At 61.6% G+C, this 43385-nt stretch carries 33 protein-coding genes; 22 read left to right on the forward strand and 11 right to left on the reverse strand.

Translation table 11 applies throughout. The features are described from left to right. The 5 genes from ACR6A7_RS19815 to mgtA all read right to left on the reverse strand — a co-directional run. On the reverse strand, positions 1-6812 hold a 6812-nt coding region (locus ACR6A7_RS19815; protein WP_434126980.1), incomplete at its 3' end, for a two-partner secretion domain-containing protein. Positions 6813-6824: 12 nt separating this feature from the next. Then, complete coding sequence (locus ACR6A7_RS19820; protein ID WP_434126981.1) at positions 6825-7352, reverse strand: toxin-activating lysine-acyltransferase; 528 nt, start codon at positions 7350-7352, stop codon at positions 6825-6827. 2 nt (positions 7353-7354) lie between these two features. Then, positions 7355-9049 (reverse strand): ShlB/FhaC/HecB family hemolysin secretion/activation protein, encoded by a 1695-nt coding sequence (locus tag ACR6A7_RS19825; protein ID WP_434126982.1) that lies wholly within the window; start codon positions 9047-9049, stop codon positions 7355-7357. A gap of 271 nt (positions 9050-9320) precedes the next feature. Beyond that, positions 9321-9407 carry a magnesium transporter protection protein MgtU gene (mgtU, locus tag ACR6A7_RS19830; protein WP_434127009.1) on the reverse strand — a complete coding sequence of 29 codons (87 nt, stop codon included), beginning with the start codon at positions 9405-9407 and terminating at the stop codon, positions 9321-9323. A gap of 10 nt (positions 9408-9417) precedes the next feature. Then, positions 9418-12114 carry a magnesium-translocating P-type ATPase gene (mgtA, locus tag ACR6A7_RS19835; protein WP_434126983.1) on the reverse strand — a complete coding sequence of 899 codons (2697 nt, stop codon included), beginning with the start codon at positions 12112-12114 and terminating at the stop codon, positions 9418-9420. Between the two features lie 606 nt (positions 12115-12720). On the opposite strand from mgtA, the gene ACR6A7_RS19840 reads away from it, so the two are divergent. The 6 genes from ACR6A7_RS19840 to speG all read left to right on the forward strand — a co-directional run bounded on the left by ACR6A7_RS19840 (position 12721) and on the right by speG (position 18301). Further along, on the forward strand, positions 12721-14289 hold the full coding sequence (locus ACR6A7_RS19840) for an ABC transporter substrate-binding protein (RefSeq protein ID WP_434126984.1): 1569 nt from the start codon (positions 12721-12723) through the stop codon (positions 14287-14289). Continuing rightward, the gene (locus ACR6A7_RS19845; RefSeq protein WP_434126985.1) at positions 14289-15341 is read left to right on the forward strand and encodes an ABC transporter permease; all 1053 of its coding nucleotides are present in this window, start codon (positions 14289-14291) and stop codon (positions 15339-15341) included. Before ACR6A7_RS19840 ends, ACR6A7_RS19845 begins: the two co-directional genes overlap by 1 nt. After that, complete coding sequence (locus tag ACR6A7_RS19850) at positions 15338-16195, forward strand: ABC transporter permease (protein ID WP_434126986.1); 858 nt, start codon at positions 15338-15340, stop codon at positions 16193-16195. Before ACR6A7_RS19845 ends, ACR6A7_RS19850 begins: the two co-directional genes overlap by 4 nt. Beyond that, positions 16185-17018: an ABC transporter ATP-binding protein gene (locus tag ACR6A7_RS19855; protein WP_434126987.1), complete on the forward strand. Its 834-nt coding sequence runs from the start codon at positions 16185-16187 to the stop codon at positions 17016-17018. The genes ACR6A7_RS19850 and ACR6A7_RS19855 overlap by 11 nt, the downstream gene beginning before the upstream one ends. Beyond that, a complete protein-coding gene (locus ACR6A7_RS19860) occupies positions 17011-17688 on the forward strand; it encodes an ABC transporter ATP-binding protein (RefSeq protein WP_434126988.1) in 678 nt (225 codons plus the stop codon). Before ACR6A7_RS19855 ends, ACR6A7_RS19860 begins: the two co-directional genes overlap by 8 nt. A gap of 67 nt (positions 17689-17755) precedes the next feature. Continuing rightward, on the forward strand, positions 17756-18301 hold the full coding sequence (gene speG / locus ACR6A7_RS19865) for a spermidine N1-acetyltransferase (RefSeq protein ID WP_033791956.1): 546 nt from the start codon (positions 17756-17758) through the stop codon (positions 18299-18301). A gap of 9 nt (positions 18302-18310) precedes the next feature. Here the strand turns inward: speG and ACR6A7_RS19870 are convergent, their stop codons facing one another. From ACR6A7_RS19870 to ACR6A7_RS19885, 4 genes are all read right to left on the reverse strand, one after another. After that, positions 18311-18730 (reverse strand): hypothetical protein, encoded by a 420-nt coding sequence (locus tag ACR6A7_RS19870; protein WP_033754089.1) that lies wholly within the window; start codon positions 18728-18730, stop codon positions 18311-18313. An 85-nt stretch (positions 18731-18815) separates the two neighbouring features. Beyond that, on the reverse strand, positions 18816-19751 hold the full coding sequence (mmuM, locus tag ACR6A7_RS19875) for a homocysteine S-methyltransferase (RefSeq protein WP_434126989.1): 936 nt from the start codon (positions 19749-19751) through the stop codon (positions 18816-18818). Then, on the reverse strand, positions 19741-21147 hold the full coding sequence (gene mmuP, locus ACR6A7_RS19880) for an S-methylmethionine permease (protein WP_434126990.1): 1407 nt from the start codon (positions 21145-21147) through the stop codon (positions 19741-19743). The genes mmuM and mmuP overlap by 11 nt, the downstream gene beginning before the upstream one ends. Before the next feature lie 133 nt (positions 21148-21280). Next, positions 21281-21616 (reverse strand): DUF2002 family protein, encoded by a 336-nt coding sequence (locus tag ACR6A7_RS19885; RefSeq protein ID WP_033754097.1) that lies wholly within the window; start codon positions 21614-21616, stop codon positions 21281-21283. A gap of 152 nt (positions 21617-21768) precedes the next feature. Between ACR6A7_RS19885 and ACR6A7_RS19890 the strand changes: the two genes are divergently transcribed. The 12 genes from ACR6A7_RS19890 (at position 21769) to emrB (ending at position 34973) form a co-directional block, all read left to right on the forward strand. After that, positions 21769-22086 (forward strand): DUF883 family protein, encoded by a 318-nt coding sequence (locus ACR6A7_RS19890; RefSeq protein ID WP_434126991.1) that lies wholly within the window; start codon positions 21769-21771, stop codon positions 22084-22086. 296 nt (positions 22087-22382) lie between these two features. Continuing rightward, on the forward strand, positions 22383-22625 hold the full coding sequence (gene nrdH, locus ACR6A7_RS19895; protein ID WP_434126992.1) for a glutaredoxin-like protein NrdH: 243 nt from the start codon (positions 22383-22385) through the stop codon (positions 22623-22625). Between the two features lie 4 nt (positions 22626-22629). Next, a complete protein-coding gene (gene nrdI, locus ACR6A7_RS19900) occupies positions 22630-23043 on the forward strand; it encodes a class Ib ribonucleoside-diphosphate reductase assembly flavoprotein NrdI (protein ID WP_434126993.1) in 414 nt (137 codons plus the stop codon). Continuing rightward, positions 23013-25151 carry a class 1b ribonucleoside-diphosphate reductase subunit alpha gene (gene nrdE, locus ACR6A7_RS19905; protein ID WP_434126994.1) on the forward strand — a complete coding sequence of 713 codons (2139 nt, stop codon included), beginning with the start codon at positions 23013-23015 and terminating at the stop codon, positions 25149-25151. Before nrdI ends, nrdE begins: the two co-directional genes overlap by 31 nt. 8 nt (positions 25152-25159) lie before the next feature. After that, positions 25160-26119 (forward strand): class 1b ribonucleoside-diphosphate reductase subunit beta, encoded by a 960-nt coding sequence (nrdF, locus tag ACR6A7_RS19910; RefSeq protein ID WP_434126995.1) that lies wholly within the window; start codon positions 25160-25162, stop codon positions 26117-26119. 386 nt (positions 26120-26505) lie between these two features. Next, positions 26506-27702 carry a glycine betaine/L-proline ABC transporter ATP-binding protein ProV gene (proV, locus tag ACR6A7_RS19915; RefSeq protein WP_434126996.1) on the forward strand — a complete coding sequence of 399 codons (1197 nt, stop codon included), beginning with the start codon at positions 26506-26508 and terminating at the stop codon, positions 27700-27702. After that, complete coding sequence (gene proW / locus ACR6A7_RS19920; RefSeq protein WP_434126997.1) at positions 27699-28853, forward strand: glycine betaine/L-proline ABC transporter permease ProW; 1155 nt, start codon at positions 27699-27701, stop codon at positions 28851-28853. Before proV ends, proW begins: the two co-directional genes overlap by 4 nt. Positions 28854-28910: 57 nt before the next feature. Beyond that, the gene (gene proX, locus ACR6A7_RS19925) at positions 28911-29909 is read left to right on the forward strand and encodes a glycine betaine/L-proline ABC transporter substrate-binding protein ProX (RefSeq protein ID WP_434126998.1); all 999 of its coding nucleotides are present in this window, start codon (positions 28911-28913) and stop codon (positions 29907-29909) included. Between the two features lie 158 nt (positions 29910-30067). Further along, a complete protein-coding gene (locus ACR6A7_RS19930) occupies positions 30068-31255 on the forward strand; it encodes an MFS transporter (RefSeq protein ID WP_434126999.1) in 1188 nt (395 codons plus the stop codon). Positions 31256-31570: 315 nt separating this feature from the next. Further along, entirely contained in the window at positions 31571-32101 is a 531-nt protein-coding gene (gene mprA / locus ACR6A7_RS19935; protein WP_434127000.1) for a transcriptional repressor MprA, read from the forward strand. 147 nt (positions 32102-32248) lie between these two features. After that, positions 32249-33421, forward strand: a complete 1173-nt coding sequence (emrA, locus tag ACR6A7_RS19940; RefSeq protein ID WP_434127001.1) for a multidrug efflux MFS transporter periplasmic adaptor subunit EmrA — start codon at positions 32249-32251, stop codon at positions 33419-33421. A 16-nt stretch (positions 33422-33437) separates the two neighbouring features. After that, entirely contained in the window at positions 33438-34973 is a 1536-nt protein-coding gene (gene emrB / locus ACR6A7_RS19945) for a multidrug efflux MFS transporter permease subunit EmrB (protein WP_434127002.1), read from the forward strand. A 79-nt stretch (positions 34974-35052) separates the two neighbouring features. On the opposite strand, the gene ACR6A7_RS19950 is transcribed toward emrB, so the two are convergent. Further along, positions 35053-36150 carry a tRNA/rRNA methyltransferase gene (locus ACR6A7_RS19950; protein ID WP_434127003.1) on the reverse strand — a complete coding sequence of 366 codons (1098 nt, stop codon included), beginning with the start codon at positions 36148-36150 and terminating at the stop codon, positions 35053-35055. A 160-nt stretch (positions 36151-36310) separates the two neighbouring features. On the opposite strand from ACR6A7_RS19950, the gene trxC reads away from it, so the two are divergent. The 4 genes from trxC (at position 36311) to pssA (ending at position 41779) form a co-directional block, all read left to right on the forward strand. Next, positions 36311-36730, forward strand: a complete 420-nt coding sequence (gene trxC, locus ACR6A7_RS19955) for a thioredoxin TrxC (RefSeq protein ID WP_434127004.1) — start codon at positions 36311-36313, stop codon at positions 36728-36730. A 110-nt stretch (positions 36731-36840) separates the two neighbouring features. Further along, positions 36841-37539 (forward strand): tRNA-uridine aminocarboxypropyltransferase, encoded by a 699-nt coding sequence (locus tag ACR6A7_RS19960; RefSeq protein ID WP_434127005.1) that lies wholly within the window; start codon positions 36841-36843, stop codon positions 37537-37539. Positions 37540-37648: 109 nt separating this feature from the next. Further along, positions 37649-40306, forward strand: a complete 2658-nt coding sequence (locus ACR6A7_RS19965; protein ID WP_434127006.1) for a bifunctional acetate--CoA ligase family protein/GNAT family N-acetyltransferase — start codon at positions 37649-37651, stop codon at positions 40304-40306. Positions 40307-40423: 117 nt separating this feature from the next. Then, positions 40424-41779, forward strand: coding sequence for a CDP-diacylglycerol--serine O-phosphatidyltransferase (gene pssA / locus ACR6A7_RS19970; protein WP_434127007.1), 1356 nt, complete (start codon positions 40424-40426; stop codon positions 41777-41779). A 65-nt stretch (positions 41780-41844) separates the two neighbouring features. On the opposite strand, the gene ACR6A7_RS19975 is transcribed toward pssA, so the two are convergent. Further along, positions 41845-43152: an MFS family transporter gene (locus ACR6A7_RS19975; protein ID WP_434127008.1), complete on the reverse strand. Its 1308-nt coding sequence runs from the start codon at positions 43150-43152 to the stop codon at positions 41845-41847. Positions 43153-43385: the final 233 nt, after the last annotated feature.

Genomic DNA, 43385 nt, shown 5'->3' on the forward strand with positions numbered 1-43385 from the left:
GCGCTGCCCACCGTGCCGGAGAGCGCCAGCGTCAGGCCGGAGGTTTTCTGCTCCACCTTATGGGTCTGGCTGCTCTGGTTCTCCGCCGCGGTGACGCTGACGTCGCGCCCGTCCAGCGTCAGGTTTTTGCCGGCGATAAGTTCGGAGCCGTTCACGTCCAGACGGTTGCCCGCCTCCAGCGTCACGTTGCCGTTCACGCTGCCGACGGTGCTGCCCTGGTTCGTCACATCCTGCGCCGTGTCGGTGGTTTTCAGGCTCTGCGTGCCGTAGCTGAAGCCAATACCGCCGGTGCCCGACAGCCCGCGCTTTTTCTCCTGCGCCAGGTGCTGCTCGCTGTTGCGCTCCGTCGCGCCCGCCACGCTGAGGTCGTTGCCCGCCTGCAGCGCGACGTCGCGCGTGCCCGCGATCTGGCTGCCCTGCACGCGCAGGTCGTTGCCTGCCGCAACCGTGACGCTGTCGCCGCTCAGCGCGCTGCCCTGCGCCGTCTGGCGCGCAATCTGATCGCGCGTGGTGGTGGTGCTCTTCGACAGCCAGCCGCTGCTGCCGGTCACCTTATGCCGCTCGTCCAGATCCTGGGTGTTCTCACCATTCGTCAGCGTAACGTCCTGTCCGGCGGTCAGCGCCAGCGCGAGGTCGGCCGACAGGGTGGCGGCGCGCGCCTTAAGATCGTTGCCTGCCAGCAGCGAAACGTCGCCTTTGCCCACCACTTCGCTGCCGATCTCCTGCGTACTGCCCTGCTTCAGGCTGTTGTCGCCGTCCCAGACGATATCGTCGCGGCTCGCGGTGGTGACGGTATTCAGGCTGAGGTCGCGGCCCGCATGCAGCACCGTCTGGCTCGACTCGCCGCTGTTGACCACCTGCGCCGCCGTCAGGTTGATATCGCGCCCCGCCTGCAGGATCAGCCTGCCGTCGTCGCCCTGCACGTACATGCCCGCCACGCTGTCGACGGTGGTGCGCGCAAAGCGGTTATCGCCGCTGCGGCTCTCAACGCTGCGCGTGGTGCTGATGGCGTTGATATCCCGTCCGGCGCTGGCCAGCAGCGAGTCGGTGCCCTGGATCACGCCGCCGATGTTGTTGATATCGGTGCGGGCGTTGAGATCGACGCTGGCGCCCTTGATGGTGCCCGCCAGGTTAGTAATATTGTCGGCGCTCAGCTTCACCACTTCGCGTCCGGCCAGCGTGCCGCTGTTGAACAGGCCGCCGCCCAGGTTCAGGTTGAGGTTGAGGTTGCGGCCCGCGATCAGCGCGCCGCTGCCGTCGACATCGCCCGGCTGAACGCGCGCGTAAACCTGCGGCACCAGCACCGTCTGGGTAGACCCATCCGGCAGCCTGACCTGCGCGTTAACCAGCCAGACGATATCTTTGGTCAGCAGCGCCATCTGCTCCGGCGTCAGCGCTACGCCGAGCGTCAGGTTGTACTGCTGGCTGAAGTCGATGGCGTTGTTCATCAGCGCTTTGTACTGATCTTCGTCGTTGCTGTAGCCGTCCAGATAGCGCTGCCCCGTCAGGTTGATTACCTGTTCGCGGATCAGGCGCTGTTCGTAGAAACCGTCGCCGAGGCGCTTCAGGACGTTGTCGCTGTTCTGCGTCAGCTGCTCCTGCATATAGTCGCTGCTCAGCCACTGCTTCTCCTGGGTAAAGCGCGGATCGGTCTCCACCAGGTATTTGCCGCCGGGCGACGGATTGGTTTTGAACAGGCTGTTGTCCGGCAGGCGCGTATCCGGCCCGACGATGCGCACCACGGGCGCCGCTTCGCCCTGCTGCGGCGCGACGCTGCTGGGAACGTCAAAGCGCTGCCCCGGCTTCAGGGCGGCGACGGCGATAGCGGGCAGCGCGCCGGTGTCGACCGCCTGCCACTCAGGCGCCAGCGCGCTGCCTGCCACGGCGGCGCTGACGCCGCCGGTATGGCCGATCGCGGCGTTGGTGCCCTGCGCGCTCTGCGGTGCCAGCGAGAGGGGCGTGCCGCTAATGCTGCCGTGATCGACCAGCTGGCTCGGCTTCAGCGCAATCGTCTCAATCACCTCCGGCGGCGCATAGGCTGAGCCTTTTTTGCCCTGGCTGTCGCCGCCTTTATGGCGGATGCGGTAGTAGCTGGTGACTTTACCGACGTCGGTAGTGATACGCTGGCCCGCCACCTCGACGTTATCAAGTTCCCCCGCGTTCATCGTCAGCGTGTTGCCCGCCACGATTTGGCTCTTATCGTTGAACACCTTATCGGCGTTCAGCGTCATATTGCCGCCCGCGATGATCTTCGCCGGATCGCTTTCGGCGATCTGCGTCTCCTGCACCGTGCGGGTGTAGTCATACTGGGTGAAGCGGTCGTGGTTGCTGCCGGTTTTGCCCGGCGTGTTGAGATTGCGCAGCGAGTCGGCGGAGTTGCGATCGACAAACACGCCCGGCTCGCCCGCTTTCCAGCGTACGGTGTCGCCCGACTGCTGATATTCGGTGATCGCCTCGGTGGAAACGGTCGCCAGCTCGGTGCTGAAATGGTCGTTGACGTTATTGATCTGCCCGGCGTCAATCTGCATATCGCCCGCCGACTCGATGGTGGCGCTGTGGTTGTTAAGGGTGCCAGCCCTGCCGGTCGCCAGTCCGCTGGCGTCCAGCTGCCCGCCCAGCGCCATATCCCCCGCGCTGTAGATCAGGCCGCGATCGCGGTTGTTCAGCGTCTGCACGCCGATATCGACCCGCTCGCGCCCCGCCAGCGTGGCGGCGCTGCCGTTCTCCGCCAGGTTATTGAAGGTGCCAGCCTGCACGCCGACCGTGTCGCCGTATATCCGGCCGCTGCCGATATTGGTTAAGGTGCCGGCCTTGAGCAGCGTCTGCTTGCCGTCTATCAGGCCGTAGTTGGTGATCTGCCCGTTAAGGGTCAGCCAGTCCTGCCCGGCGTTGATCTCGCCGCTGGCAGCGTTCAGCAGATTGCTGGCGCGCAGATCCAGCTTGCCGCCCGCCAGCAGCTTGCCGCTGTTAACGACGTCGCCTGGCGTGGTGAAGTTGAAGCTGCCGTTGGCGATCATCTCGCCGCTGTTGTTCAGGCTCTGCTGGCTGACCAGCGTCATGTCGCCGCGCGAGAGGATCTGGCCGTCGCCGCCGAGTCGATCGGCGCGGATCGTCAGCGATCGTCCCGCCCTGACGCCGCCTGCGCTGTTGGTCAGCGTCAGGCCATCGCCCTGCAGCAACAGATCCTCTCCGGCAGAGAGTTCGCCCTGGCTGTTGTCGAGGCTGCCGCGGCTGTTGATGGTCAGCTGCCGGTCGGCCAGCAGCGTGCCGCGCTGGTTGGCGATGCTGTCGCTGTTGACCTCGATACTGGCGGCTTCGATGCCCTGCTGTGCGCCCTGGGTATCCTGGTTATTGAGCTGCAGCGCGTTGAGCACGGCGGTCGCGCCGCTGCGGATAAGACCGGCGGCGTTATCAATAGCGCCCTGCGCGCTCGACAGCAGCAGATCGCCGACGCTCTGGATCTGCCCGCCGCGGTTATCCAGATGCGCGGTGGTGAGGCTGGCCGCCTGCTCGCTCACCACGCGCCCGCCGTTGCGGTTATCCAGCTCGCCGCTTTGCAGGCTGAGGTCGCCCTTCGCGCCCAGCGTGCCGCCCTGATTGTCGATATCGCTGCCTTGCAGGCTGAGATCGCCCAGGCTGTAGAGGGTGCCGTTCTGGTTGTCGACGCCCTGGCCGTGGCTGTCGACGAGCACGCTACCGCCCTGCAGCAGGCCTGCCCGGTTATTCAGCGCTGATGCCGTATCGAGGCGCAGCGCGCTCAGCATTGATGCAGTGTTAAGGCGCAGCGCGTTCTGCGGCGATGTGATGTCGAGGCGCAGCTGGTCTTTCGCCACCAGCGTGCCAGCTGCATTATTCAGGCTGCCCGCCGTCAGCTGCAAGGCTTTTCCGCTCAGGGCCATCCCCTGCGCGTTCTCCATCCGCCCGGCGCGGATCAGCATCTCGCCCTGGCTGGTCAGCCCGCCTTTCTCGCCGCTGTTCTGGTTGAGCAGCGTCTCTGTGCCGATATCAAGACGCTCGCCGCTCTGGATAAGGCCGCCGTCGCTGTTATCGAGCGTGCCGCCGCGCAGCGTCAGCGCCTGCTGCGCTGCCAGCTGCCCACCGCGGTTATCCAGCACGTCAAAGTCCAGGCTGCCTGTGTCGCCGCTCGCCAGCACGCCCTGGCCGTTAAGCAGCTCGTCGGCCGTGACGCGCAGCACTTTGCCCGCGCCGATGGTGCCGCCCTGGTTATCGAGCCGCTGCGCCGCCTCCAGCGACAGCCCCTGGCCCGCTTTAATAGCGCCGTCCTGGTTGCTGACGTTCGCCGCAGCGGCGGAGAGCGCCGCCTGCGAGGCGAGCGTGCCGCGCTGGTTATCGAGCTGCGTGCCGTTTAACCGGAGATCGCCTTGGCTGACGATAAAGCCCTGCTGGTTGTCGATCGCCCCGGCGTCAAGCGTTAGCGCGCCCAGGCTGCTGATGCCGCCCTTGCTGCCGCTGTCGCGGTTGCTTAGCGCATAGCCGTGCGTGTCGACAAGGGCGTCGCCGCCCGACTGCAGCAGGCCCGCGTCGTTGGTCAGCGCGCCGTCGCTCTCAATGCGCAGCTGCTGTTTGCCCACCAGCGTGCCGCCGCTGTTGTTCAGCGCCTGGGTGGTGAGCCAGGTCGCGCCGCCCGCCAGCATCCCCTGGCGGTTATCCAGATCGCCGCTGCGCAGCGTCAGCGCGCCGGTGCTCAGGATGCCGCCGCTGTCGCCGCTCAGCTGGTTGCTCAAGCGCGCGCCGTGCGTGTCGAGCAGCAGATCGCCGCCCGCCTGCAGCAGCCCGCCGTCGTTGTTGAGCGCGCCGCTGTCGCTGCGCAGCGCGCCTGACGCGGCGATGACGCCGCGCTGGTTATCCAGCGCCTGCAGCCCCAGCCCCAGCTGGAGGTTATCGCCCAGCAGCGTGCCCTCCTGATTCTCCAGACCGGCGGCGCTGAGGGTCAGATCGCCCTTCGCCCCAATACGGCCCGCCTGATTTGCCAGCGCCTGCTGCGTGGCGAGGCTGGCGGCGCCGGTTGCCGCCGACGCGCGGCCCTGGCGGTTGTCCAGCCGATCGGCGTTCAGCCTCAGATCGCGGCTCGCCGCCAGTTCGCCCTGGCGGTTATCGACCGCGCCGCTGACCTGCATCGTCAGGCTGCCCTGCTGCGCGGCGACGATGGCGCCGGAGCGGTTATCCAGCGCCGCGGCCTTGAGGTCGATATTGCCGTTGCCCGCCAGCTGGCCGCCCTGGTTATTCAGGCTGCCCGGCAGCGCGATGGCGAGGTCGTCGCTGCCGGTTTGCATAATCTGGCCCTGCTGGCTGGAGAGGTCGTGCGCCTGCAGATCGAGCCTGCTGGCGGCCAGCGCGCCGCCGTCGTTATCCAGCATTTTGTCGGTGTGGGCGGTGAGCTGCTGCTGCGCGGTGAGGGTGGCGCCGCGCGTCACGATGTCGCCGTCGCGCGCCTCAAGGGTGATGTTTTTCCCCTGCGTGCGGCTGCCGCTGAGATCCAGCCGCTGGCCGCGCGCGGTCAGGCTGCCGCCCGCCAGGTTCTTGCCCTGGGCGCTCAGCGCGCCATCGGCCGCGAGCGTCAGATCGCCCGACTCGCCGAGCCTGCCATCCTCCTGGACCCCGGCGGCGAGCGTGCCCGCGTTGGTGCTGTTGAGACGGGCGGCCTGCAGCGTAACGTTATTGCGGGCCGCGATGGAGCCGCTGTTTTGCGCCTCCGCCGCGCTGGCGACGGTGGCGCTGCCGCCGGCGAAGAGCGTGCCGCTGTTGCTTAAGCCCTCTCGCGTGGCGACCTGCAGCTCGCCGCTGCTGCGTATGCTGCCGCTGTTTTCGATGCGGCCGTCGGCGGTGAGGGTGACCGCACCCGCCTGCGCGCCGATGTTGCCCGCGTTGCGCACGCCGACGCCCGCTTCGGTGCCGATCAGGCGGATTTTCCCGGCATACATGCCGCCGAGGCTGGAGACGTCCAGCGCCACCTGCGGACGCGAGGCGGGGTCGTCACCCTGTTTCGTGACCTGCTGATGCGCCGCATCCACCTGGTTGCGCCCGGTGGTGACGTTCAGATCCTTAGCCCAGACGCTGGCGTTGATTTTCACCGAGCGGGCGATAATGTCGGTGTAGTCCTGGCGCGAGCTGTCCAGCCCCGCCCCTTCGACCGCTATCTCGCCGCGCTCGACGTTAAAGCCGGTGAGGTTGCCGTTGGTGATCTGCGCCTGGCCGGTGGTGAGCGTGGCGCGGTTGGCGTTGATAAATCCGCAGCCGTTGCAGGTGATGCCGGACGGGTTGGCGATTACCACCTGCGCTTTTTGCCCCGCCACTTCGACAAAGCCGTTCAGGCGGCTGGGATCGCGCGAGTTAACCTCGTTGAGGATCACTTTGGCCTCGCCGCGGGCCAGCCAGGGGTTGCCGCTCACCATACCGCCCAGTTCGGTCTGCACGTTTTTATGGGAGTTGTTGAGAATGGCGCCCTGCTGCCCGACGTCGAACTGGCTGTAGCTGTTGCGCGATACCCCACCGGCGGAAGGGGTCTGGATATTAATCTGCGGCGTGCCGTTGGCGCTGTTGATAATGGTCGGCTGCTGACCGCCCGGTGCCTGCGGATCGGCGACGATGGCGGCGCTGGCGGGCTGGATAACGCCCATCGCCAGCCAGAGGCTGAAGCTCAGCGCGCCTACCCGGCCAGTGAGTCGGCTGAGCGTATGGCCCGCGCCCGATGCGCGCGCGCCGCCTGCGCGGCCTGAACCGGCAATCTCGGCCACCACCATCAGCATGCCGCGCGCTTTGTTGAAAATAATGCGGTAGAGGTTTCTGTTCATCTAATGTCCCTATCAGATTTGTGGTAACGCCACGGCGAGCGGGTGCGCCTGCCGCCACTTTTTTGCCGCCTCGCGGTTAACGCTGGCGCCATGAAAATTGAGTACGCGCTTGCCGCGCTGTTCGCCGCGATGGTCTAACGCCCGCCAGCAGGCGTGAGGAAAGAGGTCGCGGCGCACCAGACGGCTCATCGCCGCGGTATGACCAAACGGCGCGATCCAGTCGCAGCACCACATGCGCTCGCCGCTGTTCCAGTCCTCGGGCGGGAAATGGATCGCAGGCAGCGTGAGATAGCGCGCTTCGGCCTCTTCATTCAGCCAGGCCCAGCTAAAGAAAAAAACCGGCTCGCCCGCGTCGGCGACCAGCACATACTGCTGTGTTTTAACGATCGGCAGCAGCAGCGTCGGCAGCGCGTGCAGCGGCGCGTCGCGATGCAGCGGCGAGTGCATCCAGAGCCAGACCGCGGCGCCCAGCACTTCCGCTTCGCTCTCTTCGCCGCCGAGGATCAGCGGCGATTTAATCTCATAGTTCCCTGCGCGCATGCTCAGTAGCTCCAGTTGAGGTTGAAGCCGAGCGTGACGTCGCTGGTGCGCAGGCCGTCCGGTTTCGAGAGCGGCGTGCCGATAAACAGGTCATAGCCGGTGTGGAACGCCTGCCCGCGCAGCCCGGCCACCCCGCCCGCCAGGTGCTGCCCAGTGAGCAGCTCGCTGCCTGCGCCGCCCACCTCGCCATAGTCCACGCCGAGATAGAGCTCCTGCGCGGGCAGCGGCGTGCTCCAGGCGATGTCGTTGCGCAGATACCAGCCGCGGCTGGCATTGAGCGTGCGCTCGCCGTCGAAGCCGCGCACCGTCCAGCGGTTGCCGATGGAGAACTGCTCCTGCGGCGTGAGCGGCGTGCTGCTCATCTGGCGCAGATACTGCATGTTGTAACGAAAATGCTGATCGGCCAGCGTAAACGGCAGATTGAACTGTGCGTTAAGCTGCACGATTTTGCTCAGCGCCGTCGCCTCGCCGAAATACTCCTCCGGAGCGGGCTGGGCGCCGAACCAGCGCGTGCCGCGCTGATAGCTGACCCCCGCGTCCAGCGTCGCCTGCCGGATGTAGTGACGATGCTGCAGGCCGATACGCCAGGCGGCGGTCTGTCGCCGCTGCACCTGCACCTCGGTGTCGTTGATATAGTTGCGGGTTTCGCGCGTCAGCACGTCATAGGTCAGCGACGTTTTCTGTGAACCGCTGCGGTGCAGCACGCGGCTGAGCTGTAAGTCGAGGCTTTGGCTTTTTCCGCTGTAGCGGTAGTCCTGATTGGTGCCGGCGACCGTCTGGTGATAGTCGTAGTCGCTGCCTGTGACGGAGAACATCCAGTAGCCGAACGGCACCGAGTAGTGGCCGGTGACGTTTTTGCTGCCCTTGCCGCCCTGACCTTGCAGATCGTGCGTGGCAGAGAGGTAAAAGAGATCGCTCAGGGCGAAAGGGTTATCGAGCGACAGCGTGACGCCGCCTAAGTAACGGCCGGTGCTGCGGGTGCCGGAGTCGTCCAGCGACAGGCCGACGCGCCACATTTTTTGCTGCTTCCAGCGCACCTGAATATCGCTCTCGCCCGGCTGTTCGCCAGGCACCACCGACATATCCGCCTGCACGGTCGGCAGCCGCTGCAGGTTTTCCAGCCCCTGCTCGATATCCCGTAAATCCAGCAGGTTACCGTCGTGTGCGGGAAAAGCGCTGTAGAGCCAGAGATGGCGATCGCTTTCCGGCGTCAGCTTCGCCTCCCGCACGTAGCCGGGCAGGATCACCAGCCGCAGCGCGCCGCTGTTGAGATCCTGCGAAGGTGCCAGCACGCGCGTGGTGACGTAGCCGTGATCCACCAGCCGGTTCTGCAGGGCGCTCATCAGCAGGTTAATGCCCTGCGCCCCCAGGCACTTGCCCTGCGCCTGGCTGGCGATGCGGCGCAGCGGCAGCCAGTGCGGCAGCGCCTGCTGCCCCTGCAGCTCGACGCGCGCAATGGGAAAACAGGGTTTTTCAGCGGGAAAGTCGATGCGTCCGAAGCTGGACGCGGGCGGCGAGAGCCGCACGTCGGGTGCCTTCGGTTCGATTTGCTGCTCCAGCGCCTGCTGGCGCTGTTGCTGCTGGCGGATCTGTTCGCTGGCGTCAGGAAGCGCGTCGGCGGCCGCGGCCTGCGCGGTGAAAAAAGCGCCAGCCAGCAGCGAAAAAGAGAACGGAATAGATTTGTGCCGAAGATGCATCAGACAGTCCCTGTCGCGTAAAGTAATCGTAAATTATGTTAATTTAAGTAAAACTGGCTGCGTATTATCCATAAATTCAGATTAGCGACAACTCTCTTCTGATGAATTTTCAGGCGAATTGTTTAAGGGATTTTACGCTTTTGTACAGCGAGGCGCGGCCTGGATAGCAGCGTTGAGAAAGAGAGAAGAGGCCGAAAATTAAGGCCGCTAATAGCTGAGGTTCAGCGGGTAAAGCAAAACAACGGCGGCGAGTCACCTCGCCGCCCGCGCGTTAGCGCACAATCACCGTCAGCAGAATCAGCGCGATAGCGATAAGCGCGACGCCGAGAAATGCCCGGTCGAGCCTTACTCTTTTCATCGCAGTGCTCCTAGAACCACTGGCCGAAGCGGCGGATATAGAACCGCTTCATGCCCTGCGCCACCAGGCAGTAGCCGAACAGCGTCGCCGCCAGCCAGGGGAAATAGGCGAGCGGCAGCGGCACCAGGCCGACCATCGCGCCGAGCGGCGAGAAGGGAATGGCGATGCCGAGCGCCATAATAGCGAAGGTGGTCAGCAGCACCGGCAGCGCCGCGCGGCTCTGAATAAAGGGGATCTTCTGCGTGCGCAGCATATGCACCACCAGCGTCTGCGACAGCAAGCCTTCAACGAACCAGCCGGACTGGAACAGCGACTGCGCGCCCGCGTGATTCGCGCCGAAGACGAACCACATCAGCGCGAAGGTGGTGATATCAAACAGCGACGAGGTCGGCCCCATCCACAGCATAAAGCGGCGGATGTTGCCCGCATCCCATTTGCGCGGCTTGCGCAGAAACTCCGGGTCCATTTTGTCCCAGGGCAGCGCCAGCTGGGAGATGTCATACATCAGGTTCTGCAGCAGCAGATGAATCGACAGCATCGGCAGAAACGGAATAAAGGCGCTGGCGACCAACACGGAAAAGACGTTGCCGTAGTTAGAGCTGGCGGTCATGTTCAAATACTTGATGATATTGCCGAAGGTTTCGCGCCCTTTCAGCACGCCCGCTTCCAGCACGCGCAGATCTTTCTCCAGCAGGATAATGTCGGAGGACTCTTTGGCGATATCCGCCGCGCTGTCGACCGAAATTCCGACATCGGCGTCGCGCAGCGCCGGCGCGTCGTTAATGCCGTCACCGAGGAAGCCGACCGTATGGCCGTTCTGCTGGAACAGCCGCACCAGACGCGCCTTCTGCGGCGGCGTCAGCCTGGCGAACAGGCTGCTGCGCCCGGCGGCCTGCGCCAGTTCGCTGTCGCTCATCGCCTCGATCTCATCGCCGGTCAGCATGCCGCTGGCGTCCAGCCCCACATCACGGCAGATGCGCGCGGTGATCGTCGGGTTATCCCCGGTCAGCACTTTGACCGCGACGCCGCTGGCGCGCAGCGCCTTAATCGCTTCGCCTGCGCTCGCCTTCGGTGGATCGAGGAAGGTCAGCATCCCTTCCAGCGTCAGCTCGCGCTCTTCCGCCTGCGTCAGCGGCAGCGCAATATCCCCTTCGCGCGTCGCCACCAGCAGCACGCGGAAGCCCTGCTGGTTATAGGTTTCAGCCAGCTTTTGCAGCGCCGCCCGCCGCGCCGCGCAGAGCGGCACGCATTCGCCGTTCACGCGCACCCGGGTTGATACGGCGAGCATCTCCTCAACGGCGCCTTTGCACACCAGCAGCGATGCCCCCTGCTGCAGATCTTCCAGCAGCACCGACAGGCGACGCCGCGCAAAGTCGAAAGGGAGCTCATCCTGTTTGTGATAGCGGCTGCGCTGCGCCTCGCTGATGCGTCGCGCACCCGCCCGCACTACCGCCCGATCCATCGGGTTTTTAGTGCCCGTCTGGCTGCTGCTGTTCAGCCAGCCGAGCAGCAGCAGACGTTCATCCTCCTCGCCATCGCAGTTGAGGAGGTGCGACAGCTGGATCTCATCCTGCGTCAGCGTGCCGGTTTTATCGGTGCAGAGCAGATCCATCGCGCCGAGGTTCTGGATGGCGTTAAGGCGTTTGACGATCACCTTGCGGCGCGCCATCGCCATCGCCCCTTTCGCCAGGTTCGAGCTGACGATCATCGGCAGCATCTCCGGCGTCAGCCCCACGGCGACGGCCAGCGCGAACAGCGCGGCGTCGGTCCAGTCGCCTTTGCTGAAGCCGTTAATCAACAGCACCACCGGCACCATAATCAGCATAAAGCGGATCAGCAGCATGCTGACGCTGTTGACGCCGCGGTCAAACGCGGTCTGGGCGCGGCTGCCGACCAGCGATTTCGCCAGCGAGCCGAAGTAAGTCTCACTGCCGGTCGCCACCACCACGGCGCTGGCGCTGCCGCCTGAGACGCTGGCGCCCATCAGGCAGATGTTCTCCTGTTCCAGCACGCTTTTGCCCGCCGACCGGCCGCGGCTGCTTTTCGCCGCCAGCTCGGCGCTGAGATCGACTTTCTCGACTGGCAGCGACTCGCCCGTCAGCACCGCCTGGCTTACGCAGAGATCGCGCGAGCGGATCAGACGCACGTCAGCAGGCACCCGATCCCCCGCGCTGAGCAGCACGATATCGCCGGGCACCAGCTCGCGCATGGCGATCTCCTGCGGCGCGCCGTCGCGCATCACGCTCGCCGTGGTGCGCACCAGCGACTTCAGCGCCTGGGCAGCGCGATTGGTGCGAAACTCCTGCCAGAAACGCAGCAGCGCGCTCAGCGTCACCATGGTGCAGATGATGATCACGCCGGTCAGATCGCCCTCGTCCCCGGCGCGCAGCGGCAGCCAGTAGTCGGTGAAAAAGCTCACTCCCGCCAGCGCCAGCAGCACGTAGATAAAGGGGTTGTGAAAAGCCATCAGCAGCTGCAGCAGCGCGGGCGGCGCTTTCTCCTGCGCCACCTCGTTAGGACCGAACTGCGCCAGACGACGCTGCGCTTCCTGCTGGCTCAGCCCCGCCGGCTGGCTGTGCAGGTGGGCCAGCGTCGCCTCGACCGTGCGATCCGCTTCCTGCTCGATTACATATTTTTTTGCACCGCTTCGCGCGGCGCGGCGGCTATTTTTTGTCAGCGTCTGGCTTTCCAGTTTTAATTCGGACATGGTGAATTCTCCCTGTAACAGGCAAAGCAATCCCGGCACGCGAAATCAGGCGTGCGTAATCAAAGAAAATATTTAAGGGAGTGCGTAGCGTGACGGGCGAATAAGCCGCAGGCGCGAACCGCTCGCCGCAAGGATCTCGCGACGCGGTAAGAAGACGCAGGCGCAGGGCGCAGCCGGTCAGCTACGCGAGCGAGGTGGAGGAAAAAGTGCGTGAGTGAAAAACAGCATAACGATCGCCCTACAATAAATAGCGTGTTCAGGGAGCAATCGTGACTAACGAGGATCGCTGCCCGCCGGATGGCAAGCAGCATGGAGATTCAGCTTGCCAGTGTTAATAACCTTGTCGAATGACTGTCCAAGTGAATTCTCCAGTAGTGAGTTGGCGCTATTATAAGCGCGGCGAAAAAAGGATAAAGAATAAATTAAGGCTAAATAAGCTTCGTTGAGGTTCTGTTTCTCTATACTGACTTAACAACATTTTGCGTCTCTTATAACCAGCACGTCATCCTTATAACCTTTATGCATAAGGTTAGCCCATAATAGACTATTCTTCCTTCAAGCCCTCTCGTACACTCGCGTGACTACTTTATAAGGCAAGGAATTACCATGAAAAAAACTGCTGCTTCCCTGTTGGCGCTTTCGCTGACAGCCGCCTTTGCCGCACAGGCCGCTACGCCAAAAGATACGCTGGTTATCGCACAGTCTATCGATGACGCCGACAGCTTCGATCCCGCCAAAGGATTTGAACTGACCAGCGTGCAGGCCTTTACCAATATCTATCAGCGCCTGGTCCAGTCCGATCCGCAAAACCCGACGGATCTGAAACCGACGCTCGCCAGCGGCTGGCAGCCGGGCAGCGATAACCGCAGCCTGACCTTTGAGCTGCGCAAAGACGCTAAATTCTCCAGCGGCAACCCGCTGCGCCCGGAAGATGTCATCTTCTCGCTGGGCCGCGTGGTGAAGCTCAATCTCGATCCCTCTTTTATCCTGACGCAGCTCGGCTGGACCAAAGAGAACGTTGACGGCTTCCTGAAGAAAGTCGACGACAACCATGTGCAGATCAGCTGGAGCGCCAACGTCAGCCCGACCTATGTGCTGAGCCTGCTCTCTGCGCCGGTCTCCTCTATCGTTGATGAAAAAACCGTGATGGCGAACGCGAAAAACGGCGATCTGGGCAACGGCTGGCTGGCAACCAACTCGGCGGGCAGCGGCCCCTATCAGATCCGCAAAGTGGTGCTGCATCAGGTGGTGCTGCTGAGCGCTAACCCGACCTCGCCAGCCGGCGCGCCGAAGCTGAAAAACGTGCTGATTAAAAACGTGCCGGAGCCGGCGGCGCGCCGTCTGCTGCTGGAGCAGGGCGACGCGGATATCGCGCGTAACCTCGGCGCCGATCAGATCGCCTCGCTGAAAGGCAAGGCGGGCGTGAAGACGGAAGCCTACCCGATGGCGTCGCTCTACTACATTCAGTTCAACGTCGGCGGCAACGAGACCCTGAAGAACCCGGCGCTGTGGGAAGCGGCGCGCTACCTGTTCGACTATAAGGGCATCGCCAACGACCTGCTGAAAGGCCAGTTCGACGTGCATCAGACCTTCCTGCCGAAAGGCTTCCTCGGCGCGGTCAACGATACCCCTTACAGCTACGATCCGGAAAAGGCGAAGGCGATCCTGCAGAAAGCTGGCCTGACCAACGTCAGCTTCAATCTCTCCACCAGCAACCAGCCGCCCTACCTCGATATCGCGCAGGCGCTGCAGGGCAGCTTTGCCAAAGGCGGCGTGAAGATCAACGTGCAGCCGGGCCTGAGTTCGGAAGTCTCCACCAGCGTGAAGGCGCACAAGTATCAGGCAACGCTGAACGCCTGGGGCGCGGACTACTTCGATCCCAACACCAACGCCGCTTCGTTCGCCTATAACCCGGAAGATGGCAGCAAAACCATCGCTTACCGCTCCGACTGGCATATCCCCGAGCTGAACAAGCAGGTGCTGGCGGCGACCGCAGAGAGCGATCCGCAGAAGCGCGTGGCGCTCTACAAAGCGATGCAGGAATCGGTGCTGAAAAACTCGCCATACGTGATCGGCCTGCAGGCGCGCAACCTGGTGGCGCTGCGCGATAACCTGAAAGGCTACGTGCAGGGCATCAACCCTGACATGGTCTACTACTCGCAGGTCAGCAAATAATGGCGCAGTCAGCCTCGGAGGCCGGGTTCGCCCGGCTACTCTGGCCGCGCCTGTCGCGGCTGGTCACCAGCCTGCTGTCGCTGCTGGTGACGCTGCTTGGGCTGCTGGCCTTTACCTTTATGCTCTCCCACCTTTCGCCGGTGGATCCGGTGCAGCAGATCGCCGGCGATCACGCCAGCGAAGCGACCTATGCGCAGGTGCGCCACGAGCTGGGGCTGGATCAGCCGGTGCTGGTGCAGTTCTGGCGCTACCTCGAACACCTGGCGCGCGGCGACCTCGGCCTTTCCCACCTGACCAATCAGCCGGTGGCGCACGATCTGATGCAGACCTTCCCCGCGACTATTGAGCTGGCGACCTGCTCGATGATCTTCGCCGCCCTGTTCGGCGTCAGCCTGGCGCTGCTCGCCGCCTGGAAGCCCGGCAGCGTGATTGACAACGTGGCGCGCTTCGTCTCCCTGCTCGGCTATTCGGTGCCGGTGTTCTGGCTCGGCCTGCTCGGGCTGCTGCTGTTTTACGCCGTGCTGCACTGGTCCGCCGGGCCGGGACGGCTCGACGATCTCTACGTCTATACGCTGGAGCCGAAAACCGGCTTCGTGCTGATCGACAGCTGGCTCTCTGGCGATCGCGAGATGTTCCGCAACGCTATCGCCCATCTCTGGCTGCCGGTGGTGATCCTTGGCCTGCTGGCGATGGCGGGCATTACCCGTCTGCTGCGCGCCGCGCTGCTGGAAGAGAGTAGCAAAGAGTATGTGACGCTGGCGCGCGCCAAGGGCGCCGGTCGCGGCCGCATCTTGCTGCGCCATATTTTTCCCAACGTGCTGGGCACGCTGGTGACGGTGATCGCCCTCTCCTACGCCACGCTGCTGGAGGGCTCGGTGCTGACCGAGACCGTCTTCGCCTGGCCGGGCGTCGGGCGCTATATGACCAACGCGCTCTTTTCGGCCGACGTACCGGCCATCCTCGGCTCTACGCTGCTGATTGGCGCCTGCTTCATCCTGCTTAACGCCCTGGCGGACGCCCTAACCTGGTTAACCGATCCGAGAACCCGATGACGCAACAACTCTCTGAACTCGAAACCGTGCGGCCGCGCCGCCGCCGTCGCCGCGTCACCTCGCTAACCATCGGCCTGACGCTGGTGGCGATCCTGGTGCTGACCGCCCTGCTCGCGCCGCTGCTCGCGCCCTTCGATCCCAACCTGCAGACCATTTCGGCGCGCCTGCTGCCGCCCTCGGCGCAGCACTGGTTCGGCACCGACGGCTTCGGCCGCGATCTGCTCTCCCGCGTGATCTACGGCGCGCGCCCGACGCTGCTGCTGGTGTCGCTGATCCTGGTGCTGACCATTCCGGTCGGCCTGCTGGTCGGTATTACCGCCGGCTACGTTGGCGGCTGGACGGAGCGCGTGCTGATGCGCATTACCGATATCTTTCTTTCGCTGCCGAACCTGGTGATCGCGCTGGCGCTGGTGGCGATGCTCGGCCCCGGCCTGATGAACGGCGCGCTGGCGCTGGCGCTCACCAGCTGGCCGCCCTTCGCCCGCCAGGCGCGCGCCGAGACCCTGGCGCTGCGCCGCAGCGACTATCTGGCCGCCGCGCGGATGCAGGGCATCACCGGGCTGCGCCTGATGTTCGGCCATATTCTGCCGCTCTGCCTGCCCACCGCCGTGGTGCGCGCCGCGCTCAGCCTCGGCGGCATTATTCTCTCCGCCGCCGGCCTTGGCTTTCTCGGCATGGGCGTGCAGCCGCCGACCGCCGAATGGGGTTCGATGGTAGCGGAAGGCAGTAAAGTGATTTTCGACCAGTGGTGGGTCGCCGCCGCCCCCGGCGCGGCGATTCTGTTCGCCAGCCTGGCCTTTAACCTGACAGGCGACGGCCTGCGCGACCGACTGGATACCCGCCATGCCAAATGATCTGTTACTTCACGCCGAGTCGCTAAGCATCCGCAGCGACGACGCGCTGCTGGTGGAGGACATCAGCTTCCGCATCGGCCGCGAGCGCGTGGCGCTGGTGGGCGAATCGGGCTCCGGCAAATCGCTGACCGCGCGTACGCTGATGGGGCTGCTCTCCCCTGCGCTGCACCTGAATGCCCAGAAGCTGGAGGTGGCGGGCCACGATGCGCTGCACCTGAGCGAAAAAGCCTGGAGCGCGCTGCGCGGCGATACGGTGGCGATGGTGATGCAGGACCCGAAATATGCGCTTAACCCGACGCGCACCATCGGCTGGCAGGTCGAGGAGCCGCTGCTGCTGCACCGCCGCCTGAGCCGCAGCGAGCGCAAAGAGAAGGTGTGCGAGATGCTCGACGCCGTAGGCCTGCCGCAGCCGCGCCAGCTGATGCAGCGCTATCCACACCAGCTTTCCGGCGGCATGGGCCAGCGCGTGATGCTGGCGATCGCGCTGATTACCGATCCCGCCTTTTTGATCGCCGACGAGCCGACCTCGGCGCTCGACCACGCCATGCGCGATCAGGTGCTGGCGCTGATCCGTCGCCTGGTTGAGGCGCGCAATATGGGTCTGCTGCTGATCAGCCACGACCTGCAGCAGGTCTCCGAACACTGCGAACGCGTGATGGTGATGTACAAAGGCCGCATGCTCGATACGCTGCCCGCCGCCGATCTGCCGCGCGCCACCCATCCCTATACGCGCACGCTCTGGTCTTGCCGTCCGAGCAAAGCGACCCACGGCCAGCCGCTGCCGGTGCTGGATCGCGCCGCGCTGGAGGCGAACCATGATTAATCTTCAGCGGCTGAGCGTCGCGCACAAGCAGGGCTACGAGCTGCGCACCGTGGTGCACGAGGTCGATCTGCAGGTCAACGCCGGTGAGTGCTTCGGCCTGGTGGGCCCGTCCGGCTGCGGCAAGTCGTCGCTGCTGTGGGTGATGGCCGGGCTGAATCCGCACTGGCAGGGAAAAATGGCGCTGGCGGGCAGCGACGTCGCGCCGGGCAAACCCTTTACCGGCCAGCTGCGCCGCGACGTGCAGATGGTATTTCAGGATCCCTACGCCTCGCTGCATCCGCGCCACCGCCTGCGCCGCACCCTGGCGGAGCCGCTGAAGCTGCTGCGCCGCGACAATATCGACGACCGCATCGATCAGGGCTTTCGCCACGTCGGGCTCGATCCGGCGCTGGCGGCGCGCTATCCGCATCAGCTCTCCGGCGGCCAGCGCCAGCGCGTGGCGATCGTGCGCGCGCTGCTGCTGGAGCCGAAAATCCTGCTGCTGGATGAGCCGACCTCGGCGCTCGATATGTCGGTACAGGCGGAGATCCTTAACCTGCTGAACGATCTCAAGCGCGATGACGGTTTGACCATGGTGCTGGTCAGCCACGATCCCGACGTGATCGACCATATGTGCGACCGCGCCGCGCGCATGGCGCAGGGGCGCATCGTCGAGCAGATTGGCGCATAACGGTTCGCGCGAGCTGGCGCGCCTTGTGCGCTATACTCGCGCGGAATCTGTCTGCAAAGAGGTGACCATGACGGTTAAGCTACGCCCGCTGGAGCGGGAAGATCTGCACTTCGTTCATCAGCTGGATAACAACGCCAGCGTCATGCGCTACTGGTTCGAAGAGCCCTATGAGGCCTTTGTTGAACTCTCCGATCTCTATAACAAGCACATTCACGACCAGAGCGAACGCCGCTTCGTCGTAGAGCACGACGGCCAGAAAGCCGGGCTGGTGGAGCTGGTGGAAATTAACCACGTGCATCGTCGCGCCGAGTTTCAGATCATTATCGATCCGGCGCATCAGGGCAAAGGGCTGGCGAGCCAGGCGGCGAAGCTGGCGATGGAGTACGGTTTTTCAGTGCTGAATCTCTACAAGCTCTATCTGATCGTCGATCAGGAGAATGAGAAGGCGATTCACATCTACAGCAAGCTGGGATTTGAGACGGAAGGGGTGCTGAAGCACGAGTTCTTTATCAACGGCGAGTATCGCAACACCATCCGCATGTGCATTTTCCAGCATCAGTTTCTGGAAAGGTTCCGCTCAGGCGGCGCGATGGTGAAACCCACCGCGCAGTAGTCGTCGCCGCTAGCCGCGCGCGCCGACCGGATTGAGGAAAGGCCGCGGATGGTCCGGCTGGAGGTTGTACATTCCACCGTTAAAGGGATCGACCAGCAGCCAGCCGGGAAAACCGCCCAGCGGAATATTGCCCAGCAGATACCAGAGGTTCGCTTTGCCTTCGATCGGCAGCGTCACCGGCACGTAGCCCGGACTCTCCAGCATCACCTGATAGTGCTTCTTGCCGAAATAGCGGCCGGTCGACTTCGCCAGCTCCACGGTTTGCGGCGTATAGCCCTCCGCCACCGAACGTCCATCTTCATCCTGTACGGTAAAGCGCGCGCCCTGCGGCAGCGAGTCGATACGCACCGCCTGGGTCGAGGAGCCGACAATCGAGGCGCAGCCGCTAAGCAGCAGCGCGGCGGCAAGGATAAGAAGTCGCTGTTTCATGAAGGGATCCGCTTAAGGGTCAGAAAGGGCAGTGTAAACCGCCCTTGCAGGGTTAATCGCCCTATCATCGCCTGTTTTCTGCGCTTTATTGCGGTTGACAGCCGTGCGCAATCGCCGCGATATCCTGCGGCGTGGTGCGGCAACAGCCGCCAATCAGCCGCGCGCCGGCGGCGCGCCACTCAGGCAGCTTGTCATGCAGCGTGCAGCCCGACGGCGCGGAGTGCCAGGTTTTGCTGACGGCGTCATACTGCTCGCCGGAGTTGGGATAGACCACCAGCGGCTTGCTGGTCAGCGTCTGTAGCTGCTGGAGCGCTGGCGTCGCCTGCTCCAGCGCGACGCAGTTGATGCCCAGCGCGACGATCTGCGGCTGCGCCTGTAGGAAAGCCGCCACCTCGCGCAGCGGCGTGCCGTCGCTGATGTGCTGCGCGTCGCGCAGCGTAAAGGAGAACCAGGCCTGCGCCTCGGGAAACGCCGCCAGCAGCGCGGTGAGCGCCCGCGCTTCGGCAAACGAGGGCAGCGTTTCGCACGCCAGCAGATCGGCACCCGCCGCCAGCAGCGCCTGCACGCGCGGACGGTGAAACGCCTTCATCTCCTCTTCCGGCAGCGCATAGTCGCCGCGGTATTCCGCGCCGTTGGCGAGGAAAGCGCCGTAAGGCCCGACCGAGCCCGCTACCAGCAGCGCGGCCTGGCTGCCGCTTGCGGCGCGATAGTCGTCGCGCGCGCGCCGCGCCAGCTCAACGCTGCGGGCGATAAGCTGCAGCGACTGCGCCTCATCCAGCCCGCGCGCGGCGAAGCCCTGCGGCGTCGCCTGATAGCTGGCGGTAATGGCGACGCGCGCGCCGGCGGCGAAATAATCGTAGTGTACCTGATAGATCAGCTCAGGATTTTCCATCAGCACCTTAGCGGACCAGAGGGCGTCCGCCAGGTTGCAGCCGCGCGCCTCCAGTTCGGTCGCCAGCGCGCCGTCCAGAATCAGCATGTCGCTTTCAGCCAGCGCCTGCGCCACGGAATTATGCTGCATCTTTGGCCTCCTCAGCCTGCGATTTTTTATGGGTAACAGCGTAAACCGCATAGCAGAGCAGCACAAAGGGAATGCCGCACCAGAGCGCAATGCGCTGCGAAGGGTCGAATGCCAGTCCGACGCACGCCAGCAGACAGAGGGCGAAACCCAGTATCGGCGTCAGCGGATAGAGCGGCGCGCGGTAAACCAGCTCGCCCAGCGCCCTGCCCTGCGCCAGATGACGGCGGCGGAACATATAGTGCGACGCGCAGATGCTGAGCCAGACGGCGACCACCGCAAAGCCGGAGATGGCCGACAGCGCGACGAACACCGTGTCCGGCGCGATAACGCTGGAGAGCAGCGCCAGCACGCCGCCCAGCATGCTGACGGTGATCGCCAGCTGCGGCACGCCGCGTTGATTGACGCGGGCGAAGCAGTGCGGCAGCGTCTTTTCATTCGCCAGCGACCAGAGCATGCGCCCCGAGGCGTAGAGCCCGGAGTTGGCCGCCGAGAGGATCGCCGTAAGAATAACGAAGTTAACGATATCGGCCGCGTAAGGAATACCGATCTTTTCAAACACCACCACAAAGGGGCTTTTGACGATCCCCGCCTGCTCCATCGGGATCAGCGCCGCCAGCACCAGCACCGTGCCGACGAAGAAGATAATCAGTCGCGCCACCGTGGTGCGGATCGCCAGCGGCAGCACCTTCTGTGGATTTTCCGTTTCCCCTGCGGCGATGCCGATCAGCTCGGTGCCGGAAAAGGCGAAGTTAACCGCCACCATGGTCATGATAATCGGCAGCACGCCGTGCGGCAGCCAGCCGTGCTGGGTGAGATTGCCCAGTCCCGGCGCGGCGCTGCCATCTTTCAGCGGGATAAAGCCGAACATCGCCGCCGCGCCCAGCACGATAAAGGCGATGATGGTGACAACCTTGATGAGGGAAAACCAAAACTCCCCTTCGGCGAAAAAGCGCGTGGAGATGATATTCAGTAAGTAGATGGCGACGCAGAACAGCAGACACCAGATCCATACCGGGACCTGGGGAAACCAGTACTGCATACAGAAGCCCGCGGCGGTAAAGCTGGAGCCGAGCGCCACCGTCCAGGTGAGCCAGTAGAGCCAGGCGACGGTGTAGCCGGTAGCCGGGCTGAGGTAGCGCGCGGCGTAGACGTGAAAGGCGCCGGTTTCCGGCATCGCCACCGACAGTTCGCCGAGGCAGACCATCACCAGCCAGACCACCAGCGCGCCGATCAGGTAGGCAAGCAGCGTGCCCGCCGCGCCGGTGGTGGAAATAATATAGCCGGTATTGAAAAACAGCCCGGTGCCGATCACGCCGCCCAGCGATAGCATCACCAGATGGCGCGTTTTCATCGTGCGTTTGAATTGTTCCCGTGACGGGTTTTCCTGTTCACTCATCTTCTTATCCATATGGACGTCTAAACATCTATATGGCAGGGTTATACGCGTCGCCGCCGGGAATTGCAACGTGATAAAAGATAAGGTTTTGCTAAAAAAGCGCCGCGCCCCGCGCTGACGGGGCTGGCCGCCGTCAGCCGAAGACGCTTTGCAGGTAGCGCTCCAGCGCAATGCGCGAACTGAATCCGTGGGGAATGCCGTAGTGCTCCTGCGACTCGCCCGCCAGGTAAAGCGGAAACCGCGTGTAGTGATCGCAGGTCTTCATCTCTGACGCCGGTTCGGCGAACGGCTGACTCTTCTCTTTTAGCGTGGGGTGGATCACCAGCGCCGTGCGTCCCATACGGGCTTCGCGGTTAACATAGACATAGCTGTCGCCACGGCGATAGCCGTAAGCTTTGGGCGTGACCTCGTCAACTTCGAATCCCGCCTTCTCCAGAACGCGCGCTACCTCATCGGGTCGTAAATACATGCTCTTTCCTCTCTTCTTTCAAGCCTCGCAACCTTACAACAGCACGCCGCCGTGCGGCTTTCGGAATTTCCCTAAACCCCGGATGTGCCGATGCGTTTATCTCTGCATCGTCTACACTCAGTATTACGTTTAAAATCAAAGGGAGCGAAAAAATGTTTAATCGAACCACTAAAAACGATGACATTGATGTTAACCAGGATGTGAACGATCTCGCTGATTCACTGGAAGCGCTGCTGAAATCTTACGGCAGCGAAGCGAAAGATGAGGTGGACTCTGCGCGCAGTCAGGCGCAGGCGCTGCTGAAGCAGACGCGTGCGAAACTGAACGGCGGTCATAATCGCGTCTCGCAGGCAGCGCGCGATGCGGGCTACCAGGTTGACGCCTACGTGCACGACAAGCCCTGGCACGGCGTGGGCATCGGCGCCGCGGTCGGCCTGGTGTTAGGCGCGCTGCTGGTCGGTCGCCGCTAATCTCATCAGAACTTTCAAGGCCTCGCGCAAGCGGGGCTTTTTTTCGCCCTTTACCCGCCTCGGCCTATTTAAAATTTTTTTCTCCTGCCCCGATCCCCATGCTGCCTGGCGTTAACCGTCTTTTGCCTATCTTTTGCCAAAAACCCTATATATAGCGCGCTTGAATTTTTTAGGCCCTATATCTAGTATCTTCTCTATCGTCCAGACACAAAATGCAAGCCGCGGCGCCGTCCAGAAAACAGCGTATCGTCTGCGGTTTACCCCAACAGGCCCATGCGTTAAGGGAAATACGAATCATGCGCATTATTATTTACACTAAAGATCACTGTGTCCAGTGCAACGCGACGAAGCAGGCAATGGATCGTCACGGCATCGCCTGTCAGCTGATCAATCTTGACGCGCAGCCTGACGCCGCCGCCGACCTGAAAGCGCTCGGCTACCGTCAGGTGCCGGTGGTGATGGCGGGCAGCGACCACTGGAGCGGCTTCCGTCCAGACAAAATCGCCGCTCTGGGTCAGCTTGCGGCGGCAGGAGAGTAGCGCCATGTTTCCACTGGTCTACTTCTCCAGCCAGTCGGAAAACACCCATCGGTTTATTACCCGTCTGGGCCTGCCGGCGCGGCGCATTCCGCTCGATCTGGCCGGGCGCCTGCAGCAGCGCCAGCCCTATATTCTGGTGGTGCCCAGCTACGGCGGCGGCGGCAGTCGCGGCGCGGTGCCCAGACAGGTTATTCACTTTCTTAATGATGAATCGAACCGGCGCGGCATTCGCGGCGTGATCGCCGCGGGCAACCGCAATTTCGGCGAGGCTTACTGCCTGGCGGGCGACATCATCGCGCAAAAATGCCAGGTTCCCGTGCTCTACCGCTTTGAGCTGATGGGCACGCCGGACGACATCGCCACGGTTAAAGCGGGAGTAACCCAATTTTGGCAACAACAGACACCCTCAATGGCGTAACGCTCGACTATCACGCGCTGAACGCCATGCTCAACCTCTACGATGCCGATGGCCGCATCCAGTTCAGCAAAGATCGCGAAGCGACCCGCCAGTTCTTTCTGCAGCACGTCGCGCCGAATACGGTCGCTTTCGCCAGCGCGGCGGAGCGCCTGCGCTATCTGGTGGACGAAGGCTATTACGAAGCGGCGGTGCTGAACCAGTACGACTTCGACTTTCTGTGCCGTTTTCATGACGAGGCGGCGGCCTGGGGCTTTGAGTTTAAAACTTTTCTCGGCGCGTGGAAGTTCTACACCAGCTATACGCTAAAGAGCTTCGACGGCAAACGCTATCTGGAGAGCTTCGAACAGCGCGCCTGCATGGTGGCGCTGACGCTGGCGCAGGGCAGTGAGACGCTGGCGCAATCGCTGCTGGAGGAGATGCTGAGCGGCCGCTTTCAGCCTGCGACCCCGACCTTCCTTAACTGCGGCAAACAGCAGCGCGGCGAGCTGGTCTCCTGTTTCCTGCTGCGCATCGAAGACAATATGGAGTCGATTGGCCGCGCGGTGAATTCCGCGCTGCAGCTCTCTAAGCGCGGCGGCGGCGTGGCGTTTCTGCTCTCTAACCTGCGCGAAAACGGCGCGCCGATCAAACGCATCGAGAATCAGTCGTCGGGCGTGATTCCGGTGATGAAGATGCTGGAGGACGCCTTCTCCTACGCCAATCAGCTTGGCGCGCGTCAGGGTGCGGGTGCGGTCTGGCTCAACGCGCATCACCCCGATATTCTGCGCTTTCTCGATACCCGGCGGGAAAACGCCGACGAGAAGATCCGCATCAAGACGCTGTCGCTCGGCGTGGTGATCCCCGATATCACCTTTCAGCTGGCGAAAGAGAACCGCCAGATGGCGCTTTTTTCTCCCTGGGACGTCGAGCGCATCTATGGCCAGGCGTTCGGCGACATCAGCATCAGCGAAAAGTATGAGGAGATGGTGGCGGACGACCGCATCCGCAAGCGCTGGATCGAGCCGCGCGACTTTTTCCAGACGCTGGCGGAGATCCAGTTCGAGTCCGGCTATCCCTACATCATGTATGAGGACAGCGTGAACCGCAGCAACCCAATCGCCGGTCGCATCAATATGAGCAACCTCTGCTCGGAGATTTTGCAGGTCAACAGCGCCAGCGAGTTCAACGAGGATCTCAGCTATCGCCGCGTCGGCAAGGATATCTCCTGCAACCTCGGCTCGCTGAATATCGCGCACGCCATGGATTCAGGCGATCTGGCCAATACCGTGGCGGTGGCGGTGCGTGCGCTGACGGCGGTCTCCGATATGAGCCATATCGGCTCGGTGCCGTCGGTGGCCGAAGGCAACCAGCGATCGCACGCCATCGGTCTGGGCCAGATGAACCTGCACGGCTATCTGGCGCGGGAAGGGATTGTCTACGGGTCGTTGGAAGGGCTCGATTTTACCAACCTCTATTTCTACTGCGTCACTTACTACGCCCTGCGCACCTCGAATCAGCTGGCGCGCGAGCGCGGGCAGCGGTTCGACGGCTTCGAGCAATCGACCTATGCCAGCGGCACGTACTTCGACAAGTATGTCGAGCGCGACTGGCTGCCGCGCACCGGGCGCGTGGCGCAGCTGTTCGCCGAGGCGGGCATTGCGCTGCCGACGCGCGCCGACTGGCAGGCGCTGCGCGAAGCGGTGATGGCGCACGGGTTATATAACCAGAACCTGCAGGCGATTCCGCCGACCGGTTCGATCTCCTATATCAACCACGCCACCTCGAGCATCCACCCGATTGTGTCGCGCATTGAGATCCGCAAAGAGGGCAAAACCGGACGCGTTTACTATCCCGCGCCCTTCCTGACCAACGAGAACCTCGCGCTCTATCAGGATGCCTACCAGATCGGGCCGGAAGCGATTATCGACACCTATGCCGAAGCGACGCAGCATGTCGATCAGGGCCTGTCGCTGACGCTCTTTTTCCGCGACGACGTCACCACCCGCGACATCAACAAAGCGCAGATTTACGCCTGGAAGAAAGGCATCAAAACGCTTTACTACATTCGACTGCGCCAGATGGCGCTACAGGGCACGGAGGTGCAGGGCTGCGTTTCCTGCGCCCTGTGATAGAAACTATGCGACTACAACAGATTCAGGCGATTAACTGGAACCGTCTTCAGGACGAGAAAGATCTAGAGGTGTGGAACCGTCTTACCAGCAACTTCTGGCTGCCGGAAAAGGTGCCGCTGTCGAACGATCTGCCCGCCTGGCAGACGCTGGACAGCCAGCAGCAGCAGCTCACGATTCGGGTGTTTACCGGGCTGACGCTGCTCGACACTATTCAAAATGTGATTGGCGCGCCGGGCCTGATGCCGGACGCGCTGACGCCGCACGAAGAGGCGGTGCTCTCCAATATCAGCTTTATGGAGGCGGTGCACGCGCGCTCCTACAGCTCAATCTTCTCCACGCTCTGCCACACCCGCGACGTCGACGCCGCCTATCAGTGGAGCGAGGAGAACGAGGCGCTGCAGAACAAGGCGCGCATTATTCTGCAGCACTACCACGCCGAGGATCCGCTGAAGAAAAAGATCGCCAGCGTGTTTCTCGAGTCATTTCTCTTTTACTCCGGCTTCTGGCTGCCGATGTACTGGTCAAGCCGCGGCAAGCTGACCAATACCGCCGATCTCATTCGGCTGATCATCCGTGACGAAGCGGTGCATGGCTACTACATCGGCTATAAATATCAGCAGGCGCTGGCGCAGGTTGATGACGCGCGCAAAGCGGCGCTGCAGCAGTTCGCCTACGACCTGCTGCTGGCGCTGTATGAGAATGAGGTCGCCTATACCGAGGCGCTCTATGCCGACGTCGGCTGGACGGAAGAGGTGAAGACCTTTCTGCACTACAACGCCAATAAGGCGCTGATGAACCTGGGTTATGAGGCGCTGTTTCCGGCAGAGCTTACCGCGGTAAATCCGGCGATTCTCGCTGCCCTCTCGCCCAACGCCGATGAAAATCACGATTTCTTCTCCGGCTCCGGCTCCTCCTACGTGATGGGCAAAGCGGTAGAAACCGAAGACGAAGACTGGGACTTTTAAACCGCTGATGCCGGGTGCAATGCGGCCCGGCATGATTATTTTTTCCTGCTCGGCCGCTTGCCGGTTATTTCGCGCACCGCCCTTTCTATTTCCCCATTATTACGCTTTGACGACAGAGTAATGTTCTCTTTTCGCCGCGCGCTTTTCTGAGAATTCCGCCTCCGGCAGCGCCGAATCGCCATCAATTCGCCCTTCCGCGACAAAAAAAATATTTCGCCCTCATCCCTTGCGAGCACTGGAAATTCTGCCCATCACAATATTTCGCCTCATGTAAATATTGCCATTCAGGGTTGTCAGATAGTGTCAGTGTGTTACGGTATGACCCGCGTAAATTTGACCAGGAAAGCTGAACTTCAAAAATAATTTAACCAGGACTTTATCACTGCATGGCAATTAAAGTTGAAGTAAAGAATTTATATAAAATATTTGGGGACAACCCCGACCGCGCATTTAAATATATTGAGCAAGGAGAAAGCAAAGAGACAATACTGGCAAAAACCGGTTTGTCGCTGGGCGTCAAAAACGCCAGTCTGGCTATTGAAGAAGGCGAGATATTCGTCATCATGGGACTTTCCGGCTCGGGAAAATCGACCATGGTTCGCCTTCTCAATCGTCTGATCGAGCCCACACGGGGCCAGGTAATTATTGACGGCGTCGATATCGCCAAAATATCCGACAGTGACCTGCGCGACGTGCGCAGAAATAAGATCAGCATGGTCTTCCAGTCATTTGCGCTGATGCCGCATATGGACGTGCTAAATAATACCGCTTTTGGCATGGAATTAGCCGGCGTGCCGCTGGCGGAACGTCAGGAAAAAGCGCTGGACGCCCTGCGTCAGGTCGGGCTGGAAAATTACGCCCACGCTTATCCCGATGAACTTTCTGGCGGCATGCGCCAGCGCGTTGGACTGGCGCGTGCGCTGGCGATCAATCCCGATATTTTGCTGATGGACGAAGCTTTTTCTGCGCTCGACCCGCTGATCCGCACCGAGATGCAGGACGAGCTGGTGAAGCTGCAGGCGAAACATCAGCGCACCATTATTTTTATTTCCCACGATCTCGACGAGGCGATGCGCATCGGCGACCGCATCGCCATTATGCAGGGCGGCGAAGTAGTGCAGGTCGGCACGCCGGACGATATTCTGAATAACCCGGCCAACGACTACGTGCGCACCTTCTTCCGCGGCGTCGATATCAGCCACGTCTTCAGCGCGAAAGATATCGCCCGCCGCAGCGCAGGATCGCTGATCCGCAAGGCGCCCGGCTTCGGCCCGCGCTCCGCCATCAAGCTGTTGCAGGATGAGGATCGCGAATTCGGCTATGTGCTGGAGAAGCAGAAGTTTATCGGCGTGGTCTCGACCGACTCGCTGAAAGCGGCGCTGGCGGCGGGCGAAGGGCTCGATAGCGCCCTGCTCGACGCCCCGGCCGCCGTTCCCTACGATACCTCGCTGAACGATCTGCTCGGCCATGTCGCGCACGCGCCCTGCGCTGTGCCGGTGGTGGGCGAAGCGCATCAGTATGTTGGCATCATTTCCAAAGGCATGTTGTTACGTGCGTTAGATCGTGAGGGAGCGTCGTCATGAGTGAACAGAACAGCCATCCGTGGGAGGGCGCGAGCGCCGCGCCGCAGACCGACGCCGCCACCCCGGCGAGCAGCGATCCCTGGTCCATCGCGGGGGAGGATGCCACGCAGCACGCCGCGTCCGCCAGCAATGGCGCTGACGCCTGGGGCACGCCCGACGGCGGTGCCGCCCATGACGCCGCCTCCAGCGGCAGCGACTGGCTGAGCAGCGCGCCTGCGCCGCAGCCGGAACATTTTAACCTGCTCGATCCCTTTCATAAGACGCTGATCCCGCTCGATCGCTGGGTGACGGAAGGCATCGACTGGGTGGTGAATCACTTCCGCCCGCTGTTTCAGGGCGTGCGGGTGCCGGTGGACTATATCCTGAGCGCCTTTCAGCAGCTGCTGCAGAGCCTGCCTGCGCCGGTAGCGATCGTGGTGTTTGCCCTGATCGCCTGGCAGATCGCCAGCCCGGCGATGGGCGTCGCCACGCTCATCTCGCTGGTGCTCATCGGCGCGATCGGCGCCTGGTCGCAGGCGATGGTGACGCTGGCGCTGGTGCTGACCGCGCTGCTGTTCTGCATCGTCATTGGGCTGCCGCTCGGCATCTGGCTGGCGCGCAGCGAGCGTGCAAGCCGTATCATTCGGCCGCTGCTGGATGCGATGCAGACCACGCCGGCGTTTGTTTATCTGGTGCCTATCGTCATGCTGTTCGGCATCGGCAACGTCCCCGGCGTGGTGGTGACCATTATTTTCGCCCTGCCGCCGATGGTGCGCCTGACCATCCTCGGCATCAGGCAGGTGCCTGCCGATCTGATCGAGGCCAGCGAGTCGTTCGGCGCCAGCCCGCGTCAGATGCTGTTTAAGGTGCAGCTGCCGCTGGCGATGCCGACCATTATGGCAGGCGTCAACCAGACGCTGATGCTGGCGCTGTCGATGGTGGTGATCGCCTCGATGATCGCCGTCGGCGGGCTGGGCCAGATGGTGCTGCGCGGCATCGGCCGTCTCGATATGGGACTCGCCACCGTGGGCGGCGTCGGCATCGTGATCCTCGCCATTGTCCTTGACCGTTTAACCCAGTCTGTGGGTCGCGACGGCCGCAGCCGCGGCAGCCGCCGCTGGCGCCATACCGGCCCAATCGGCCTGCTGACGCGTCCTTTTCGTAAAGCCTGATTTTTCGGGCGGCCCTCGCGGCCGCCCGCCTCGCAACGCCGACAATAAGGAATAACTATGCGCAAGACCGCACCTCTCCTCGCCGCCGTGCTGACCACGTTCGCGCTTTCGCAGGCGTCCGCCGCCGATCTGCCGGGCAAAGGCGTGACCGTTAAGCCTGCACAGAGCACCATCGCCGAAGAGGGCTTCCAGACGCTGCTGGTGAGCCGCGCGCTGGAAAAGCTGGGCTACAGCGTCGAAAAGCCGAGCGAAATTGACTATAACGTCGCCTACACCTCCATCGCCGCCGGTGACCTCACCTTTATCGCCACCAACTGGCAGCCGCTGCATGACGATATGTATAACGCCGCGGGCGGCGATAAAAAATTCTATCGCGCAGGCACCTACGTCTCCGGCGCGGCACAGGGCTACCTGATCGACAAGAAAACCGCCGAGCAGTACCACATCACCAATATTGCGCAGCTGAAAGATCCGAAAATCGCGCAGCTGTTCGACAGCAACGGCGACGGCAAAGCGGATATGACCGGCTGTACGCCGGGCTGGGGCTGCGAAGCGGTTATCAATCATCAGAACAGCGCCTTCGGCCTCAGCGACACCGTGACTGCCAATATGGGCAACTACTCGGCGATGGTCGCCGATACTCTGGCGCGCTTTAAGCAGGGCAAGCCGATCCTTTACTATACCTGGACGCCCTACTGGCTGAGCGATGTGCTGAAGCCGGGCCGCGACGTGGTGTGGCTGCAGGTGCCGTTCTCGTCGCTGCCGGGCGCGCAGAGCAAGGTCGATACTAAACTGCCGAACGGCGCCAACTACGGTTTCCCGGTCAATAGTATGCATATCGTGGCCAACAAAGCCTGGGCGGAGAAGAACCCGGCGGCGGCGGCGCTGTTTACCGAGATGAAGCTGCCGATTACCGATATCAATGCGGAAAATGCGGCGATGCATGCCGGTCAGGCGTCTGAAGCGGATATTAACCGTCACGTCGACGGCTGGATCAGCGCCCATCAGCAGCAGTTCGATCGCTGGATTCAGGACGCGCTTGCGGCCGCTAAATAAGTCACAGGTCGCTTCAGGGGCAGTGTGCTTGCTCTGCCCCTTTGCCCACCCCCTTTTGTCGAACCAACTGGTAGGTCCTGTCAAATTCCCCCTCAGTGAAATAGTTTTTTCGGTTACTATTAACCGATTATGATTATTACTCTCTGCGCGCCTGATAAATGAATGCTCATCGCCATACGCTGACCCCTGCGCTGGTGTTGCTGATGTCCGTTGCCACGGGTCTCTCTGTGGCCAGCAACTACTATGTCCAGCCGCTGCTCAATACCGTTGCCCAGAACTTCCACCTCTCCGTCAGCATGGCGGGCTTTATCGTTACCACGGCGCAGCTGGGCTACGCGTGCGGCCTGCTGCTGCTGGTGCCGCTTGGCGATATGCTTGAGCGTCGCGCCCTGATCGTCGGCATGAGCCTGCTGGCGGCGGGCGGCATGGTGATGACCGCCACCTCCTCCTCTTTTACCCTGCTGCTGCTGGGTACGGTGCTGACCGGCCTGTTCTCGGTGGTGGCGCAGATCCTGGTGCCGCTGGCCGCAACGCTGGCACCGCCGGAGAAGCGCGGCAGAATCGTCGGCACGGTGATGAGCGGCCTGCTGCTCGGCATTCTGCTGGCGCGTACCGTGGCGGGCGCGCTGGCGCAGCTGGGCGGCTGGCGCACCGTTTACTGGACCGCCAGCGTGCTGATGGTGCTGATGGCGCTGGCGCTGTGGCGCTTTCTGCCGCAGGTGAAACCTACGGTGTCGCTTAACTATCCGCAGCTGCTGAAATCGATTTTCCAGATCTACCGGTCGAATCGCGTGATGCGCACTCGCGCCTGGGCTGGCTGTCTCTCTTTTGCCAACTTTAGCGTGCTCTGGACGTCAATGGCGTTTCTGCTCGCCTCGCCGCCTTACGGCTACTCCGAGGGTGAGATTGGCCTGCTCGGGCTGGTCGGCGCGGCGGGCGCGCTGGCGGCGCGTCAGGCCGGATCGCTGGCGGATAAGGGTAAAGCCAGGCTTACCACCACGCTGGGCCTGCTGATTATGCTCGCCTCCTGGGGGATGACCGCGCTGGGTGCCCACTCGCTGGCGGCGCTGATTGTCGGCATCCTGCTGCTCGACCTGGCGGTTCAGGGGGTGCACATCACCAACCAGAGTGTGATCTATAGTCAGATGCCCGAGGCGCGCAATCGCCTTACTGCTGGCTATATGACCAGCTATTTTATTGGCGGCGCATTGGGTTCGCTGCTTTCGGCCAACGCCTATCACGTTGCCGGCTGGTACGGCGTATGCGCCGCTGGCGTGGTGATGACGCTGCTCAACCTGCTGATTTGGTGGCGCGGTTACCGCTTCGAAAACCACTTAAGTAAGTAAATAAAATACCAAACATGTCATTGAGTCTGGTCATGAATGGTTAGTTTTGTTATGGTTAGCAACAAACTTATTCACACAAGTTATTTTTTCTTGCGAAATTATTTAGCAAACAAAAAGTTTCTTCCCGTTTAGATATCGTGCCCTGCGGCGGAAGTGGCAGAGACGAGGGGTTTCGTACCCAGGGTCAGGGAGCGGCCTGGAAACACCTGATGACGACAGTGTGATCTTCTGAACCATTGCGCGGAGTAAAAATGACTACGCTTAATCTGTCACCATCGTTACTATATTAGCTGCAACTAGTGAGGTTTTTTTATAATGGAAAGTTCGTTTACTCCCATTGAACAGATGCTTAACATCCGCGCAAATCGCCATAAAGATTTCCCGCTGCACGAAATCATTCTGACGCGTCTGTGCATGCACATGCAGGGAAAGCTGCTGGAAAATCGCAATAAGATGTTAAAGGCGCAGGGAATTAACGAAACCTTATTCATGGCGCTGATTACGCTGGATGCGCAGGAAAACCAAAGCATTCAGCCCTCCGAGCTGAGCGCCGCGCTGGGTTCTTCACGCACCAACGCCACGCGCATCGCCGATGAGCTGGAGAAGCGCGGCTGGATCGAGCGTCGCGAGAGCGACAACGATCGTCGCTGCCTTCATCTGCATCTTACCGAAAAAGGGAATGAGTTCCTGCGTCAGCTGCTGCCCCCTCAGCATCAGAGCCTGCAATATCTCTGGTCTTCGCTGTCGAACGACGAGAAATCGCAGCTGGAAGGCATCACGCGTAAATTGCTCAATCGCCTCGACAAAATGGACGAAGACCAGGTCATCGCCACCCTCTCTCGCTAATAGCAAGAACTGCGACACAATCACCTGTCGAAACCGTTATTTTAATCCCCTTTTATCCGGCCAGCGCCTTGTCGCTGGCTTTTTTCGACTCGGGCTCCGTGAAAAGGGACAATCGCGCCCCGGCATATGAAACAGTTGGAGACAGAGATGAGTGCAACAGCGGAGGCGCAAAGCCTGCAACAGCCAGCCCAAAAAAAGAAGACGCGTAAAAAAGTGCTGATTCTGCTGGCGCTGCTTTTTGTGCTGGCTGGCATCGCCTGGGGCGTTTACTGGTTCCTGGTGCTGCGGCATTTCCAGGAAACAGACGACGCCTACGTGGCCGGAAATCAGGTGCAGGTCATGGCGCAGGTGTCGGGCAGCGTTAACAAGGTCTGGTTCGACGATACCGATTTTGTGAAGAAAGGCGACGTGCTGGTTTCACTGGATAAAACCGACGCCGAGCAGGCGTTTGAAAAAGCCCAGACCGCGCTGGCCACCAGCGTGCGTCAGACCCATCAGCTGATGATCAACGCAAAGCAGTATCAGGCGAGCATCGCGCTGCAGCAAACCGCGCTGGCGCAGGCGGAAGCGGATCTGAAACGCCGCGAACCACTGGGAGCGTCTAACCTGATCGGCCGTGAAGAGCTGCAGCACTCGCGCGACGCGGTCGCTACCGCGAAAGCGCAGCTCGACGTGGCGGTGCAGCAGTACAACGCCAACCAGGCGATGATCCTCAACACCTCGCTGGAAGAGCAGCCGGCGGTCAAACAGGCCGCCGCAGAACTGCGCGACGCCTGGCTGGCGCTGCAGCGTACCGATATTCGCAGCCCAATGGATGGCTACGTGTCGCGCCGCAGCGTGCAGGTCGGCTCGCAAATCAGCACCAGCACGCCGCTCATGGCGGTGGTGCCCGCGACCAACTTGTGGATCGACGCCAACTTTAAAGAGACGCAGCTGGCGGGCGTACGTATCGGCCAGGATGCGACGGTAGTAGCCGATATCTATGGCGACGACGTGGTCTATCACGGCAAAGTGGTCGGTCTGGATATGGGCACCGGCAGCGCCTTCTCGCTGCTGCCTGCGCAGAACGCCACCGGTAACTGGATCAAAGTGGTGCAGCGTCTGCCGGTGCGTATCGAGCTTAACCCGGACGAGATCGCGAGGCATCCGCTGCGTATTGGCCTGTCGACGCTGGTGAAAGTTGATACCACCAATAAAGACGGCAGCGTCCTCGCCACCAGCGTTCGTCAGCAGGCCGCCTATAGCAGCAATGCGCTGGCGATCGACCTGGCGCCGGTGAACCAGCTGATTACTGACATCGTTCGCGCCAACGCCGGATGATCACGCGGAGGCTGTCATGGCACAAAAACCGCTAGAAGGCGCGCCGCTGGTCCTGATGACCATCGCGCTGTCGTTGGCGACCTTTATGCAGGTGCTGGATTCAACCATCGCTAACGTGGCGATCCCGACCATCGCAGGCAATCTGGGCGCCTCTAACTCGCAGGGCACATGGGTCATTACCTCGTTTGGGGTGGCGAACGCTATCTCCATTCCGATTACCGGCTGGCTGGCGAAGCGCGTCGGCGAGGTAAAACTCTTTACCTGGGCAACGATTCTGTTCGCCCTCGCCTCCTGGGCGTGCGGCATGTCAGAAAGCCTGGAGATGCTGATTTTCTTCCGCATCCTGCAGGGCGTGGTGGCCGGCCCGCTGATCCCGCTGTCGCAGAGCCTGCTGCTCAGCAACTATCCGCCCGCCAAACGCAGCATCGCCCTCTCGCTGTGGGCGATGACGGTGATTGTCGCGCCGATTTGCGGGCCGATTCTCGGCGGCTGGATCAGCGATAACTATCACTGGGGCTGGATCTTCTTTATTAACGTGCCGATTGGCGCGGTGGTGGTGATGCTGACGCTGCAGACGCTGCGCGGCCGCGAGACCCGCACCGAGGTGCGCCCTATCGACGTGGTGGGTCTGGTGCTGCTGGTGGTGGGCATCGGCTCTCTGCAGGTGATGCTGGACCGCGGTAAGGAGCTTGACTGGTTTAACTCCACCGAGATTGTGGTGCTGACGGTGGTCGCCGTGGTGTCGCTGGCGGTGCTGCTGGTGTGGGAGCTAACCGACGATCACCCGATTGTCGATCTGACGCTATTTAAGTCGCGCAACTTCACCATCGGCTGCCTCTCTATTAGCCTGGCCTATATGCTCTATTTCGGCTCGATTGTGCTGCTGCCGCAGCTGCTGCAGGAGGTCTACGGCTACACCGCCACCTGGGCTGGCCTGGCGTCTGCGCCGGTGGGGATCATTCCGGTGATCCTGTCGCCAATTATCGGTCGCTTCGCCCACAAGCTGGATATGCGTCGGCTGGTAACCTTCAGCTTTATCATGTACGCCATCTGCTTCTACTGGCGCGCCTATACCTTTGAGCCCTCAATGGACTTCGGCGCGTCGGCCTGGCCGCAGTTTATCCAGGGGTTCGCGGTCGCCTGTTTCTTTATGCCGCTCACCACCATTACCCTTTCGGGCCTGCCGCCCGAGCGGCTGGCGGCAGCGTCGAGCCTGTCGAACTTTGTGCGTACGCTGGCTGGCTCCATTGGCACCTCGATTACCACCACTATGTGGACCAACCGGGAATCGATGCACCACAGCACCTTTACCGAGTCGATTACGCCCTATAACCCCAATGCGCAGCAGATGTATGCGCAGCTGGAAGGCATGGGGATGAGCCATCAGCAGGCGTCTGCCTATATCGCGCAGCAGATCACCAACCAGGGGTTAATTATCTCCGCCAACGAGATCTTCTGGGCCTCGGCCGGCGTGTTTTTGATTCTGCTGGTGCTGATCTGGTTTGCCCGCCCACCGTTTGGCTCCGGCAGCGGCGGCGGCGGCGCGCACTGATTCAGGACGTGGGTAAACAGCGCTTCGGCACAAAGCCTTACCAGGACAGAAACAAAAACGGGCCTTTCGGCCCGTTTTTTTATGCGTTCTGACGCCACCATTCGGCAAGCAGAATGCCGGTGGCCACCGAGACGTTAAGGCTCTCGACGTTGCCGGTGCCGCCGATCGACAGGCTGATATCGCCCTGCTGGAACGCGCTATCGGACAGGCCTTCTCTCTCCTGCCCCAGCACCAGCACCATCTTCGCCGGCAGCTCCGCTTTCGCCAGCGGCGTGCCCTCGTGGCTTGAAGTGGTGACGATGGTGTAGCCCGCTTTGCGGAACGCTTCCAGACCGGCGGCAAAACTTTCGCCGCTGATCGCCTGAACGTGTTCTGCACCGCCTTCAGCGGTACGCACCGCCGCGCCCGACTCCAGCAGCGAGGCGTCGTTCACCAGCAAACCTTTTACGCCGAAATGCGCACAGCTGCGCATAATGCCGCCCAGGTTGTGCGGGTTGCTGACATCTTCCAGCGCCAGCACGCAATCTTTCTCACCGGCCTGGCTCAGCCACTCGCTGACCGCCATGCCCATGCGTTTTTTGATAATAAAGCAGACGCCGCCGTGGTGTTCGGTGCCGGAGGCCTTCGCCAGCTCAGCATCCTCGACGACGTGATAGGCTTTGCGGTTCGCCGCCAGCCAGCGCAGCGCCTCGCGGAAACGCGGCGTTACGCTCTGCACGAACCAGGCGCGCACGATCGCTTCGGGGCGGCTCTGGAACAGTGCCTGGCAGGCATTTTCGCCGTAGACGCGCGTCTCTTCCTGACGCTGACGACGGATCACTTCTGGATCGATAGCGGCTTTGCCGCCCTGCTCCGGCTGTTTCTCTTCTACGGAGGCGCGCTCGCTCGGCGGACGCGACACGGTGCGCCATGGCGAGAAGGCTTCATCGCTGCGCGGTTTGCGGCTGCCTTCGTCGCTACGAGGACGACGGCTACCCTCATCGCTACGCGGCTTACGGCTGCTGCCCTCTTCGCTACGACGGCCTGCGCCAGAGGAACGACGAGAATCTTCCTGACGGGCTGGGCGGCCACCTCCTTTGCCGGTACGCGGGTTCGGCGCGCGTGAGCCTGACTCGCCCTCATCTCGCACGTACATCACTTTTACCTTGCCACTTTTGCCTTTAAATTCGTCGTTCATCTGTTCCTCCTGCATTGAGAGCGCGCAGATTACCTGATGTATTAGCGCTTAGCTATCAACTATTGAACCTATTGGACAATCCAGTTTGAGGGCGGTTCGCAACCTTCTCATAATGGACAATATTTACAAGACTGGCACCTGCAAACCCTTTGAGGTAAATATGAATACGGTATGTGCTTCCTGTCAGGCAACCAATCGCGTTCCTCCCGAGCGCGTCGCCGATGGCGCAAAATGCGGCCGCTGCGGCAGCGATCTGTTTAATGGCGAAGTCGCTAACGCGACCGCCGATACGCTGGATAAATATCTGCAGGACGATCTGCCGGTAGTGGTCGATTTCTGGGCCCCCTGGTGCGGTCCCTGCGTTAACTTCGCGCCGGTTTTTAAAGAGGTGGCGCATGAGCGCAGCGGTCAGGTGCGCTTCATCAAGGTGAACACCGAAGCGGAACCTTCGCTGAGCGCGCGTTTTCGCATCCGCAGCATCCCGACCATTATGATTTTTAAAAAAGGCGAGCTGGTAGACATGCTGAACGGCGCGATGCCGAAGGCGCCTTTCAACGAATGGCTGGATGAATCGCTGTAAGTCTCCTGGGGTCTTTTCTTCCGCACGCACTTTCTCAGGCCAGCCGCGCTGGCCTTTTTCTTTTCGCACGCGCTTCGATTACACTAGCGTTTTCCTTTTCTCCTTAAGCCATGACTGATAACGCCGTTCTCCGTCTGCGTGCGCAACGCCTTGCCCGCGCGACTCGCCCTTTTCTCGCCCGAGGCAACCGCGTGGTGCGCTGCCAGCGCTGTCTGCTGCCGCAGAAAAACTGCCTGTGCGCCACAATTGCGCCACAAAGCGCGCGCAGCCGCTTTTGCCTGGTGATGTTCGATACCGAACCGATGAAGCCCAGCAACACCGGGCGGCTGATCGCCGATATTCTGCCGCAGACCGAGGCGTTCGGCTGGTCGCGCACCGAGCCCGATCCGGCGCTGCTTAGCGCCGTCGCGCATCCCGACTATCAGCCGATGGTGGTTTTTCCCGCCTCCTATGCCGATCCCGGCCGCGAGGTGCTCACCGCGCCGCCGCTGAGCGGCAAGCCGCCGCTGTTTATTATGCTCGACGGCACCTGGACCGAAGCGCGCAAAATGTTTCGCAAAAGCCCCTGGCTCGATGCGCTGCCGGTGATGTCGCTCAACGTCACCGCGCCGTCGCGCTATACGCTGCGCGAAGCGCACGGTGAAGGCCAGCACTGCACCGCCGAAGTGGCCGCGGCGCTGCTGGAGCAGGCTGGCGACCTGGCGGCCGCGCAGGCGCTGCGACAGCACTTCGAGCATTTCCGTCACGCCTACCTGGCGGGGAAACCGCATCACCCCGCCCATCAGAGCGTCATCGCCGACAGCCCGTAGTGCGCCTGCGCGGCGGAAATGCTGGCGCGGCTCTCACCCTGCGAGCGCTGAACCGGCAAAGGGCGTTAAAAGCGTTTACAATCATGCCAGTCGACTTCGGGAGAGTGGGATGAGCCAACGCGGACTGGAAGCGCTGTTACGACCTAAATCTATTGCGGTGATTGGCGCCTCGGACAGGCCGGGACGTGCTGGTCACTTTATGATGCGCAATTTGCTGGCGGGCGGTTTCAGCGGCCCCGTGCTGCCGGTGACGCCCAAATATAAAGCCGTCAGCGGCGTGCTCGCCTGGCCGACCATCGACAGCCTGCCGTTCGCGCCGGACCTGGCGGTGATCTGCACCCATGCGAAACGCAACCTTGAGCTGCTGCAGCAGCTGGGCGAAAAAGGGTGCAAGGCCTGTATTATCCTCTCTGCGCCCGCCAGCCAGCAGGAGGCACTCAAGCGCTGCGCCGCGCAGTGGCAGATTCGCCTGCTCGGCCCTAACAGCCTCGGGCTGCTTGCGCCCTGGCAGGGACTCAACGCCAGCTTTTCGCCGGTGCCGATAGAAAAAGGGCGTATCGCCTTTATCTCCCAGTCGGCGGCAGTCTCCAATACCATTCTCGACTGGGCGCAGCAGCGCAGTCTGGGCTTTTCCTGGTTTATCGCACTGGGTGACAGCCTGGATACCGACGTTGACGATCTGCTCGATTTTCTGGCGCGCGACGGCAAAACCAGCGCCATTCTGCTCTACCTCGAACACCTGAGCGACGCGCGGCGTTTTGTCTCCGCTTCGCGCAGCGCCTCACGTAATAAACCTATTCTGGTGATCAAAAGCGGCCGCAGCCATCAGGCGCAGGCGCTGCTTGGCACCCACAGCGGGCTGGACGCCGCCTGGGATGCGGCGATCCAGCGCGCCGGTCTGCTGCGCGTGCAGGATACGCATGAGCTCTTTACCGCCGTCGAATCGCTTAGCCATATGCGTCCGCTACGCGGCGACAGGCTGATGATCGTCAGCAACGGCGCCGCGCCTGCCGCGCTGGCGCTGGACGAACTCTATGCGCGCAACGGCAAGCTTGCCGTGCTGAATGATGAAACGCTGGCGGCGCTGGCCGCGCTGCTGCCGGAAGGCGTGGGGCGCGGCAATCCGCTCGACCTGAAAGATGACGCCACGCCGCAGCGCTACGTCGACTGCCTGAATATCCTGCTGGGCAGCCACGAGCTTGATGCGCTGATGATTATTCACGCGCCCAGCGCGGTGGCGCCCGCCACCGAATCAGCGCAGCAGATCATTCAGGCTATCGCCGCCCATCCGCGCGGCAAGCAGGTCACGCTGCTGACCAACTGGTGCGGCGAGTTCTCCTCGCAGGCGGCACGCCGCGCTTTTACCCAGGCAGGTATTCCCACCTGGCGTACCCCGGAAGGCACGGTCACGGCGTTTATGCACCAGGTGGAGTATCGCCGCAACCAGAAACAGCTGCGCGAAACCCCGGCCCTGCCCGCCAGTTTGACGCAGGACAGCGCCCAGGCGCATCAGCTCTTGTCGCAGGCGCTGGCGAAGGGCGTCACCACGCTCGACACCCATGAGGTGCAGCCGGTGCTACAGGCATACGGGCTGGCAATGCTGCCGACCTGGATTGCCAGCGACAGCCTTGATGCGGCCGCTATCGCTGAACGTATCGGCTATCCCGTAGCGCTCAAGCTGCGATCGCCCGATATCGCTCATAAATCAGAGGTACAGGGCGTGATGCTCTATCTGCGCAACGCCGCGGAAGTGCAGCAGGCAGCCGAAGCGATTGTCGATCGGGTAAAGCAGACCCTGCCGCAGGCACGCATCGAAGGGCTGCTGGTGCAAAGTATGGCGAACCGCGCCGGGGCGCAGGAGCTGCGCGTGGTGGTGCAGCAGGATGCGCTGTTCGGTCCGGTGATTTTGCTGGGCGAAGGCGGCGTGGAGTGGCAGGCGGACAAACAGGCGGCGGTGGCGCTGCCGCCGCTCAATATGACGCTGGCGCGCTATCTGGTGATACAGGCGATCAAAAGCGGCAAGATCCGCAGTCGCGGCGGGCTCAATACGCTGGATATTCCCGCGCTCAGCCAGCTGCTGGTACAGGTTTCCAACCTGGTGGTGGACTGCCCGGAGATCCAGCGGCTCGATATCCATCCGCTGCTGGCGGCGGGCAGCGAATTTACGCTGCTGGACGTTACCCTCGATCTGGCGCCGTTCAGCGGCGACAACGAAGCGCGGCTGGCGATACGCCCCTATCCACAGCAGCTTGAAGAGCGCGTGACGCTGAAAGATGGCCAGAGCTGCTTGTTCCGCCCTATCCTGCCGGAAGATGAGCCGCTGCTGCGCGCCTTTATCGCACAGGTCACCAAAGAGGATCTCTACTACCGTTACTTCAGCGAGATCAATGAATTCACCCATGAGGATCTCGCCAATATGACGCAAATCGATTATGACCGCGAAATGGCTTTTGTCGCGGTGCGTCAGCAGCAGGGAAGCAGCGAGATTATCGGCGTCACGCGCGCGATTTCTGACGCCGATAATATCGACGCCGAGTTCTCCGTGCTGGTGCGATCCGATTTAAAAGGGCTCGGCATGGGGCGGCGACTGCTGGAAAAAATGATCCGCTATACCCGCGATCATGGTCTGCAGCAGCTCAACGGGATCACCATGCCGCACAACCGCGGCATGATTACGCTGGCGCGCAAACTGGGGTTTGGGGTGGAGGTTCAGCTTGATGAAGGCATCGTCAGCCTCAATTTACCCTTACACGGGGACATCAGCTAACCTTGTAGAGAAAGGTAAAAAATGGCCGACTGCACCAGGTTGATGTTATTATTTACCGTTATGACCCTGATTTGATGGCAAAAGGCCATGCAATGAAACGAGAAGAAGCGCACTGCGATGCTGACTAAATTCAAACGCAATAAGCATCAACAACACCTCGCACAGTTGCCGAAGCTGTCTCAGTCCCCTGCGGATGTGACAACACTCTACTCGCCAGCCGACTTCCGTCGCACGCTGCTGGAAAAGATCGCCGCGGCGCAGCACCGTATCTGCATCGTCGCGCTCTATATGGAAAACGACGATGCCGGCCGCGCAGTAATGGATGCGCTCTATGCGGCGAAGCGCGCGCGTCCTGAGCTGGATGTCAGCATTCTGGTTGACTGGCATCGCGCTCAGCGCGGACGCATCGGCGCAGCGCGCGGCGTCACGAATGCTGACTGGTATTGCGAGATGGCGACCCAGCATGCGGATATTGCCATTCCGGTTTACGGGATCCCGGTCAACACGCGCGAAGCGCTTGGCGTGCTGCATCTGAAAGGCTTTATCATTGACGATACGCTGCTTTACAGCGGCGCCAGCATCAACGACGTTTACCTGCACCAACACGATAAGTATCGCTATGACCGCTATCAGCTGATTCGCAACCCGCAGCTGGCCGACACTATGTATGAGTGGATTAATGTCAATCTCAAGCAGTCGGAAGCGGTCAATCGCCTCGACCGTGAAGAGCGTCCATCCAGCCCGGAAATCAAGAATGAAACGCGCCAGTTCCGTCAGGATCTGCGCGGCTTCAACTACCAGTTTACCGGCGATGGCCATAACGAAGAGCTGACCGTTACTCCGCTGGTTGGGCTGGGCAAACGCAGCCTGCTCAATAAAACCATTTTTCACCTGATGCCCTGCACCGAGCAGAAGCTCACCCTCTGCACGCCGTACTTCAACCTGCCGGCCATTTTAGTGCGCAGCATTATTCATCTGTTGCGCGAGGGCAAAGAGGTCGAAATTATCGTCGGCGATAAAACTGCCAACGACTTTTATATTCCGCCTGAGCAGCCGTTTAAAATTATCGGCGCGCTGCCTTATCTCTATGAGATCAATCTGCGTCGTTTCCTCAGCCGTCTGCAGTATTATGTCGATAACGGGCAGCTGGCAGTACGCCTGTGGAAAGATGGCGAGAACAGCTATCACCTGAAAGGCATGTGGGTCGATGACGAGTGGATGTTGATTACCGGCAATAACCTCAACCCGCGCGCCTGGCGTCTCGATCTGGAAAATGCGGTGCTGATCCACGATCCGCTGCAGCAACTCACCGAGCAGCGCGAAAAAGAGCTGGCGCTGATCCGCACGCATACGGAGGTGGTGAAGCATTTCCGCGATCTGGAAAGCATCTCTGACTACCCAGCCAAGGTGCGCAAGCTGATTCGTCGTCTGCGCCGTATCCGTATTGACCGTCTGATTAGCCGTATTCTCTGATGCGCTGCCTGCGGCATCTTTGGCCGCAGGCTATCACTTTTTTTCGCCGGCAGACTCAGCCAACCTTACAGCCTGATACCCTTGCCGCGCCTGTGCAGCAGTAGCGATACCAGAAACGCCAGCGCGCCCATCGCCGAAACATACCAGAAGAACGTGGTTTCGATCCCCTGCTGCTTCATCAGCAGCGCCACATACTCTGCCGAACCACCGAATATGGCATTGGCGACGGCATAAGATAAGCCGACGCCAAGCGCGCGCACCTCTGGCGGAAACATCTCAGCCTTGAGGATGCCGCTGATGGCGGTATAGAAGCTCGTAATTAGCAGCGCCAGCATGATCAGGCAGAAGGCAATGGTCGGGCTCTGTACGCTTTGCAACGCGGTGAGGATGGGCACAGTACAGACAGCGGCGCCTGCGCCGAAGATCAGCATCGAGCCCCGACGGCCAATTTTATCGGACAGCGCGCCGATAACCGGTTGTATTAGCATAAATACCAGCAGTGCGGCGGTCATCAGCCCGCTGGCACTTTTCGCATCCATGCCTGCCGTGTTCACCAGGTACTTTTGCATATAAGTGGTAAAGGTATAGAAGCTTAGCGAGCCGCCAGCGGTGAAACCCAGCACCATCAGGAAAGCGCGCGTATGGTTGCGCAGCAGCCCAGTGATACTGCCAGCGTCTTTATGATGGCGGCTCTGATTATCTGAGGTCTCATGCAGCGATCGCCGCAGCCAGAGAGCGACGACCGCCAGGATCGCGCCGAGAAAAAAGGGGATGCGCCAGCCCCAGCTGCGTAGATCCTCTTCACTGAGGATAAACTGCAGCACCACCACCGTCAGCACCGCCAGCAGCTGGCCGCCGATCAGCGTCACGTACTGAAAGGATGCGTAAAACCCTTTCCTCCCTTCCAGCGCCACCTCGCTCATGTAGGTTGCGCTGGTGCCATATTCGCCGCCCACCGACAGTCCCTGAAACATGCGTGCCAGCAGCAGGATCGCCGGGGCCGCGATGCCAATGCTGCCATAGCCGGGCAGGCAGGCGATAACCAGCGAGCCGAAGCACATCATGCATACCGAGATAAGCATCGATTTTTTACGACCGTGCCGATCGCCAATATAGCCAAACAGCCAGCCACCGATGGGACGCATTAAAAACCCTGCGGCAAATACCCCGGCGGTTTGCAGCAGCTGCGTGGTGGTATCCCCTTTAGGGAAAAAGATATGTGCAAAATAGAGTGAGAAGAATGAGTAGACGTAAAAGTCGAACCATTCGACCAGATTACCCGACGATGCACCGACGATCGCCCAGACACGTTTCTTGCTGATCCCCGACTCTTCTGCCTGAAAGTGGGAGGAGCGCGAATTAGATTCTGTCATGCTTTACCTCAGGTTCCTTGCTGATAAGCAGCGTTAAAACAATGAGTAAAGCATTTCATTCGAGACAACGAAACGTTATCGCCGCTGTGCTACGGTAAATGTGATGTATAAGAGGTTTAGGTGTAACACGTGTAACTGAGAAAGTGTTTTTATGCAGGCCTGAAACGCAAAAAACCCTGACCGTGAGGTCAGGGTTATCGCAAATGGATGCCTGGCAGTTCCCTACTCTCGCA

Source organism: Pantoea phyllosphaerae, from assembly GCF_051025595.1.
Taxonomy (GTDB): Bacteria; Pseudomonadota; Gammaproteobacteria; order Enterobacterales; family Enterobacteriaceae; genus Pantoea.

Coding starts and splice junctions, on each gene's coding strand:
- mgtU (WP_434127009.1), bottom strand. CDS start 9,407: ATGAAAAGAGTAAGGCTCGACCGGGCATTTCTCGGCGTCGCGCTTATC.
- ACR6A7_RS19950 (WP_434127003.1), bottom strand. CDS start 36,150: ATGAACGACGAATTTAAAGGCAAAAGTGGCAAGGTAAAAGTGATGTAC.
- ACR6A7_RS19960 (WP_434127005.1), top strand. CDS start 36,841: ATGACTGATAACGCCGTTCTCCGTCTGCGTGCGCAACGCCTTGCCCGC.
- nrdH (WP_434126992.1), top strand. CDS start 22,383: ATGCGCATTATTATTTACACTAAAGATCACTGTGTCCAGTGCAACGCG.
- mmuP (WP_434126990.1), bottom strand. CDS start 21,147: ATGAGTGAACAGGAAAACCCGTCACGGGAACAATTCAAACGCACGATG.
- emrA (WP_434127001.1), top strand. CDS start 32,249: ATGAGTGCAACAGCGGAGGCGCAAAGCCTGCAACAGCCAGCCCAAAAA.
- mprA (WP_434127000.1), top strand. CDS start 31,571: ATGGAAAGTTCGTTTACTCCCATTGAACAGATGCTTAACATCCGCGCA.
- emrB (WP_434127002.1), top strand. CDS start 33,438: ATGGCACAAAAACCGCTAGAAGGCGCGCCGCTGGTCCTGATGACCATC.
- ACR6A7_RS19845 (WP_434126985.1), top strand. CDS start 14,289: ATGGCGCAGTCAGCCTCGGAGGCCGGGTTCGCCCGGCTACTCTGGCCG.
- ACR6A7_RS19885 (WP_033754097.1), bottom strand. CDS start 21,616: ATGTATTTACGACCCGATGAGGTAGCGCGCGTTCTGGAGAAGGCGGGA.
- ACR6A7_RS19850 (WP_434126986.1), top strand. CDS start 15,338: ATGACGCAACAACTCTCTGAACTCGAAACCGTGCGGCCGCGCCGCCGC.
- ACR6A7_RS19855 (WP_434126987.1), top strand. CDS start 16,185: ATGCCAAATGATCTGTTACTTCACGCCGAGTCGCTAAGCATCCGCAGC.
- proW (WP_434126997.1), top strand. CDS start 27,699: ATGAGTGAACAGAACAGCCATCCGTGGGAGGGCGCGAGCGCCGCGCCG.
- nrdI (WP_434126993.1), top strand. CDS start 22,630: ATGTTTCCACTGGTCTACTTCTCCAGCCAGTCGGAAAACACCCATCGG.
- ACR6A7_RS19860 (WP_434126988.1), top strand. CDS start 17,011: ATGATTAATCTTCAGCGGCTGAGCGTCGCGCACAAGCAGGGCTACGAG.
- speG (WP_033791956.1), top strand. CDS start 17,756: ATGACGGTTAAGCTACGCCCGCTGGAGCGGGAAGATCTGCACTTCGTT.
- ACR6A7_RS19975 (WP_434127008.1), bottom strand. CDS start 43,152: ATGACAGAATCTAATTCGCGCTCCTCCCACTTTCAGGCAGAAGAGTCG.
- ACR6A7_RS19930 (WP_434126999.1), top strand. CDS start 30,068: ATGAATGCTCATCGCCATACGCTGACCCCTGCGCTGGTGTTGCTGATG.
- ACR6A7_RS19820 (WP_434126981.1), bottom strand. CDS start 7,352: ATGCGCGCAGGGAACTATGAGATTAAATCGCCGCTGATCCTCGGCGGC.
- ACR6A7_RS19890 (WP_434126991.1), top strand. CDS start 21,769: ATGTTTAATCGAACCACTAAAAACGATGACATTGATGTTAACCAGGAT.
- proX (WP_434126998.1), top strand. CDS start 28,911: ATGCGCAAGACCGCACCTCTCCTCGCCGCCGTGCTGACCACGTTCGCG.
- ACR6A7_RS19840 (WP_434126984.1), top strand. CDS start 12,721: ATGAAAAAAACTGCTGCTTCCCTGTTGGCGCTTTCGCTGACAGCCGCC.
- proV (WP_434126996.1), top strand. CDS start 26,506: ATGGCAATTAAAGTTGAAGTAAAGAATTTATATAAAATATTTGGGGAC.
- ACR6A7_RS19965 (WP_434127006.1), top strand. CDS start 37,649: ATGAGCCAACGCGGACTGGAAGCGCTGTTACGACCTAAATCTATTGCG.
- ACR6A7_RS19825 (WP_434126982.1), bottom strand. CDS start 9,049: ATGCATCTTCGGCACAAATCTATTCCGTTCTCTTTTTCGCTGCTGGCT.
- pssA (WP_434127007.1), top strand. CDS start 40,424: ATGCTGACTAAATTCAAACGCAATAAGCATCAACAACACCTCGCACAG.
- ACR6A7_RS19870 (WP_033754089.1), bottom strand. CDS start 18,730: ATGAAACAGCGACTTCTTATCCTTGCCGCCGCGCTGCTGCTTAGCGGC.
- mmuM (WP_434126989.1), bottom strand. CDS start 19,751: ATGCAGCATAATTCCGTGGCGCAGGCGCTGGCTGAAAGCGACATGCTG.
- trxC (WP_434127004.1), top strand. CDS start 36,311: ATGAATACGGTATGTGCTTCCTGTCAGGCAACCAATCGCGTTCCTCCC.
- nrdF (WP_434126995.1), top strand. CDS start 25,160: ATGCGACTACAACAGATTCAGGCGATTAACTGGAACCGTCTTCAGGAC.
- mgtA (WP_434126983.1), bottom strand. CDS start 12,114: ATGTCCGAATTAAAACTGGAAAGCCAGACGCTGACAAAAAATAGCCGC.